We start from the raw sequence: 49,045 nt of genomic DNA on the forward strand, positions 1-49,045 counted from the left end.
GCTACCTTAGCTTTAAAATCATTTGAATGATTTCTTCTTGGTCTACGTGCCATAAAATACTCCATATATTGATGTTTATAACATCATTTGAGGAGCAGAATATCACTTATAGGAGTTGTTCAAATTTACGGATCCATCTCTTGGTATAAGAGTAGTTGTTGAAAATTTAAAACAAGTAAATGCTATTTTTAAAGTTTTAGCAAATGAACATTGTTTTTATAATGATGGAAAATTTATAAAAATGGACAACTACATACTTAACCCCAAAAATGATGGGTATAGATGCATACACATAGTTGGTAAGTTTAACAATAAGTTAAATGAAGAAAGAAAAATTGAATTTCAAATTCGTACTAAACTTCAGCATAGTTGGGCAACAACATTAGAAATTGTTGATATTTTTACAGGGCAAGATCTAAAAAGTAATGATGGTCTTTATGATTATAAAAAATTTTTTAAAGATGTAAGTGATCAATTTCAAATTATTGAAAATTTGAAAGGTTTTCTTGAGAATGATAAAGGTCAGTTAACAAAAGAATATTTAACTAAAGTTGTTCAGACCCAACACCTTATAAATCAATGTATTGATATAAAAAATTTTATGGATCGCTCTGTAGGTGGAATCACTATAGAAAACCATTTAAAAACCTATTGTGTTACTTTAAATGATTTGAATACTGTATTGACTGCAAAAAACAGCAGGGATGGATTTATACTAATTCGACTTAATGTGCAGACAAGAAAGATTGAACATGAATTTTTTGCAAACTCAGAGCAAACATTGGCTTCTCAAAGATATAGTCAATATGAGCAATTATTATCAAAAGATGAAAAATGGATAGTTGCACTTCTTTCAACGAATGCTATTGGGGGATTAAAAGAAGCTTATCCAAACTATTTTGCCGATTCAGAGATTTTTTTATCTTATATCGGTTTGATTAAAATTGCAGCAGTTCTTGGTGGTGCAAAGAAAGTCACTTCAATAGCTGTTTAGGAGTAGCTATAACCTCTACTGATGATTGTTGATGAATAGTAATTACTCTCCATTCATCACAAGGCAAAATAGGTGGAAAAGCGGCTACTAACTTAATAGTAGTCGCTTTGTTCTCTCTGTGGGGTTCGTTTAGCTGAATGCCTTACCCATTGTGTAAAGGTGAAAAACACCTCTAACAGACTAATCACTCAATAACCTCAGACTAAATAACGAACTGTCCCATTAAACAAAAAACCAGTGAATTTTACAATTCACTGGCTTTTGAAATGACATTATATAGCGCATGGGCAGATGAACCACCCATGCAGCGCAATGCACTTAATTAATCGAATCATCCAAGTTTGGAGCTAACCAACGCTTCGCTTCATCTAAACTCCAGCCTTTACGCTGTGCATAATCTTCAAGCTGATCTAACGAGATTTTACCCGCGTTAAAGTACTCAGAAGCAGGGTTGGCATAGTAGAAGCCGCTCACAGATGAAGGCGGCCACATTGCAAAGCTGCTCGTAAGCTGTGTGCCAATCTTTTCAGTCGAACCTAACCAGTTAAACAGTGTGGCTTTTTCAGAGTGCTCAGGGCACGCAGGATAGCCTGGTGCAGGACGAATCCCTACATATTTCTCTTTAATCAGCTCTTCATTGCTTAGCTGCTCATTCGGCTGATAGCCCCAGAATTCTTTACGAATACGCTCATGCAAATGCTCTGCAAATGCTTCTGCAAAACGGTCACCCAAAGACTGCACCAAAATGGCAGAATAGTCATCGCCTTTGGCTTTAAACTCATTGGCCATTTCTTCCGCACCAAAAATCGACACGGTAAAGCCGCCCAAGTAATCTTGCCCTTGCTCTGTAGTTGCGACAAAGTCTGCCAAAGACAAGTTTGGTTTACCTGTGACTTTGTCTGACTGTTGACGAATATGATGGAAGGTATGCGTTACTTGATTACGTGCTGCATCATATACTTGTACTGAATCTGCCGCAGAACGGTTGGCAGGGTAAATCCCAAAGACTGCACGTGCATCAAAGCGATTATTTGCAATAATATCTTTGAGCATGGCTTGCGCTTGGTTATATAAGTCGGTTGCAGCTTCGCCCACCACTTCATCTTCCAGAATTTTCGGGAATTTGCCCGCCAAACTCCAAGAAATAAAGAATGGTGTCCAGTCAAAGTATGGCAACAAGGTTTCAAGCGGGTAATTGGTCAGCACTTGTGTACCAATTAATTTTGGTACTGCAGGCGTGTAGTTGTCCCAATCAATTTTTAAACCATTGTCGATGGCTTCTGCATACGACAATTTCGCAGCTTTTGGTTGCTTATTGGCAATACGTTCACGAATTTTAGCGTATTCCGCACGATGCTCTGCAACAAAAGCAGGTTTCATTTCAGGGGAGAGTAAGGTTGTCGCAACACCAACGGCACGCGAAGCATCGGCAACATAAATCACTGCATCATTTGAGAACTGTGGATCAATTTTAACTGCAGTATGTGCTTTAGATGTGGTTGCGCCACCAATCAACAATGGAATGTTAAAGCCTTTACGCTGCATTTCTTTGGCAACAAAAACCATTTCATCTAAAGATGGGGTAATCAGACCAGACAAGCCAATGATATCGACTTTTTCGTCAATGGCAGTTTGCAGGATTTTTTCTGCAGGTACCATCACACCGAGATCGACAATATCGTATCCATTACAGCCCAAGACTACGCCCACAATATTTTTACCAATGTCGTGAACGTCGCCTTTTACCGTTGCCATCAAGACTTTACCTTTAGACTGACCTTCGGTTTTTTCAGCTTCGATGTACGGGTTGAGCCATGCAACGGCTTGTTTCATCACACGGGCAGATTTCACCACTTGTGGCAGGAACATTTTACCTGCACCAAACAAGTCACCGACCACGTTCATGCCATCCATTAACGGGCCTTCAATCACATCTAATGGACGTTTGGCTTTCAGGCGCGCTTCTTCGGTGTCTTCATTAATAAAGGTGGTGATGCCTTTAACTAAAGCGTACTCAAGACGTTTTTCGACAGATTCACTACGCCATTCTAAGTTTTCTTCGGCTTTTTGTGCGCCTGATTGACCACGATATTTTTCTGCCACTTCTAGCAGTTTTTCTGTGGCATCCTGACCGCTTTCACCTTGGTTCTGGTTCAGAATAACGGCTTCAACTGCTTCTTTCAGTTCTTTCGGGATGTCATCGTAAATTGCCAACTGACCTGCGTTGACAATCCCCATGGTCATGCCTTGCTGAATAGCGTGATATAGGAATACCGCGTGAATGGCTTCACGTACAGGTTCGTTACCACGGAATGAGAAAGATACGTTCGATACACCGCCTGAAATCATGGCATGCGGCAGGTTTTGTTTAATCCAGCCTGTGGCTTCAATAAAATCGACTGCGTAGTTGTTGTGTTCTTCAATACCTGTCGCAACTGCAAACACGTTCGGGTCAAAAATAATGTCTTCGGCAGGGAAGCCAACATCATTGACCAAAACGTCATAAGAGCGTTTACAAATTTCGCGCTTACGTGCCACAGTATCGGCTTGTCCGACTTCGTCAAAGGCCATAACAATGACAGCTGCGCCGTATTGGCGGCAGAGGCGGGCTTTTTCGACAAACTCGTCATAACCTTCTTTTAAGGAAATAGAGTTGACAATGGCTTTACCTTGTACGCATTTCAAGCCTGCTTCAATGATTTCCCATTTAGAGGAGTCAATCATGATAGGTACGCGAGAAATATCAGGCTCAGATGCCACCAAGTTCAGGAAGTGCACCATCGCACCTTCTGAATCGAGCATGCCTTCATCCATGTTGATGTCGATGATTTGCGCACCGCTTTCTACCTGTTGACGAGCAACATCTAAGGCTTCGGCAAAGTTTTCTTCACGAATTAAACGCAGGAATTTTTTAGAACCTGTGACGTTGGTACGTTCGCCCACGTTTACAAATAAAGAGTCATCATAAATGTTAAATGGTTCTAAACCACTTAAACGGCATGCAGGTTTAATCTCTGGAATTTTACGCGGTGGAATGTCTTTTACCGCATTGTAAATCGCGCGGATATGATCAGGCGTTGTACCACAGCAACCGCCTGTAATATTGATCAAGCCGCTTTCAGCAAATTCTTTGAGGAAAGCTGCGGTTTCTTCAGGCGTTTCATCATAACCACCAAATGCGTTGGGTAAGCCCGCGTTCGGGTGTGCAGAAACAAACACATCGGCAACGTCTGAAACGGTTTTAACGTGTGGACGCATGGCATCTGCGCCCAAAGCACAGTTAAAACCAATTGAAAGTAAATCGCCATGACGTACCGAGTTCCAGAAAGCTTCTGCAGTTTGACCCGTTAAGGTACGTCCTGAAGCATCGGTAATGGTACCTGAAATCATCAACGGCAATTCACGCCCGAGCTGTTTAAACACTTCTTTGACCGCAAAAATCGCAGCTTTACAGTTTAAGGTGTCAAATACAGTTTCAATGAGCAGGATATCTGCACCACCTTCAATTAAGGCATGCGCAGCTTCAATATAGTTTTCTTTGAGTGCATCAAAGCTAATGTTACGAAATGCAGGGTCGTTTACATTTGGTGAAATTGAACAGGTACGCGATGTTGGCCCAAGTACACCTGCCACAAAACGTGGTTTGTCTGGTGTTGAATATTTTTCACAGGCAGCTTTGGCTAAACGCGCTGCTTCGCGGTTAATTTCTGGAACCAAATCTTCCATGTGATAGTCAGACATAGAAACGCGTGTGCCGTTAAAGCTGTTGGTTTCAATAATGTCTGCACCCGCATCTAAGTAGGCTTCGTGAATACCCTGAATAATGTGCGGTTGGGTCAGTACCAATAAATCATTGTTGCCTTTGAGGTCATGTGCCCAATCTGCAAAACGCTCACCACGATAATCGGCTTCTTCCAATTGATGGCGTTGAATCATAGTACCCATAGCACCATCGATAATTAAAATTCTTTGGGCAAGAAGCGCTTTCAGGGTGGTAAGCGTGGACATAAAAAACCCTTTATGACTGAATCCGAAATGAGCGCTATTTTAGCAGAGTTCGCACGGCTTTCGTGCACTTGAAGCGACCAGAGAGAGTGGAAGTCGTAAAAATAGTGCATAAAGCAGTATTTTTAGGATTTTGCTGTAGCTTTTGAACCTAAATAAAAGTTGTGATGAGGAACATTCTAATTTTGATTTTACTTTGATGCGTCATCGCTTTGTCATATTGCTCAGGCAAAATTGGCTCACGGTGAATTTTGTCTGACACTTTAGGCAAATATGACAAAGGTGTAACAATCTAAATTTGAGAGAATGGCATAAGAAAAGTAGGTTTATTTATTCTAAGTGTTTAAATTTAAAAGTTAATTTTAATTTTATGCACAAAAAATACAGCTTAAAGTGTGAAAATAAAGTATGAAAGTTGCTTTATATAACAGCTCTTTGTCATATAATTGTCACAATTTAATTGAACAATAAGGGGATTTTAAATCCTCTTTTCTGCTTGCATGAATTCTAATCCAACTCCTGTAGATTCAGCACACAAGTCGACCACTAAATCGACCAATGTTCATGTGCCTACACCGAAATTTTTTATGCCGGTGTTTTTAACGATCATCGTTTCTACCCTTATTTATATTGGTTTCCAATTGTCTGCGGACTTATCCCACGTGCCTGCGCTGAGTATGTACTCGGTGATTTTATTGGCGACCGCTTTATTCATTGCCTTAGGCTTTGAATTTGTGAATGGTTTCCACGACACAGCCAACGCAGTGGCAACGGTCATTTATACTAATGCCTTGTCTGCACCTGTGGCAGTAATGTGGGCGGGTTTCTGTAACTTCCTTGGGGTGATGGTCGCCAGTGGTGCAGTTGCCTACGGTATTATTGCCTTACTTCCAGTCGAACTAATTATGAATGTCGGTTCAGGCGCAGGCTTTGCCATGGTTTTTGCCATGTTGATTGCCGCGATTGTCTGGAACTTGGGAACGTGGTACTTCGGTATTCCTGCTTCAAGTTCGCACACTTTAATCGGTTCGATTTTAGGTGTGGGGATTATGAACTACTTGATTAACTCAGGTGCGGGTGCAAGTGGTGTAGATATGGAACAAGTCATGAAAGTGGGCAAGGCTTTATTGTTCTCGCCACTGATTGGTTTTGCTTTTGCTGCGATTTTGTTCTTCTTGGTGAAAAAAATCTTCAAGAAACAAATGGAGTTGTTCCAGCCACCTGAAGGCAATAAGCCACCACCACCACTGATTCGTGCCATTCTAATTTTTACTTGTACTGGGGTAAGTTTTGCGCATGGTTCAAACGATGGTCAAAAAGGCATGGGTTTAATCATGTTGATTTTGATCGGGATTGTACCGTTGGCGTACTCGTTAAATAAAGAGTTAGACCAAAACCACATTCAATCGTTCCAACAGCTTTCAACGCAAACAGCTGATGTGATTTATGCACAACATGTCGATATGCCAGATGAAAAAGCACGTCAGGTCATCACTAGCTATATTCAGACCAAAGAAATTACCCCTGAAGTCGTGCCTGCTTTGGCAAGCTTAACTGACCATTTGGGTGAGCGTGTGGGTCAATATGGCAACTTGAAAGATGTGCCTGAAGCTGAAGTAGCAGAAATGCGTAATGATATGTATTTAAGCACGACTTCATTCAAGCGTTTAGACAAAGCCAATGCCTTGCCTGAAATGTCGGAAGAACAGAAAAAAGTGGTTAAAAGCTACCGCAGCCATTTAGATTCATTCTTACAATACATTCCAACTTGGGTCAAAGTTGCCGTTGCCTTAGCACTAGGCTTGGGTACGATGGTCGGCTGGAAACGTATTGTGGTGACTGTTGGTGAACGTATCGGTAAGCAGCACATGACTTATGGTCAAGGTATGTCTGCCGAGCTTGTGGCAATGTCAACTATTGCTGCTGCAGATGGTTTGGGGATGCCAGTTTCAACTACACACGTACTGAACAGTGCGGTGGCAGGTACCATGGTGGCAAATAAATCGGGTCTGAATTTCCAAATGGTGCGTACAATTCTTTCGGCTTGGATTTTCACTTTACCTGCGACAATTTGTTTATCGGGTAGCTTGTTCTGGTTGTTCTTAAAAGTGTTTTAATCCATTCTCAACTTTTTTGAGTGGTTGAAAAAAGCGCTGTGATGATACAGCGCTTTTTTTATACCTGCAGATCAGTCTAGAGAAATATTTGCAGGCAAGTTTTTGAATAGATAGATTAGCGGTTTACATTACTTTTTAAATTTTTGGATGACTTTGTCCAGTGGTAATTTATCTGCAGCAAAGCCATAGAGCGCAGCGAAAGGTAGGGCCGTTCGTGCCAAATACGCCACGCGCCACAATCCACCATGGTTCGCACCTTCCATCATCAATTCGAGCGGATGCTCAAGTTTCACTTCAGGATTGGCTGCCGAGTTTGGATTGCGTAAGTCATGAATCCACAATGCCGCCATAATCGCATTGGTGGTTTCAGGGCTAAATGCTTCAACATCAAACAAACTTGCGCCACTAAATGCTGCTTTGAGTAATGGATTTTTGGTCACAGAGTGTGTGGTGGTCGAAGGTGCAATATTGATGCTGACATGCTGTCCTTGATGACGCGCTAAAATTGCACGCCATTGCTGGATGCGTTTTGCTAAAGCATAGTTTGGCCCTTGTTCAACCACCAAACAGTCGGCAATACCATAATGTTGACCATTGTCTGAAGCAATTAAATTATGCAGATTCTTTTGGAAGAAATGACTGCGTGAAATGGTTTCAATACTTTTGGTGAGTAGCTTTTGCCCTTGTGAACGCTGCTGAAACTTCTCTGCCGATGCGCTAATCACTTCTTCAGGAACGGCATAAACATCGGTTGGGGTACACATAAACATAAGGCTGCTATCAGCTTTGTGTTCGCTGACATATTGCATAATGGCATCCATCGCCATCGCAACACGCACGTGTTTTTCACCATCTAAATAGGCAATGGCTGCTAAATCTAGCGTTTCAGGTTTTTGAGCTAACCATTGTGCAATTTCTGGGGTTTGTGTCAGTAGATTTGCACCCAACTGTTCTGTTAAAATATCAAGTGGGGTATCTGCCGCGAGTTGTGTTGTACTGGGTGCATATAAGGTGGCATTGCCTTGTTGCACAGTGCTTAAAATTTTATTCCACACACGGCTATTTGGTAAATCGACTGCAATAATATTGGCTTTCCATTTGGCTAACCATGTGAGTGGCCCTGCTTCTGAAGCTGCACCAAATAGCACCATGTTACGGTCAGACAAATCAAACCATTCAGGATGCGCCATTGCAGCATTTAACGCTTCGGCATGACTTGGTTCAATAATGCCTGCTGCTAGCCAAATTGCAATTTGATCTAGTAGAGCTTGACCTTGTAACTTTTGCCCACGATACGGCACATACCATTCGGGTGCTGCTTGGCTGCTGCCTTGTAATTTAAAGGTATGTAAAGTTTCAGTAGGCAAGAGCATGACATCTTTCAGCACATATTTTTGCTCATGACGATAAAACTCAAAACTTTGATGCGCTTTTCTTAAACCATCTTCTGCAATTTGAATTGCGTTAGCTTGTTCACGAATACCATTGGTCACGAGGGCTTTAAAGTATTTTGGATAGTGTTTACGCCAGTTTTTTTCTGCCAAAGCATCGACTGAGCTTTGATGATCGACTGTGGCTAAGGCTTCGGCAATAATTTGTTTGCCCGTGCTTGAGGTGCTGGGTTTATGATTTTCTGGATGAATTGGAAACTGTAAGCCATCGTAAGAAGTGGACATGCAAAAACTCGCAAACTAAATTGAAATTAATATACAGATGTATACATTATCTATGCCAAGTTGCGATATGGGGTAGCAAAAACTACCAAAATTGAGTGAAATTTGAATAAAAAAACCTTCACGAAGTGTAAAGGTTTTTAATGTGAATGAAATGTTGTTGAGATTTAAAGGTTAGTGTTTAAATGTCTAGGTTCGAATCATAAATGAGTCTGATGCTGTATCAACAATGTTTTATTCACTCAGACCAACAGCTTAACAACGTCCTTTTTTCGCCTGACCTGGAGGACAAAAATCACCATCACCATGCGGATGTTGGTGTGGATAATAGCCTTTCGGGTAGATCGTGCGGTCAGGATCAATCACCACACTGCCTTCAGGGGTATGTACGGCACAGGCGCTTAATCCTAGACTGAGTAACAGGGCGCTTAGAAGTGCAAACTTTTTCATGGCTGACTCCTGATTGCTTGATAGTTTTAGTCTTTATATTCTTAGTATAAGTGCTTGTCGAGTAACTGCATGTTATTTGTTGTGTGCTTTATGCTGTATTGGATCATTCAGATGCTTTCATCAATCAAAAATACTTATCAGCAGTTCATAAAATGACGATTGAAAGTCGTTTTTCCCAATGAGAGAGGCTGAAGATGAGAGGCAATAAATGATGGTGTTAAGCGGATTTATGAAAGCAGTCTATTGACGGATTTGAAAATTCTTTAAAGTAGCAACGACTCAGTGGTAGATGTACCGAGTCGTTATAGTTTCAAAAGTTAAAACGGCAGTTGCGCCAGTTTATTCAGGAAGTGAGGCAAGATGCGTGGTTCAATTAAAATAGTCACAATCACACCATAGGCCGCACCCCATAAATGCGCACTGTGATTAATATTGGAATTGCCGCGTTTACCCGACCAAATGCTATACGCTACATACAGTATTGCAAAAATAATGGCAGGCACTGGAATAAAGAACACGAAAATCAACTTCCACGGCTCAAACAAAATATAGGCAAACAACACCGCAGATACAGCACCAGATGCGCCTAAGCTGGCCCAACGATGGTCATTTTTATGCTTTAAATAACTTGGAATAATCGCGGCGATTAAACCACCCAAATAGAATAAAACAAAGCCTAAATCATAGACGTATTGGCGATAAAAACTTTCAATAATGCTGCCAAAGAAAAACAGGGTAATCATATTGAACAGCAAATGCGCACCATCGGCATGCACAAAACCATGGGTAATGAAGCGGTCATATTGACCACGTTGCATAGCAGGCGGCCAAAAAATCAGACGATTCATTAATTCTTGTTTGGAAAACGCCAACATAGACACAATGACCGTAATAATGATAATGGTCACGGTATGATTAAAAGGTAAATCGAGCATAAACGCCTATTCTTTTACTTGAATTCTGCTGTAATAATGCATCAAAACTGAGTTTGAGTCGAACTTTAGGAATAAATCCGACAATTTTGGTTGATTTTTTTTTATTCCCCCGCATCTTCAGTTAAAATAGCCACTTCAGCTTGAGGAAATTATTGTTATGTCGACTGAGAACAGCAGCACAGCAGTTGTAGATGAAATTCCAAACTTATTGATTACGCCAACTGCTCAAGAGTATTTGAAGGATTTATTGGCAAAGCAAAATACACCGGGTATTGGTGTGCGTGTTTTTGTGGAAAATCCTGGTACACCGCGTGCTGAATGTTGCATGGCTTATAGTGCGCCCGATGAAGTTGTACCTACAGACTACAAACAGGAATATCCAGACTTTCCTGCATTTATTGATACGCCGTCTATTCCGTATTTATTGGATGCCGTAATTGACTACAACAAAGACCGTTTTGGTGGTCAATTGACTTTCCGTGCACCGAACTCAAAAGTGCCACGCGTAGGCCCAGATGCTTCAGTAGAAGAACGCATTACTTATGTTTTACAGTCTGAAATTAACCCAGGTTTAGCAGGGCATGGTGGTAACTGTGCTTTGGTTGAAGTGGTTGAAGATGAAGAACACGGCTTAACTGCAGTATTGAAATTTGGTGGCGGTTGCCAAGGATGTTCAGCGATTGATGTGACTTTAAAGCAAGGTGTTGAAACAACCTTGAAACAACACGTACCTGAATTGATGCGTGTGGTGGATCAGACTGACCACAGTCAATCTGAAGGTGCTTATTTTAAATAAGCTCTAAGCCTCGCTTAAAAATAACCTCCTAAATTTTAGGAGGTTATTTTTTATCTGAAATTGTCAACAGACCCTATTCATTCGTTTGTAGATTTAAAATTTGTTGTGTTTTTTCAGAATAATAAAATTCCTCTAAATAATGGCGCGCACGTTGCTTTAAATAGCCTTCAGCGATCATTTTTTGAATGACTGGATTTAACAGTTGTTGTAATTGATGTTGGACTAGCGCTTCATCAATATTTAAGTCGTGCAATAACAAATCAAAAGGTCGTGCTTGATTGCGTACATACCACGCATACACACCATCATGCACTTGCTGTTTCAAATAGTCACTTTGGCGTAAATGATCCCAAATTTCATGTCCTAAATTGACAGTTTGAGATAGGTCTTGCACTTCAATATAGTTTTTTAAAACGGAAAGTGGCAAATCTTTAATTTTGTGCCATAAATTGGCTTGGAAGTGATACAGTTTTTCCTCATCAAAATGTTGATTAAGCACCGACTCGCTCATTTGAGTCAGCTTCTGCACATTTTTTTGCAAATAATGCTGAATGGTCTGGTCTAAATTGGTATCGGTAACGCTTTCCAAAACCGATTTACCCATTTTCATAAAACGCGATACGCCAGGCACGCTTTTGGCGATCACCGAATTATCCATATAATCCTGAATGGAATGTTGAATGAGTTGGGTAATCATGGCGGCAAAGGCAGGATTATTCACCACGGCTTTAATCAAACGCTGACGATGTCCACTTTTACTTGCAACATATTGTGCAATTTTGTCGATGGTCAGCACAGGTATCACATCGGCAATTTTACTGCTGTCATTAACAGGGTGTACCAGTGCAAAACGAATATGCTCAGCAATTTGTTCCACTAAAAATGAACTGGCAGGTGTATTTAAAATTTGATGTTGAATCAGTTGATGAATGGCTTCAGATGTCCATAAATCTTGTAAGCTTTGTTTGCGAAACCATTGGTAAAACTGCATAAATTCAGTTTGTACCATTTCACTTTGGTTAAATTCTTGATCTAAAAAATCAAGCTGAGCTTCAATTAGTTGCTCAATGATGGGATGTTTCTGCATGAAGGTTTTATATAATAATTAATTTAGAGGAATCAGTTTATCAGCAAGTGGGTTTTTTAGGTTCTGAGTTTTAGCCAGAAACGGCAAATAATATTGTGCGACTTGTTTTTCAGCTTCCAATAACGGCATGTGTCCAACATTATTAAGAATCACAGGTGTTTCGGCGCGTTTGAGTAAAGATTGTAATTCCTTCGCCACTTCAACATTAATAATGCGATCTTGCTTACCCCATAAAATCAGGGTCGGTGCTTCAATTGATCCTGCTAAACGTGCAAATGAGTCTGGAGTATAAATACGGTTGAGTTTGACAATTTGCTCAATTGCTTTACGGGTTTGTTCTGAGCGAGAAATCAGGACTTCTTCTTGCGCATGTTGAATTTGTGAGGTCATGGCAGGCGGGCTTTGCATGATTTGTTTGGCGACGTCGGCTAAATCGCCATGTTTGCTCACAATTAAGTCATTTAAAGATAATGGATTTTTGGTGTAAGGCGTATTAGCAAGTTTATAAATGCCTGCACTATTGAGTAAAAATAAACTTTGCGTATCAAAAGGATATTGCGAGGCATACACGGTTGCAATTGAGCCGCCTAAAGAATGTCCTGCCACGTGTAAGTTTTCTTCACAGTCAATTGCTTCAATAAATTGACGCAGTTGTGAAGTTACATTCGGAACTGAATTATCAAAATTGCTTGGAGTTTTGGTGTCACCGCTATTGGGTAAATCTGGAATAATCACATGATAATGTGGGGTTAAAAATTGCGCGACACGGTTCCAATTATCACGTGTGCCTGCCAAACCATGAATCAATAAAATTGTGGGTTTGCTGTGCGAGCCACCTTCGTTATAGCTCCAGACGACATCTCCAACACGAATGCTTTTAGAGCTTAGTCCTGCTTGTTTGCGCTGTTGCTGAAAATGATTTTGTAATAGTTTAAGTTCAGTTGCGTTGCTGTTACTGGCGTTATTGTTTTTTGTGAAGGTATATGGATTGGGCGCAGCGCTTTGCACAAGGCAAGATGTACTTAGTCCCAAAGCCAATAAAGTCGTATGTAGATAACGTGATCGAATAAATTTCATCATGAAAACGTCTTCCCCTGACGAACCCAAAACAGGCTCCAATAATGATAGGCACTAGCTCTTAGGTCTAATTGCACAAGTGTATTCTGTCTATTGTAGGCGTTTAAAAATGAAAGTCATCCCTTGCTTTTTTGATCAAAGCTTTGAAATTGGTAGAAAATGTGACCTATCTCAATAAAAAGTGAAAAAATTTATAACAAAAATGAATAAAGAAAAGCGCAGCTGCATATTTTTTTGCAAGTGACATTCATAAAAACTGGCTTTAGAATATCGCAACTTCAAAGATCGGTGGTAAATCAAGAATGCTAACAGCTCAAGAAGCTTTAGAACGTCTTAAACAAGGAAACCAACGTTTTGTTTCTGGTGATACCAGACATCCGAAGCAATTGTCGCACCAACAGCGTGCAGAAATGGCAGAAGACCAAAATCCATTTGCCATTATTTTAGGATGTTCAGATTCACGTGTTCCTGCAGAAATGGTATTTGACCAAGGATTGGGTGATCTTTTTGTAATTCGTGTTGCGGGCAACGTGGTTGCGCCATCACAGGTAGGTAGTGTTGAATTTGCGGCAGAGCGTTATGACTGTGCTGTGGTTGTTGTCTTAGGACACAGTCACTGTGGTGCAATTCAAGCGACAATTGATACTTTAATGTGCCCAGACTGTCCACCATCGGCAAATTTAATGTCGATTGTGAACCGTGTTCGCCCTTCAGTTGAAACCTTAATGCAGACTGAACTGAAAAATGATTTGGCGAAATTGTCTAAGCATGCAGTACGTTCCAATGTATTTGCATCGGTAAATCAATTGCGTCATGGTTCAGCAGTTTTAGAAAACCTGATTGAACAAGGTCAGTTGAAAGTAGTCGGTGCAGAATATTCACTGGAAACAGGTGAAGTGGTTTTTTTTGATTTTTAATCCGAACCGCACAGCAATTAGATTTTCCTCAAAGGCGCTTTATAAAGCGCCTTTGATATATGGATAAGCATTATTTAGCAAAATAGGCTGAGCTTTGGCATTTGGATGAATTAAATCTTTTTGCATCAATTGCTTATTGCCCGCAATACCTTCCATAAAAAATGGCAGTAATTTGACTTTATATTGCTGACTCACCACTTTATAGTTATTTTCAAATGCTTTGCTATACGCCGAGCCGTAATTTGGCGGCATTTTCATCCCAAAAATCACCACTTTCGCTTTGGCTTTTTGGCTATGCTGAATTAAGTTCGCTAAATTTTTTTGAATCATTTGTGGTGGTTGTCCACGTAAGCCATCATTCCCGCCTAACTCAATGACTACAACGTCTGGACGATGGGTCTGCAGCAATTTAGGCAGACGCGCCAAAGCACCACTGGTGGTTTCGCCACTGACACTTGCATTGACCACTTTATGCTGTTTCGGATACTGTTGTTCTAAACGTTTTTGCAATAAGTGAACCCAACCTTGTTGTGGTTGTATGCCGTAACCTGCACTTAAGCTGTCACCTACAATCATAATGGTTTTTGCAGATACCACGAATGGGCTGAAACATAGTCCGAGCAGCAACACACGCGGGAAGACACGACTAGTTAGATTGCGATTTTGCATAATGGGAAACGTATGACTCAAAACACTAAAGAATCTAATATCATGCCACAAACGATTATTTCTGCCCAAAATTTGACACAAAAGATACAACTTGCACAAAAACAATTGACCATTTTTGAGAATTTAAACTTCGATATTCAGGAAGGTGAACAAGTGGCCATTACAGGTCGTTCGGGTTCAGGAAAATCGACCTTATTGGGTATTTTGGCAACATTAGATCAGGCCAGCAGTGGAAAATTGGTGGTATGTGGTGAGTCAATTGCAGAATTAAACGAAGAACAACGTGCAGAAGTTCGTTTAAAGCATATTGGTTTTGTGTTCCAGTCATTTCAGTTATTGCCGCATTTGACGGCACTGGAAAATGTGATGTTGCCACTACGTTTGCAGGAAAAATTTAAATATGCAGAGGCAGAACAAAAAGCCCTCAACTTGCTGAAACGTGTGGGTTTAGAACGACAAGCACAGCAAACGCCGAAAGTGCTTTCGGGAGGTGAGCAACAACGTGTCGCCATTGCACGCGCTTTAATTCGTGAACCTAAAATTATTTTTGCCGATGAACCGACAGGAAACTTGGATGGGGAAACTGCAACTGAAATTGAGCAATTGTTATTTGAGTTGAACCGCGAGTTGGGCACAACTTTGGTGTTAGTCACGCATGACCCGAAACTGGCGGCACAATGTCAGCGTCACTATGCCTTAATTGATGGGCAATTGGTTGAGCAATTTGCAGCTAAGCCAACTGCTGCCATAACAGGAGGATGAAATGAACGCATTATTTCATCCGCTGTTAAAGCAGAGTTTTAAAAGCAGTGGTGTATATTTACTGATTATTGCGCTGACTTTAGCGATTAGTGCGACCACGGCCTTAAAGTTTAGCAATGAACAAATTCAAAATGCGGTAGCGTTGCAAGCGGCAGAAATGTTGGCGGGTGATTTAGTCCTGAGCGACAATGAACCCATTGCACAAGACTGGCAGGATCAGGCGACTGCACATCAGTTACAACAGTCGCATGTGACTGTATTTAGTTCGATGGCACATACTCAAGCGCAATTTGTGATGGTGAATGTCAAAGCGATTGAGCACAATTTTCCGTTACGTGGTGAATTGAGGGTGAGTCCTGCAGCGGACAAGATTCAATCTGGTGAAATTTGGCTCAGCCAACGTGCCATGGATTTGCTTCACGTTAAACTTGGTGAAACGGTGAATATTGCCGATGCAGCATTTACCGTGACTGCCAAAATTGAACATGATTCTAATCAGGAACTCGGTTTTTCAGGTTTTTCGCCGACAGTAATTATTTCACAGGCCGATGTGGCACGTACCCACGCGATTCAAGTGGGTAGCCGCATAGATTACCGTTTGTTGTTGGCAGGCAGCGCCAAAGATACACAAAATTTTGAGCAGTATTTTAAAACACATACACAACAGCCTGCACAGGCACAGCAAACGGCCAGCCCTGAACAAAACTTTGAAGAACAAAGTAGTTTAAGACTACGCAATGCCAGTGAAGGCAATACTCGCTTAATGCGCCCCATTGCCAATTTAGATACCTTTTTACAGTTAGCGAATATCCTGACCATTTTATTGTGTGGGATTGCGATTGGTTTGACCAGTCAGCGCTATGTGCAACAAAATCAGGATCATATCGCCTTATTACGTTGTATTGGTGCAAGTAAACGACAAATTTTAGCCGCTTATTTGGCTTTGCTTGCTTTGGTCTTAATTATCGCTATGGGCATTGGCAGTATTTTGGGCGTGACGTTGGGCTATGCTTTGTTGCAAATCATGCTGCAACTGATTCCGCACCTGGAAATTCAATTTTCAGCCATGGCAATGTTGCTTGGGCCATTGCCAATCGCCATGCTGACCAGTGCTGTGGTGTTGTTGGGTTTTGTGCTGCCTAATTTATTGCAATTGCTGAATACCGCACCGATTCGCGTGATTCGCCAACAAGACAAAAGCATGCGCGCTTGGTGGTGGATGTTGCTTACAGGGACGCTAAGTCTAATCGTATTTTGTGTGGTCTTGACCGAAAGTTTAGTGCTTAGTACATGGGTGATTGGTGCGATTATTGCGCTGTGCGTATTGCTGTATGGAGTGGTGTGGAGTTTATTAAAATTATTGCGTCATTCTAAAGGCAGACTCGCAGCGTATATTCGTGCGCCTGCTGTCACGGCATTTCAAATTACTGCATTGGCTTTAGGATTAAGTTTAATTACGGTACTTGCAGTGTTGCGTACCGACCTGCTAGATCGTTGGCAGCAGCAATTGCCCGAAGGAACACCCAATCAGTTTGTTTACGGCTTGCCACCGTTTGATATGCCTGAGTTTCAACAACAATTAACGCAGCAGCAGTGGCACAGCACGCCACTTTATCCAAATATACGCGGGCGTTTGGTCGCCAAAAATGATCAACCTTTTGCCGACGCCTTAATTCAGCAAAGCAATACGTTAAGACGCGAACTCAACCTGACACAGTCTGACCGTTATCCTGCCGATAATATCATTGTAAATGGGCAAGCCAATTTCAGTGCAGTGGGACAAGTGTCAGTAGAAGCAGATACGGCTGCCGAGTTGGGCATTCAAATTGGTGATCGACTCAGTTTTAGTTTGCCTGAAGGCATACTTGAAGCCGAAGTGATTAATCTGCGTACGGTGGAGTGGGAAAGCTTTAGTCCAAATTTTTTCTTTATTTTTTCACCGCACACTATGGATGAAAATGCAGGCAGTTATTTGGGCAGTTTCTATGTGCCTGAAGCAGATAAACCGAAACTAATTCAATTGATTCAGCAATTTGCCAACACAGTGTTTATTGATGTCAGCCTAATTTTGGATGAAATTAAACGCATTGTGAATGTGTTGGTGCAGATCATCACCATTTTAGCCATTTTGGTGAGTGTGTCTGGGCTGTTGGTATTAATCGCGTGTTTAAACTTGCTGATGGATGAGCGCAAACGCGAAGTCGCATTACTGCGTTCTTTTGGTAGTTCTAAACAAAAACTCAAACGTATGTTGAGTCTGGAAATCGGTTTTATGGGCTTTATAGCGGGAATAGTGGCGTGTTTATTTGCCGAAGTCATTAGTGCTGTTGCCAGTTACCGCATGGATTTAATGCTGCAACCACATTGGGAAATCTGGCTGATTTTGCCTGTATTTATGACCGTGCTGTGTGCCTTGATTGGACGTTATCGTTTAAGTTATTTATGCGATATTCCGCCACTGCAAAGTTTAAGGGAGATGAATCAGTCCTGATTCATCTCTAGTTGATGTTGTTTTACTTGCTGTAAAGGTTGATTGTTCAACCCAGACTGCGTTGCATCATGCTAAGCAGTTCTTGCCAAAGGGGTTGAATTGGAGCAAGCAGTTTATGGCAATACCAGTAAAATGCAGCACAACCCAATGGTGCAAGGAGCATCGCAAAACTGTTCACTAAGTTACTGTGTTTGCTGCGTTGTCCAAGGTACCAAATGATTGTCATGGCTGCGCCCATGAGCATGCCGCCAATATGTGCAGCATTATTAATGCCACTGATCATAAAGCCCATACCTAAGTTCAGTGCCATCACCATCACCAAAGTCTTGCCATCCAACAGAAATTTTTGGCGAGGTAATTGGGGCAATAACGCCAATACCGTCAGTGCAGCTCCAAGTCCCATCACTGCACCCGATGCACCTGCACCCACGCTAGGTAACAGCTTTGGATTAGCGACACCTTGTTCGAGCAGGGTATAGCTGTCTTGAATGCTGACATAGCCACTAAGCAGGCTACCCATCAAACCTGCGCAAACATATAACACTATAAAATAGACACGCCCAAACAACTGTTCACTGACGCTGCCAAAAATATACAAGGCCCACATATTTAACATTAAATGTACTAAACCGAAATGAAAAAACATGCTGCTGAACAGGCGAATGGGTTCCGCCAAAAAGGTTAAAGGTGCATAATCAGCACCCCAGCGTATTGCATCTTGCGGGCTAGGATTGCTAATGTTCATGCCGTTGAGCACTTGCCATGCAAACAAAGCCACGTTTATTGCAATCAGGGCTGCGGTAATCCACCACAGGTGAATTTCAACTTTATTGTTGCGCAGGTTTGGGGGATGTTGGGACATATATTTGAATATTGTGTCGTAGTGATCAATCTAAGCTTAACACGAAAAAATAACGCTTCAGGAGCCATGCACCAAGATGAAAGCTTTTTTTATACGAACTTTGTTAATTCTTGTCAGTGTGGTGCTTTTGGTTCAATTATGGATTTTTAGCAGCTTGGTGTGGTGGCGTACGCAGCCTGTGCAATCGACCATGATGATGCGTTTGGATTATTGGGCTGAACCGAGTAAGCCTATACAACATCAATGGCGCGACTATGACCAACTCAGTGATAATTTAAAGCGAGCTGTGGTGACTGCCGAAGATGGCAAATTTATGCAACATCATGGCTTTGACTGGGAAGGTATTCAAACTGCGCTGGAACGGAACAAAGATGAAGGCAAGGTTGTTGCAGGTGGTTCCACAATTTCTCAGCAGCTCGCCAAGAATTTGTTTTTATACAATAAGCGATCTTTTTTGCGTAAAGGGCAAGAAGTTGTGGCGACATGGATGATGGAACGCATGTGGTCAAAGCAGCGTATTTTAGAGGTCTATCTCAACTCAGTAGAATTTGGCGATAATATTTATGGTGCCGAAGCTGCGGCACAGCATTATTTTGGCAAAAGTGCAAAAAGTTTAAGCCGTGATCAAGCAATTTTCTTGGCTGCGATTTTAACCAATCCAAAATATTTTCAGGAACATCGTAATGCGGGGGCATTAAAAGCCCGTAAACAGATGGTGCAGCGCTATATGCGTTATGCGGAAATTCCCTAAATTGAGCGAAAACAAACTATAAAATGTGAAAATATCCACAAAGCCTAATTTTTTAGGCTTTTTTTATGAAAATGTCACAAAATTGAAGCATACTTGTAGCAGTGCCAAACATTTTAAAAAAGCATAGGTGGGTATGAATACGGCAACAGGCGCGACTCCTGCGCAAACAGAATATACATATAATGATCGCTACATTAACCGCGAACTGTCTATTTTAGATTTCCATTTGCGCGTGCTTGAGCAAGCTGTCGATCCGTTGCATCCTTTGTTGGAACGCATGAACTTCCTGCTGATTTTTTCACGTAACTTGGATGAGTTTTTTGAAATTCGTGTTGCGGGCATGATGGAACAATTGGACTTGGGCAATGAAAGCCGTAGTCCAGATGGTTTAACCCCTAAGCAGGTGTTAGATCAAATTTCTAAAACAGCACATGCTGCTATTGAACGCCAGTACCGTATTTTAAATCAGGAAATTTTGCCAAAATTACGTGAAGAAGACATTTGTTTCTTACGTCGTGGTGAATTAACCCCTGCACAATCGGCATGGGTGAAAAAATATTTCCAAGAGCAAGTTGCCCCTGTATTAACCCCAATTAGCCTAGACCCTGCACATCCATTTCCACGTTTGGTCAATAAAAGTCTGAATTTTATTGTGACTTTAGAAGGGAAAGATGCTTTTGGTCGTCAAATTGATTTGGCGGTTGTTCCTGCACCACGTTCATTACCACGTGTAGTTCGTTTACCCGATGAACTTACAGGCGGTAAAGAGCACCACGTCATGCTTTCAGCAATTATTCATGAGCATGTGTCTGACTTATTCCCGGGCATGACTGCGACTGGATGCTATCAATTCCGTGTGACCCGTAATGCAGATTTGGCGTTAAATGAAGATGTAGAAGACTTGGCCAAAGCCCTAAAAGGCGAATTAAACTCACGCCGTTTTGGTCGTGCGGTACGTTTAGAAGTAACGCACAACTGCCCGAAAGCCATTTATGATTATTTGCTAGATGAGTTCGATCTTGAAGAAGAACAACTTTATAAAGTAGATGGCCCAGTGAACTTGGCGCGTTTATTGTCTAATTTTAAACGTCCACATTTACGTTATGATTCACATACACCCGCCATTCCAAAGGTGTTAAAAAAGTCTGAAAATATTTTTTCAGCGATGCAAAAGCAAGACATTTTATTACACCATCCGTTTGAATCTTTTGCACCCGTGATTAACTTGCTGCGTGAAGCTGCACGTGATCCACAAGTCTTGGCAATCAAACAAACTTTATATCGTAGTGGCGCAGATTCTGAAATTGTACAAGTGCTTGCAGAGGCTGCACGAAACGGTAAAGAAGTGACTGCGGTGATTGAACTGCGTGCACGTTTTGATGAAGAATCTAACATTGCTGTGGCTAACGTGTTGCAAGAAGCGGGCGCTGTGGTTGTGTACGGTATTGTGGGGTATAAAACCCACGCCAAAATGATTTTGGTGGTGCGCCGTGAAAATAATAAATTGGTGCGTTATGTACATTTAGGCACAGGTAACTACCACGCAGGCAATGCGCGTATTTATACCGACTATGGTTTACTGACCACAGACAAAGAGCTGTGTGAAGATGTGCATCGTATTTTCCAAGAGCTAACAGGCATGGGTAAAATGGCAAAACTGAAAAAGTTGTTGCATGCACCATTTACCCTGCACGCACAGTTGGTGAATTATATTGATGAAGAAATTGCCAATGCTAAAGCAGGTAAGCCCGCACAAATTATTGTGAAAGTGAATGCACTGACTGAAATGCAATTGATCAATAAATTGTACGAGGCGTCTCAGGCGGGTGTGCAAATTGATCTCATCATCCGTTCAATTTGCTGCTTGCGCCCAGGTTTGCCAGGCTTATCGGAAAATATCCGTGTGCGTTCGATTGTCGGACGTTTCCTTGAACATACCCGTGTCTATTATTTCTCTAATAATGGCAATCCACGTATTTATTGTTCAAGTGCTGACTGGATGGATCGTAACTTATTTAACCGTGTTGAAGCGTGTTTCCCAATTGAAGATCCTGCCTTGAAAAAGCGTATTTATGAGCAAGGTTTATTGACCTACATGCAAGACAATCAACAGGCGTGGTTGTTGCAGGGTGATGGAACTTGGGTGCGTGTAAAAGCAGCTGAGGGTGAAGAGCCACACAATGCGCAGCGTATACTGACCGATAGTATTGTTTAGTTTAAAGCATTTATAACAGGTAAAAAGAGCGATGCCAGACATCGCTCTTTTTTGTTTCTAATATTTATTTAAGACTTATATTTTTGATTGATATTTATTGATCAATAATTTAAGAAAAACAGCACATCGCATCATCCGCATTCATAATTTTGCGATAAATACTTTTCACATAACCATGCACCAGTTGTTCTGAAGCATTCAGGTTGGCAGCAACTTGTTGTGAAGGTAAACCTTGTCCTGAAAGCGCCAATATTTCATGTTCAGTTTTAGAGAGTGCCAAAGAATGACCATGTGCGACAATGGATTGTTCGCAGGCTAAGATTTCATTGGCTAAGTTGCCGTCTAGCGGTGAGCCGCCACGTAAAATGGTGCGAATCTGGTTTTGCATGCCTGTTGCAGATTGGTCGCTAAAGACATAGGCTGAAATGCCTAAATGAATAGCTTGTAGCAATTGTTTTGGCATACTTGAAGGCAGCACCGCCACAATTAAGGTATCTTTACGGAAAAGTTTGAGATTTTGGATAAAATCAATTTGAGCTTTTGACCAAGACTGTAAATTGATAAATACCAAATTAGGCAAATGTTGCTGCACCATCAGCACTGCATTTGCGAGCGATGGGCTGCAAAGTAGAACCTCTTTAGGGTAGCCAAAATTTTGTAAAATGTGGCTTAAATTTTGTGATGCTTCTACCTGATCATCAATCAGCAGAACAGGCACAGGTAAAATGAGATCTCTGTGAATCATGACAAATACTCCTGTGCTGTTCTATAAATAATTTTGATAAATAGATTGTGCGTGATATTGCTGTAACTGAATATCCTTAAATATAGTGATTTTTATATAAAAAGGGTAAATATAAGTAATTGTTGCTGAATATGTTTTTTTGAAATGTGTTGAAAACGTGAGTAATGTAACTCGATACCGTTCTTTCGTTCAGTGGTAAGAGTGAATTGTTGAATTTGTGATGAATCTCACATTTTAAAACTTATTCATATTTATAAGTCACTTAAATCATAGTGAACTGCAAAAACAATACGCATTTTTGAACGAAAAATAAAAAAGGAGCCATGTTGGCTCCTTAATGAAATGTTGGATCGTGTGTCTAAATTTAGACTGCGTTTTGAGTGATTTTCTGTAAAATCTGCAGCAAAACGTCAAATTCACTTTGTAATGGCGTGCTTTTACGCGTCACTAAAGCCAAAGTACGGCTTGGTGCAGCCTCAATACTTTTGATCTGTAAATCTGGATTCGATTTGATCATGGCATTATGAATTGCAATTTCAGGCAATAGGGTAAAGCCTAAATTTGCAGACACCATTTCAACCAAGGTCGGCAAAGAGCTGGCTTTTAAACGATGATCGTTTTTGCGTTCACCAATCGGGCAAGCACTTAAAGTGTGATCACGTAAGCAATGACCTTCTTCAAGCAGCATTAAACGCGATAAATCCAAATCATCTAAAGAATTGGCCTGCGCCGATTTTTGATCGCCCTTGTGATAAACCAAGAACAAATCTTCTTTAGAAATTTCAGACACTTTCAAACCACGCGTATCGAATGGCAGGGCTAACACCACCATATCTAAATTGCCGTGTTCCAGTTTTTCGACAATTTTTTCACTTTGCGCTTCGTGTAAATGCAATTGAATTTTAGGTAGCTGCTTATGCACTTCATCTAACAGTTGCGCCAAAATAAATGGGGCAATGGTTGGAATCACGCCTAAGTGTAAATCACCTGTGAGAGGCTCACTCATTTCACGGCTTAAACGCATTAAGTCCTGTGCATCTGCTAACAGAACACGGGCGCGTGCTACGACTTGTTCACCCAATGGGGTTAAACGTACATTCTGTCGATCACGTTCTACCAGTACGCCGCCAAGCAGGCGCTCCAGTTCCATGATCCCGCCAGACAAAGTCGACTGAGTTACAAAAGAACGGCGAGCCGCTTCTGTAAAATGTAACGTTTCAGACAGTGTAACGAGGTATGACAGCTGTCTTAAAGATGGTAATGCAGCCATAGTGTCCTAATGATTATGATTTAAAGTGGTGAGCAAACAGTTCGCTAAGATGAGGAATAAAGTGTGGAGGAATATCATGCCCCATTCCTTTGATTAATTCAAACTTAGCGCCCGGAATCGCTTTCGCAACAGCCTTACCATGCCCTGGTGGGAGCAAACGATCTTGCGAACCATGTACCACAAGGGTAGGTTGCTGAATTTGTTTGTCCAGTTGTAGCAACGAGCCTGTACATAATATTGCTAAAAACTGTTGAAGTACACCCGCAGGGTAATAACTTCGCTGATATAATTTGCGTGCAGTTTGCATCGCTTCGAGTTGATTCACATAGCCTGGTGAGCCTATCACCTTAAAGAGTTTTAAACTATGATCAACAATGCCATTTTCATCTTGCGATTTTGGTCTTTCTAGCAAACTGAACAGTTGTTTCGGAAATGGTGGTGGTAAAAAAGGCTGGTTATTACTGGTAAATAATAAGCCTAAATTATTCACGCGATCTGCATATTTGGCAGCCAAAATTTGGGCAATCATGCCGCCCATAGAAGCACCAATCACCTCGGTCTTTTCAATGCCTAAGCGCTCTAATAGCAATGCAGCATCATCCGCCATATCAAATAAGTTATAAGGCGCACCGTGGTTTTGCAGACCTAAGCTAAAACGCCCCATCATTTTATAGGTGTTCAGACGTGGACCTTTGTGGCGAATTTTGGATGACAAACCAATATCGCGGTTGTCATAGCGAATGACACGATAGCCGTGATCAATCAGTGATTTACAAAAGAAATCGGGCCAGTACAACATTTGTGCGCCTAAACCCATAATCAGCAAAATAGGTGGATCTTCAGTTTTGCCGCCCACTTCGACATGCAGCTGAATTCCGTTGCCTAAATCGACTTTGGTTTCGTGCATAAATGCCGTATAGGGCGATGTGGTGAACTGAAGTGCACTATTCATGTTGTGATCCTCATGTCAGGCAAGGGCGAAATCAATCGCCCTTTATTGTTTTTATTTTATTCCGATACAGGCAATAAGTCTGGCACTAATTTGGTCAAACTCAAGCGTTGTTTGGCCGCTGTTGCGCCTAATAGGACAAAGCCACGTAAGGTATCGGTTTGGTCATAGGCTCTGGCAATCATGCCATCGTCAAATTCTTCGGTATGCCAGTTGACATCTACCCCTAGTGGCGCAGGTAAAACGGTCAGTGGTGCAGCAGGTGTTTTCACTGCAACAGGCATGGCAGGGTAGTGTACCTGAGTAGTTTCACCATTTAAGGTTTTGGCTAAGGCACGTGCTTGCTGCATGATTGGCATCACATACGGCAATAAAATACCATTCACTTCCGCACAGTCACCTACTGCATAGATATCAGCTTGGCTGGTTTCAAGTTGCGCATTGGTTAAGACCCCACGACTGGTTTCGATGCCTGCTGTTTTAGCCAAAGCAATGTTTGGTTGTAAACCAATGGCAGACAGTACCACATCGGCAATTAAAGACTGACCACTGGTAATGGTCACTAAATAGTCGTCATTTTTAATTTTCGAAACTTTTTCAACGGTTGTACCCAATACAAAATGGATACCCGTTTCTTCTAGGTTTTGTTTAAAAGCACTGGCTACATAATCCGGCAATAAACGACCTAGTGGTTGTGGTGCAAGGTCAATCACCGTGACTTGGTGTCCTGTTTGCTGCAAGTCATTGGCAAATTCACAACCAATTAAACCTGCACCTAAAATCACCACACGTTTGTCTTGACGTTGTTCAAGCTGTTGGCGAAATGCGGTGTAATCACTTAAATTATTTACCACATGAATGTCATCACTGCCATCGCCCGCAATGGCTAAACGTACAGGATTCGCACCCACTGCCAAAACCAATTTAGAATAAGGTTGTTGGCTGCTTACACCCTCTTTTTCTAATTCAAGTACATGCGCTTCTGCATCAATTGCTTTAACCCAAGTGTGGGTTTCAATACGCATATTGAGTTGGCTTGCCATTTTAGCTGCATCGCCCAATGCAATTTGAGCAGGGGCTTTATTGCCCGCCAATGCGTTAGATAAAGTTGGTTTGGCATAATTGGCAGCATCATCTGCACAAATCATGACTAACTCTTGTTCTGCATTTAGCTTACGAAACTCGCGTGCAACAGTATAACCTGCCATGCCTGAACCAATAATAACGATAGGATGCATAAGGTGAACTCCAAATGAGGGCATAGAAATTGGCGTTAAAAAAAGACCATCGGACATGGTCTTTTCGTGGTCTTAAACTTCAATCATTTCAAAATCAGCTTTTGAAACGCCGCAGTCTGGGCAAGTCCAGTCATCAGGAATATCTTCCCATAATGTACCTGCCACAATACCATCTTGAGGCCAGCCTTCTGCTTCGTCATAAATCCATCCACAAACGATGCATTGATACTTTTTCATTCAATTCTCCATAAACCGATCTTTAAATTTCCAGATCAGCAAAAAACTTATCTACGACTAGTTGTATGATATATCTATTTGATTAAATTTTTACGCAGTTATACGGCTAAAGTAAAGTAAATAAGCGATTTTAATCTGTGCTTTTATAGAATGAATAGCTGCATGGGACATAACCGCGCAGAAAAGACCTCTTTTGATATAGATACGGCATTGTAATGAGAGAATGGCTGCAGGAAAAATCACGTTTTTATGCGTTTAAATGCCATTTAAGACCTTGGTCGTACAGTAAAAGTCTTATATTTTTGCTATTTTATTATGGAATAAATATATATTAATATTTTTAAGTATATTAAAGTTTATAAAAATCAAAACCTTGTAGTGTTTTGATGCGTGATTGATGGCAGTCTTGCCGATTCGATCACTAGCCTTATGTGAAAATAAACGGTAAAATTCAACCATTCTTTAGTCACATTTCTGATCTTCCATGAGCAATTTGTCTACTTTTTTGTGGTCGCATATTCGTACAGTTCCTCATTTTCCAAAACCAGGCGTAGATTTTTATGATTTAACGCCTTTGTTTATGAATAATTTGGATTCATTAACAGATGCTTTAATTGCCAGCATTCCTGCAGAAAAATTAGCTGAAGTTGAAAGCTTTATTGCAGTAGAAGCACGTGGTTTTGTATTGGCGAGCCTTTTGGCACAGCGTACAGGCAAAGGTTTGGTACTTGTGCGTAAAGCAGGTAAATTGCCACCACCAGTTGTGGGTGTGGGTTATAGCTTAGAATACGGTTTAGACCGTTTAGAAATGGCTGCCGATGTGCAAGCGCAAAAAGTCATTATTGTAGATGATGTATTGGCGACAGGTGGCACTTTAAAAGCAGTGAAACAATTGGCTGAAAAATGTAATCATCAAGTTTTAGGTGCAAGCATTTTCCTAGACTTACCAGATTTACACAAAAATTTAGGTTTAGATATTTGGTCCGTATTGGACAATAAATCTAAACCAGAACAAGCAGTGGCTTAATCCTTTTAAGTTATTGTAACTGCTGTAAAAAAGCCTGATCTCCATAGTTGTGATCAGGCTTTTTTAATGGGTGATGTTTAATTGATTAGTTTTAATGGATAGCTTTGACTTTATTTGGCAAGATAAGCTTGTTCGATTTGCTGAATACAAGAATTAATATTTTCTGGATGCAATAAGCGATGATGCCCAGACTCAAAAGTAGAGGTCTGCATATAGTTTTCTAAAAATGCTTGCGCGGCATGCATATCCAAAATTTCATCGCCCAATTCTAAATAAGCCAATTGTGGAATATCGTGCTGCAAGTCATCATCTGAAATTGCAGGATAGTCATTGCGAAACGTGGGAGCTAAACTTGGATTTGCCACCACACACGGAATATGGTGCGACAAAGACATTTTGAGTGCCCAATAGCCGCCTAGACTATGTCCCACCAAAATTTCAGGCTTAATTTTTTGAATGATATTGTGATAAAAATCGGCAACAGTTTGATAATTTAAGTTGCGATAATCGACATTGATACAAAATTTTTGTTTTGCATCTATGGCATGGAATTTAGTCGACTCCCGCGAGGAATCTAATCCATGTAAAAACAAGACTTTTAAAGCACATGTATTCATTGCCAGATTCACAAAGTTAAACATCTTGAGTCAAACTGAGCCTAAAGATAAAGTGGATAGAAAATAAAATATTTAGACTGATACATCAGCAGGTTTAAAAACAGCAAAATACGGTCTTTTTCATCTATTTTCTGAACAATATTGTAGTGCGCTTAGCCTGAGAAAGAAGTTAGCTTTTGGTCTAAGTCTACAAAAAATCACAAAAGCAAGTGGCAATTTAAAAAATAAATTGCTCGAGTCAGAGAAGGCATACGAAATCGTGTCTAAATCTGCTATTCTATTGAACTTCTTTTTTTAGTAATTATTCGAGGCAGAGATGACGCAACATAACGCTCAATCGACTTCTGAACCCACTATTTCCGAAAACGATTTAATTGCGCAGCGTCATGCCAAGTTAAAGCAAATTCAAGAACAAGCGCAGGCGAAGGGAACTAGCCCTTGGCCAAATACGTTTAAGCGTGAAAACTACGCAGAAGATTTGCAGGCACAATTCGCAGAAGTTTCTAAAGAAGAAATTGAAGCAGGCGAAAAAGTGTATGTGTCTGTAGCAGGTCGTGTGATGTTGAACCGCGGTTCATTCATCGTAATTCAAGACATGACAGGTCGTATTCAGTTGTATGTGGCGCGTAAAGAACTTAGTGCTGAAACATTAGAGACGATCAAGAGCCTAGATTTGGGCGATATTATCGCAGTGAAAGGCTATATTGGTCGTTCAGGCAAAGGCGATTTATATGTTCATATTCAACATTTTGAATTGTTGACCAAATCTTTACGTCCATTACCAGACAAATATCATGGTTTAAGCGATACCGAAGCGAAATATCGTAAGCGTTATTTAGACTTAATCGTAAATGAAGACACCCGTAAAACCTTTGAAATTCGTGCCAAAGTGGTTTCGGGTATTCGTGCATTTTTAACTGAACAGCGTTTTATGGAAGTTGAAACGCCAATGATGCATGTGATTCCTGGCGGTGCATCGGCACGTCCATTTGAAACGCATCATAATGCTTTAGATATGCCGTTATTCTTGCGTATTGCGCCTGAATTATATTTAAAGCGTTTAGTGGTTGGCGGTTTTGAACGTGTGTTTGAAATTAACCGTAACTTCCGTAATGAAGGGGTGTCTACACGTCATAACCCTGAATTTACCATGATCGAATTCTACCAAGCTTATGCCGACTATAAAGATTTGATGGCATTGACTGAGCAAATGCTAGAAAAACTGGCTTTGGATATTTTGGGTACTACCGATGTGCCGTATGGCGATGAAGTGTATAGCTTCAAAGGCCCATTCAAGAAAATTTCTATGTTTGATGCCATTCTTGAGCATAATCCACAATTCACGCCAGAAAATGTTAATGACCGTGATTTCTTGGCTAAATTTGTGCAGGAAGAATTGAAAGAACAGGTGAAGCCTGGTTTTGGTTTGGGCAAACTACAAACCATCGTGTTTGAAGAAACCGTAGAAACTCAATTACGTCAGCCGACTTTCATTACAGAATATCCTGCAGAAACGTCGCCTTTGGCACGTCGTAATGACGATAACCCACACATTACTGACCGTTTTGAGTTCTTTATTGGTGGTCGTGAATTGGCGAATGGTTTCTCAGAATTAAATGACCCGATTGACCAAGCTGAGCGTTTCCAAGCACAGGTTGCAGAAAAAGACGCAGGCGATGATGAAGCGATGCATTACGATGCAGACTTTGTTGAAGCTTTGGAATACGGCTTACCACCAACTGCAGGTGAGGGCATCGGGATTGACCGTTTGGTAATGTTGTTTGCCAACGCTGCGAGTATCCGTGATGTGATTTTATTCCCACACATGCGTCATAAAAACTAAGTTTTAGCGCATCGTTGACGACATAAAAAACAACCTGCAGAAATGCAGGTTGTTTTTTTGTTGTAACTTAAAGTTAAACACTTGCCACCAATTTTTTGATCATAGGTCGCTGGCGTTGACTGGCAAGCCATAAATCATGCTGCATTTGTAAATTCAACCAAAACTCTGGTGAGGTTTCTAAGGCTTCACTCAAACGAATCGCCATATCTGCAGAAATTCCAGTATGACCATTCAAAATGCGAGATAGGTTTGCACGTGTCACTCCAAGTGCTTGAGCCACTTCAGTCACAGAAGTTTCACCAATATATTCGCGCAACATTTCGCCCGGATGAGGTGCATTAAACATCATATTCATCTTTGTACTCCTGCGCTAGAAGCTATGTGATAATCCAAATAATCTACAATGTAGACATCACCATCTTCAAATTTAAAAATTACACGCCAATTACCATTTACTGTTAGTGACCATTGATCTTGTAGATTTCCACTCAATTTATGTAAACGCCAATTGGGTGGAGTTCGCAAATCATTCACCGTAGATGCAGCATGTAGTGCTGCAAGTATTAAACGTAATTTTGTAGAATGCGCTGCTTGAATACCTGCTGTTGAACCAGTTTGGAAAAAAGCCTGAAGACCTTTATGTTTAAAACTCTTAATCAAGCCTTAGTATCCAAGTGTATTGTGTATATGTACAGTATACGATAATTTCGAGTTTAATCAATCAACCAGTTTTGGCGGGGTTTAAGTGCATCTTGCGTAATCCGCAGAAACTTAAAGTGATGATGCTTATAACAACGCCGTTTGAATCCGTACTTTCATCTCTAAAGCTTGCTGTAAAATATGCGCTTTCATCCAAGTTACTTGTGTACCCATGGGGTTGGTTTTAATAGCAGTGTTTAAGAAATCCAGTTTTTCTTGCGAAAATAATTGCGTTTCAATCGCTTGATGCAGTTCTGCCGTGGTTGCATTTAAAGGCACATCTACCAAATAAAAACCTTTAGGATAATTATAAAATGCATACATTAAGTTAAAGGCTTTTTGTTCGGCCTTTAAATTGCCCGCACCAATTTCATAGCTGCGGTCTTGATTGCTATGCGTCACGCCTATTAAAAAGGAGAGTTGTTGATCACGGCAACGCAAACCAAATTGCAGCCCAATCTGATCTGCACTGAGTTCATGTTGCACAAAAACATTCAGCATTGAAGCATCATCGTTTAAAGGCTCTTGTAGGACGAGTAGCTCAGGGCTGTGCTGATACAAAAAACCAGCCAGCTGCGCCTGTTCAAGTTTGGATTTGATCTGTTCAATCTGTGGCATGGGAGCATCTTAAAAATAAAAAAATATGTTTTTACTTTAAGCATTTTTTGTTCATGCTTGAAGCACTGAATTAGATGAATAATCTATGAAGTTATTCAAAAATGAGCAGCTTGTAAGCGCGATTTGTATGTATCAAACGTAGCGAGAATGACGTTAAATTTCAATATATGATGGAATAAACTATTGATTAAATAAAACTTATACTGCTTATTGGTTTTCTTTTATATGAGCTTTTTGCATATAAATATAATAAAACAAGCAATAGTCTGCATAACTAAGTCACTATAATGAAAATCAAATTCTATCTGTGTTATTCGTACACAAGTTTAAGTACATCTGGTGTGATCAATGTCAATAAATCAGGAAAGACTTACTCATCTTAAACAGCTTGAAGCTGAGAGTATTCATATTATCCGTGAAGTTGCAGCCGAGTTTGAAAATCCAGTCATGTTGTATTCGATTGGTAAAGATTCAGCGGTAATGTTGCATTTGGCTTTAAAAGCATTCTATCCAGCGAAACTGCCATTTCCACTGTTACATGTGGATACAGGCTGGAAATTCAAAGACATGATCACTTTCCGTGACAACATGGCAAAACAGCACGGTTTTGACTTGATTGTTCATCAAAATAAAGAAGGGGTAGATGCCAACATTAACCCATTCGATCATGGCAGTTCTAAATATACCGACATCATGAAAACCCAAGGCTTAAAACAAGCTTTAGATAAATACGGTTTTGATGCGGCATTTGGTGGCGCGCGTCGTGATGAGGAAAAATCACGTGCCAAAGAACGTGTTTATTCTTTCCGTGATGCAAAACATCGTTGGGACCCGAAAAATCAGCGTCCTGAATTGTGGAATTTGTATAATGGCAAGGTCAATAAAGGCGAAAGTATTCGTGTGTTCCCATTGTCTAACTGGACTGAATTGGATATTTGGCAATACATTTACCTCGAAAGTATTCCATTAGTACCGTTGTATTTGGCTGCAGAACGTCCTGTCGTTGAGCGTAGCGGCACTTTAATTATGGTCGATGACGAACGCATGCCGTTGCTAGAAGGTGAAGTTCCACAAATGAAATCGGTACGCTTCCGTACTTTAGGTTGTTATCCACTTACGGGTGCAGTCGAATCAGAAGCGAATACCTTGCCTGAAATTATTCAGGAAATGCTATTGGCAACCAGTTCAGAGCGTCAGGGTCGTATGATTGACCACGATGAAGCTGGCTCGATGGAAAAGAAAAAGCAAGAAGGTTACTTCTAATCTCTCCTGAAAAATCTCCCCAAACCCCTCTTTATAAAAGAGGGACTTATAAAAAGCGGAGCAAAGCCTCCCTTTATAAAAGGGAGATTTAGAGGGATTAAAGATTAAAAAACCGATTTCTAAAAAATATGTGGAGCTTTGAGCAATGTCTCATCAATCGAATTTAATTAGCCAAGATATTTTGGCGTATTTAAAACAGCACGAAAACAAAGATCTACTGCGCTTTTTAACTTGCGGTAACGTAGACGATGGTAAATCGACATTAATTGGTCGTTTGTTGTATGACTCAAAATTGATTTATGAAGATCAATTACAAGCCGTGACTCGTGACTCGAAAAAAGTCGGCACTACGGGCGATGCACCTGATTTAGCTTTATTGGTCGATGGTTTGCAAGCCGAGCGTGAGCAGGGCATTACCATTGATGTGGCTTATCGTTATTTTTCTACTGAAAAGCGTAAGTTCATCATTGCCGATACACCTGGGCATGAGCAATATACACGTAACATGGCAACAGGTGCATCGACTTGTGACTTGGCGATTATTTTGATTGATGCGCGTTATGGCGTACAAACTCAGACCCGTCGTCATACTTTTATTTCTAGTTTATTGGGCATTAACAATATTGTGGTTGCCATCAATAAAATGGATTTGGTGGATTATTCAGAAGCACGATTCAACGAAATTCAGACGGAATATGCGAACTTTGTGAATCAACTGGGTGATCGTAAACCATCGAATATTATTTTCACGCCAATTTCTGCCTTAAATGGTGATAACGTGGTGAATAAGTCTGAGCATACCCCTTGGTACACAGGCGATACTTTAATGGGAACATTGGAGTCGGTAGAAATTAACCGTAACTCGGCTCAAAATGATTTCCGTTTCCCTGTGCAGTATGTCAACCGTCCAAACCTTGACTTCCGTGGTTTCTGCGGCACGATTGCTTTGGGCGATATTCATGTGGGTGACCGCATTGTGGCATTGCCATCGGGTAAAAGCTCGACAGTAAAAGAGATTGTGACTTTTGATGGCAATCTTGAACATGCAATTGCAGGTCAAGCAGTTACCCTAACACTGAACGATGAAATTGATATTTCACGTGGTAATGTGTTGGTGCGTGAAGATCAAGTGCGTCCTGAAATTTCACGTGCTGTAAATGCCACTGTGGTGTGGATGGCTGATCAGCCACTATCTATTGGCAAGCTGTATAACTTAAAAGTGGGTACACAAACTGTGCCTGCAAAAGTCACAGCCATTCATTACCGTACCAATGTGAATACTTTGGAACAGGTGCAGGTTGAACAGCTTGAACTGAATGCAATTGCCAATGTCACCATCGAATTTGATGCGCCTGTGGTATTTGACCGTTATCAAGACAGTCGTTATACGGGTTCGTTTATTTTCATTGATCGTTTAAATAACGTGACCATTGGCGCAGGTATGGTTGAAGCTTGCGTAGAATGGACTGCACACAGTACACCTGTAACAGCCGAAGACCGTGCTGCACGTTTGGGTCAAAAACCTGCAGCGGTATGTGTACCAAGCCAAGCACTTGAACAGTCACAAGCACTTGAAAGCTTGCTGATTCAGCAGGGTATTGTTGCCATTGCCAAAGCAGGTTTAGATGCTGCGCAGGTTGCATTACTCCGCGAAACGGGCATTGTGGTCATTAGTGATGTAAACAGTGGTGCAGATGCAGAGTTGACTGCGACAGCTACAGAAGAACTGGCAGAAAAAATTATTGCCCTAGTTCGCTTATAAAATTAGATTCGTTTATAAAATCGAATCCACATCCCCAAAAAACCGCTTTCACCTGAAAGCGGTTTTTTTATGTGCGTTCACTATATTGGAAAGTTTGTTTTTTAAGTGTGCTCTAAGGGTTCGCCATTGAGATGTTTGAGCATGGGTGTGAAGTGCCCATAGCTAATTTTTTGAGGTTGTATTTCAAAGCCATTTTTTTCATAAAAACTTAAAGCAGTCTGTGTGCTAAATACACTCATGTGCGATACATTTTTGCGCTTTAAATCGCTTATTGCTTCAAATAACAAGGCTTGACCAATACCGCGTTGTTGTACTTCGGGGGCAATGGCATGTTGTAAAATTTGCCCGCGATCACTCATCATAATAAAGCCAACCACCACATGCTGTAAGACATAGACCCAACAATTGTTGTAATGCAGCAGCATTAAAATATTTTCATAGCTTTTATTTTCTAGCCATGCCTGAATTTTGGCTTCATTGCGTTGATGATCTTGAATACAAGAGCGAATACTGGCGTGTAATACCGCAACCAAATTGGCGACATCTTGAATTTGTGCAGCTCTAATCATCTAGGCTTAGGGTGATAGATAAAAACAAGGCTCTATTGGAAGCGAAAAGTGTTTAAAGAAATAGCAGAAAATTGTTGTGTTTTACTGCGTTATACTGCAGCACAAGTCCTATTTTTAAGGCAATCGGTATCATTGTGTAATTGAGCATTGCACTTTTTAGCGATGCATGGATGGAATCATCTGTTAAAGCATAAGCGTTGAAGCGTGCAGCAGCGAATAGACGCTAAGCCCTGAAATGGTTATACTTTATTGAAACGCCTGAAATAAGAGCGAAGACCAAGATGGCAAAACTATTGTTATGGATTTTGTTGTTGATTGCCGTATATGCAGTCTGGAAAGTCTGGTTCAAAATAAAAATTAATCGTACTTTTCAGCAAAGCTGTCAAGATATTGCCAATATTGTCCAAGACCCGATTACCCACAAAGCACCGCGCCCTGTAGAAGAGGTGGTGGAAGAAGTTGCCGAATACGAACAGCAATTATTTGATGATATCGCAGAAATATTTTTAAGCTTAAAAGTATCTAGTCGTGACCCTGAAGATGCCGAAACTATTCAACAAGAAGTGCTGAATAAAATGCCTGCCAAAGCACATACGCAAATTCGTCAGTTAGACTTGGGGGAGTGGTCAATTTACTGGAGTTTTTACGAGCAATCCCTTGAATATTTTGTCGGCAAATACGGAGTTTTTATTACCCATGTAGACCGCTTTGGGCAAGAGCATAAATACAATAATTCAGAGCAGTTTCAAACAGATTGATTTTCATGCCTGATTTTATATTTATGATTTTACAGAGGTTTCTTGAAAATTAATTGCAGCATCTTCTTGTCAGTTAAGTGTTTGGTTAAATGTTGAGTTTTGCGCTATTTTCCCGAAAAGAGGTATCATGCCTTTTTCTTTTACATAGGCAGCATCAATGTCAGTTTTAGAAATCATTGCTGTGTTGATTAGTGTTTTAGGCGTGACCTTAACCATTAAGCGACATATAGCTTGCTGGGTGGTGAATTTTATTGCCTGTTTGCTGTATGCCTATTTATTCTTTGAATATCAATTGTATGGCGAAACGGTATTACAAACCCTATTTATGGGCATGGCTGTTTATGGTTTTTTCCAGTGGAAAACTGCACAGCAGCAAAAACAACATATCATCATTCAAAGCTTGCCACTCTCTAAAATGTGGCTGCAAATTGCACTGAGTAGCATACTGGGTTTACTGTTTGGGCTAAGTTTAAAGTGGTGGACGCAGGCTTCACTGCCTTTATTGGATGCACAACTGGCAGCTATGAGTCTATTGGCAACCTATTGGACCAGTCGTAAATACTTGGCTACATGGGTGTTATGGATTGTGGTCGATCTGGTGTATATCGGCATGTTTATTTACAAAGAGTTGCTGTTAACGGCTGTGTTATATGCAGGTTTTGTGGTTCTTGCTTATTTGGGCTGGCGTGAATGGCATAAAATCCGACAACAACATGCGGCACATTCTGCGGTGTGATGGCGTGTAGCGATGAGCAATTTAATTGATTTTAAACAGGCGCAGCTTAAACAATTTGATTTATTGGCATTGGATATTTTAGCGTATCCTGAGCGTTATTTACAGTTTGATTCGATTGCAGATTTTTACCAAGCCCAGTGGTTAGATGATTTCCCCAAAGGGACGACATGGTGTTCCACAGGACTAGATGATGGCGCAGAACATTTTTATGCCAAAATTGAATTTTATGGGCATTATTTAACTATTTATAGCCATGAAACCTATGCCGCTGAATTTGGCATCATTCACACAGAATAGACAAAATAGAGTCAATGACAGCAGGCGGAAAAAACACTTTAATAGCCTGAAAATAAAGTTGTATGTAGGATATAAAACAACTTATACCCGTTGAGCATCAGCCAAATTATATTGCACGATGATGCTAGACCTACTCCATCAATAAACAAAATAAAAGGAACTCAAATGGCTCATCAATTTACTGTAAACGCCACCATTCATGGCGTTTCAATTGACGAATTTAAGCGTTTAGTGGCAGATGTTGCTTTGCATGAAGCAGTCTGCAAGCGTATTCCTGGTGAAAATTTGGAAATTTTAGAATCTAAAAAGAACGGTGATATTTACACTTTACGCCGTGCTTATAATTTAGATGTGAATATTCCAGATATGGCTAAAAAATTATTAAAAGATGCATTTCGTTTAAAACGCAATGATGTGACCCATTTAACGGCGCTTACTTCTACCGTGGAGCTTGGTGCAAACTTGCCTTTAGAAGCTAAAGGCGAGCGTAGTGTGACAGGCAACCATGAAAAAATTGATATTCAATTAAACTGGACAATTAAGGTTAAAGTGCCATTGATTGGCGGCATGTTGGAAAAACATGCAGAAGGGGAAATCCGTCGTTTCAGTGAGTTGGAAATTGGTATTGTAGAAGATGAACTCAAGAAAAATTTAGCGGCTTAACCCTTCATTTCTACTAGAAAAGATTGCTCTTAAATACATGCTTGGCGCTGCCGTTTTCGGTGGCGCTTTGTTTTTTGGACGTATTGAATTGTGATTGTTGATGCTGGGGTCATTTTACAGTGATCAATTTTTGATTTTTGAAAAAGTTTAGTGCTTGGCTTTATTGCATACAGACTATCGTCTTAATTTATTATTTAAATATAGTATATTTATTATGCTAATATTTTGACCAGATTTAAATTGAGTGTGAGTTCTGCCATGAAATTGATTCAGTTGTTATGTTTATCGGTTTTGCTGACCTTTGCCAGTCTATCTCCAGCAATGGCAGAGAGCAAAAAAGATCCACTTTTTGTCTTGCTTACCAGCAGTGATGCGCACCGCACCAAAATGGCAATTGGCATGAGCAATAACCAATTTGGCAAAGGTCATCCACTGACGATTTATTTGGTCGATCAAGGCGTAATGTTGGCATCTAACCGCTTTGAACATAAATATGCAGAGCATCAGAACATGCTGAAAAGTATTATCGCCAAAGGTGGTGATGTGTATATCTGCAAAATGTGTATGGAGCAGTACGGTGTTGTTGAAGGTGACTTAATGAAAGGTCTGAAATATGCCAATCCAGATGCTATGGGTGAAGCAATTTTCCGTCCAGGCACTCAGACACTGAGCTGGTAATTCGGCTGCTTGAAATGCAAAAGCCTTGTTGAAAAACAGGGCTTTTTTATTGCGGAATTTCTAGCGCATGGCGTATTTTTTTAAACGATAATCCAGTGCAGCGCGGGAAATTCCCAATAAGCGTGCCGCTTCAGATACATTGTGTTTGGCTTTTTGCATCGCGGTGATAATCAGTTGTTGCTCATGCTGTTCTAAATCAAAACCTTCGGTTAAAAGCGTGTCTAAATCTGTGCTGTCTTGTACATCTTCAGCATCGTGTTCATGCTTTTGTGGGAACAACGCATTCAGTTTAATCATTTGTTGATCTTCGGTGAGTAGTACTGCACGCTCCAACAAATTTTCCAGTTCACGAATGTTGCCCGGCCAAGCATAACTTTGCATAAAGGCGGTGGCTTTTTCGCTTACTCCCTGAATTTGTTTGTCGTACATTTTTTCAAAGCGTTTTAAAAAGTGCTCAACTAAAAGGGGGATATCTTCACGGCGTTCTCTAAGCGGTGGAATCTGCACGGGAAAAATATTCAGGCGATAATACAAATCGGCACGGAAGCGTCCTGCTTTAACTGCCTGTTCTAAATCTTCGTTGGTGGCGGTAATCACACGGACATCTAAATGCCGTGTTTGCGAATCACCGACACGTTCAAACTCACCTTCTTGCAAAATACGTAGCAAAGCGGCTTGTGCACGAGGCGAAAGCTCAATCACTTCATCTAAAAAAATAGTGCCATTATGTGCACGTTCAAACTTACCCAAACGTGATTGATGTGCACCTGTAAACGCGCCTTTTTCCACCCCAAACAGTTCAGATTCAATCAGTTCAGGTGGAATTGCAGCACAGTTCACCGCCACAAAAGCATGTTCTTTACGTTGGCTTAAGTCATGCACACCACGGGCAAAGGCTTCTTTACCTACGCCTGTTTCACCTTGCAGTAAAATCGAGACTTTGGCACCAGCGGCTTTTTTTAGTAGATCACACACACGTTGATAGGCGGCTGATTGCCCCACCGAGCTGAACATGCTGTAGTCATTTTTACTGGTGCTATAAATAGATTTTTTGAGTTCAAATAATTCGGATTGTAAGGCAATCAGTTCTTTTTCAATTGGTTCAGGTGACATGAACTGAATCAACTCATCGGCATTTTCCCATTCACTGAGTGGTTTACCTATAATGCGGCAGTTTGCATGTCCGCAGGTTTTACATTCCACTTCTTGATAAATAATGGTCATACCTGTGGCAAAGCTACTATAACCGCAGGCATAGCCAAGTAGCATCCAGCATGAGGGTTCGTGGCTCAGCCCAAACTGTTCAATATGTACATCGGCCTCAAAAGAGTTGTACCAGTTTAAATCGGCATAAAATTGTTTCTTCTGGTGATTCAGAATGAGTTGATTGGCTTCGACCTTGACCATACCCCGAATACCATGCATTTGTGGCCCTGCCATAAAAGCCTGTTCTTCATTTAAACCTGGGCGCATTTTAGTAGTGACTTCTGCATCTTTCAGACCTGCCTGATAGCCCAAACGAATAAAAAAGCGTTTGGTGCGTTCCATTCCAATCATATTGGCAAGGTCTTTACGCAAATAGCCCATGATGCTGGTATGCATCAGCAACATGCGATATTCATCAAACCAGATTTGTCCACGCTCAGTGTCAAAATGTAGTTTGGAAAGCAGGTCGTGAATTTCCTGAGGATGACCTGCATATTTGCCGCTGCTGTCGTATTTTACTCGTACCATGCGCCGTGTTTAATCCATTAAATTCGAGGCTGTTTAGCCATCTTATGCAAATTCGTGAAAATTCAATAATACCTAAACAGCATCATGCCAAACCTTAAAGGTATTTAGTTGTATCTATATGTTTTTGTTGTTTTTATTCCGTCTTTATCATAAGCGAATTGCATAAAGCCCAAGGGTAAATTTTTGTATCTGTACGGGCTGTATTTCATCAAATCATGAAATCTTAAATTTTTTAAACATCAAAATTCATCAAATCATGAAATCCAAATTCTTATAAAAACACTCAGATTTTTTAAGTTGCTGTTTTTCAATGTTTTTATAAAGTTGGCACGCTTGTTGTAATAGTAAAAGTAAGCAACAGATGCATGAAGCAACTGAAGCAAGTTCTGAATGAATCAGATCTTGTAGGAGAACAATATGAAGGATGCAACAGGCGCATTGCCCTTAACCAAATATATTCGGGTAACGGGCGATATTAATGCCGCATTTGTCGAGTTCGACTTTGCCATTCACGATCCCACTTTATATGTGGAGTTGGTGTTACCGCAGCAAGCATTCCGCGAGTTCTGCGCAACCAATCAAGTGGTGGAAATGAGCGAACAACAGCAAGCCGTGAATGATGCTGAAGAAGACAAATGGCGTTACGGCATTGAACACGACACTTTAGTCGGTGCACAGCGATACAACATTGATCATGAAGATCAACACTGAATGCTTAAGGAGATAAGCGATGACTTTAGAAATTAAAACAGCGGGTATTGAGCCAATTCGTCAAAACTATGCCTATATTGAGCGCCGTTTTGGCAACAAGCCAGCCACCCGTTATCAGGAAGTCAGTTTTGATATTCAGGCGGAAACCAACTTTCACTATCGTCCGCTGTGGAAACCTGAAAAAACCTTAAATGATAAAACCCATACTGCAATTGAAATGCAGGATTGGTACGCATTTAAAGACCCGCGTCAGTTTTATTACGGAACTTATGTGCAGCATCGTGCGCGTTTGCAGGACATTGCCGAAAGTAACTTTAGCTTTTTTGAAAAGCGTCAGTTGGCAGAGCATATTTCTGAAGATGTCAAAGCCAAAGTGATTGCCTTGTTTTTGCCGTTTCGTCATATCGAACAGACTGCCAATTTACACATGATGTCGGGCAGTGCTTATGGTTATGGCACGGTGCTGACCCAAGCCTGTATTTATGCTGCGATGGATCGTTTAGGGATGGCGCAGTACATCTCACGGGTTGGTTTGGCACTCGATGGCAACACGGGCGAATCTTTAATTCCAGCCAAACAAGCATGGATGCAGGATGAAGCATGGCAAGGACTGCGCAAGCTGTGTGAAACCAGTTTGATCGAGCAGGACTATTTCAAACTGTTTTTATTACAAAACTTGGTGATTGACAGCTTTATGAGCGAATTGGTTTACACCCAATTTGATCAATGGTTGGCACAGCATCAAGCACGTGACTTGGCGATGCTGATGGAATTTATGCAGGAAGCCATGGCAGATTTACGCAAATGGTCAGACAGCGTATTTAAAACCGCAGCTGCAGAATCTGCACATAACAAACAATTGTTGAGCCAGTGGTTAGCAGAATATTTACCTGAAGTGAAAGCGGCATTTGCAGCGTGGGCAGCTGAGGCGTTGTCTGCAGATGCAGTCGACATTGCAGAACAAAAACTGCTGGAACGCAGTAAAAAAATTGGCATCGAACTCGAACAAATTTTGCAGGCTTAAGGAGAAGCAGCATGTCTAAGGTTTATCTCGCATTACAGGACAATGACACGTCGCGCTACATCATTGAAGCGATTGAAGAAGACAACCCAGATGCCACGATTCAATATCTGCCAGCCATGATTCGGGTAGAAAGCGAAACAGGTCTGATTGTTAAAGCAGAAACGGTATCTGAAAAACTTGGACAAGATTGGGATATTCAGTCTTTACAACTCAACATGATTACGTTGGGCGGCAACGTCGAAGAAGATGATGACAGTTTCCGTTTGCACTGGAACTAGGAATAAGGATGTGCACTGAGCCAATTTGAGTACAGTGCCGCCAGAACATATTGCTGCATAGATTGCCGCTAAAAAATTTAAGGATGATGAGCATGAATTCACAAGTTAAAACCCCAGCAAAAAAACTGAATGCCAAAGACCGTTATCGCGCACTTACTCGTGACTTGGATTGGGACTTTTCTTATGCAGACCGCAAAGAAGCCTTTCCATACGAAGAATTAGAAGGCATTAAAATTACAGACTGGTCTAAATGGGAAGATCCATTCCGTTTAACCATGGATGCTTACTGGAAGTATCAGGCAGAAAAAGAGAAAAAACTTTACGCCATTTTTGATGCTTTTGCACAAAACAACGGTCAAATGAACGTGACCAATGAGCGTTATTTGAATGCCATCAAACTGTTTTTAACTGCGGTAACTCCGCTTGAATATCAGGCATTCCAAGGTTATGCACATGTAGGGCGTCAGTTCAGTGGTGTAGGTGCACGTATCGCATCACAAATGCAGTCGATTGATGAATTACGTCACGTGCAGACGCAAATTCATGCCATGAGCCATTACAACAAATTCTTTGATGGTTTTCAGGATTGGTCGCACATGCATGACCGCGTTTGGTACTTGTCTGTACCAAAATCTTTCTTTGAAGATGCGCGTTCAGCAGGGCCGTTTGAGTTCTTGTTAGCCATTAGCTTTGCCTTTGAATATGTATTGACCAACTTGTTGTTCGTACCGTTCATGTCAGGTGCAGCACACAATGGCGATATGGCAACGGTCACCTTTGGTTTTAGTGCACAGTCCGATGAAGCACGTCACATGACTTTAGGTCTAGAAATCGTGAAATTCTTGTTAGAACAACACGAAGATAACGTGCCAATCGTACAGGAATGGATTGATAAGTGGTTCTGGCGTGGGACTCGTCTGTTATCTATAGTTGGCATGATGATGGACTACATGCTGCCAAACAAAGTGATGTCGTGGAAAGAAGCGTGGGAAACCTACTTTGAAGAAGCGGGCGGTGCGTTATTTAAAGACTTGAGCCGTTACGGTATTCGTATGCCGAAATATTCAGAAGTAATTACCAAAGAAAAAGAACACGTGTCGCATCAAGCGTGGTGGATTTTCTATAACTTCGGTCATGCAGCAGGTTTCCATACTTGGATTCCAACCGATCAGGAAATGGATTGGTTATCTGAAAAATATCCAGACACCTTTGACAAATACTACCGTCCAAAGTGGGAGTTAGCACGCAAGATGGAAGCAGAAGGCAAGCGTTTCTACAGCGCAGGCTTACCGCAATTGTGCCAAATTTGCCAAGTGCCAATGACTTTCACCGAAATGGATGGCGATCCGACCATGTTTACGTATCGTGAGTCTGTTTATAAAGGCGAGCGTTACCACACCTGTTCAGATGGTTGTCACGATATTTTTGAACGTGAACCTGAAAAATATGTGCAGGCATGGTTGCCAGTGAACCAAATTCTACAAGGCAACTGTGGTGGCTTAGATTTGGAAAACATGCTGCGCGAATATTATCGCTTCAATGTCGGTGCAGATAACTTGGATATTGAAGGTTCACCAGACCAGCAACGCTGGAAAAAATGGAAAGGTGATGCGGCTTAACGCTCATTCACTATCTAAAGTAAATATCTAAAATTTAAGTTATTTCAAGATTCAAATTTAAAAGGATTTCGGTTTGAGTCATTTGCGGCTCAAACCACCCCAATACGGAGAATGACCATGTCAGTACGCGCTATTCGCCCAGATTACGACTTTGAACCACGCGACCTACAAAAACACTATGGCGACAACATTTTGGTGTATGTGGGTTGGGATCATCACACTTTATATTGTTCTGCACACGCCATGTTGGTTTCGCCGCAGCAAACCTTTCAGGAATTTTTGGATCAGCAAATGCAGGCGGGTTTCCATCAACATCCTGACTTTGAAAACATTAAATGGGATGAAGTGCAATTTACTTTAAACAAACAGGTAATTCAGCCACGCCCTGAACAGACCTTGGCAGAAATTGGCTTCGATCAAAAATCACTACTGCGTTTTGTGACCCCAGGACTGAATGGGTACAAGGGCGCACACGTTTAAAACAGTAAGATCACAACAAAATAAAGACAGCAAAGCACAGTCAGTAAGTACAAGACAGGAGGTCGCAGATGAGCTATCAAGTCACAATTGAGCCAATTGGCACAACCATTGAGGTTGAAGAAGATCAAACCATTTTAGATGCCGCGTTACGTCAAGGCGTGTGGTTGCCATTTGCTTGTGGGCATGGCACTTGCGGCACTTGTAAAGTCCAAGTCACCGATGGTTATTATGATGTCGGCGAAGCGTCACCTTTCGCGCTGATGGATTTGGAACGTGAAGAACACAAAGTGTTGGCGTGCTGCTGTAAGCCTGAATCAGACATGACCATTGAAGCCGATGTTGATGAAGACCCAGATTTCTTGGGATATTTGGTTCAGGATTATCAGGCCAAAGTCCTTGAGGTAAAGGACTTATCTCCAACCATTAAAGGTGTGCGCTTGCAGTTAGACCGCCCGATGGAGTTTCAGGCAGGGCAATACATTAACGTGCAATTCCCGGGTATTGAAGGCACTCGTGCCTTCTCAATTGCCAATGCACCAAGCGAGCTCGGCATTATTGAATTGCATATTCGTCATGTTGTGGGCGGCAGTGCTACGACCTATGTGCATGAGCAGCTTGCGGCAGGCGACGCACTGGAAATTTCAGGGCCATACGGACAATTCTTTGTACGTAAATCGGATGATCAGGATGCGATTTTTATTGCAGGTGGTTCAGGTTTATCTAGCCCGCAATCTATGATTTTAGACTTACTAGAGTCGGGTGATACCCGCACCATTTACCTATTCCAAGGTGCGCGTGATGTTGCGGAATTATATAACCGAGAACTGTTTGAGCAGTTAGTCAAAGACTATCCAAACTTCCGCTACATTCCTGCATTAAATGCACCTAAAGCAGAAGACCATTGGACAGGATTTACAGGCTATGTGCATGAAGCGGTTGCCGATTATTTTGAGCAGCGTTGCGGTGGACACAAAGCCTATTTATGCGGCCCACCAGTCATGATTGATGCAGCAATTTCGACCTTAATGCAAAGCCGTTTGTTTGAGCGTGATATTCACACTGAACGCTTCTTGAGTGCTGCCGATGGTGCAAGTGGTCAGTCACGTTCAGCATTGTTTAAACATATTTAACACATATTTAAAAGTGGATAGGTGCTGCAATATTGTACTGAGCCTATCGAATTGCAATAGATAAAAAGTTTCCAAGGAAGTCGGTCAGTGTTGAGGCATTTAGCTCAGCACTGACACCATCATCAACACAGTAAGGCAGTGTCAAAAGCCAAAATAGCAATGCGACAACCAGCAAAGCCAAAATAGCCAAGGAGAGTTACATGGACCGTCAACAAATTGATACTTTAGTGAAGGAAATGAACGTAGACACCGCTACACGCCCTGTCGATCAGCGTGTGCAGCAAATAGTGGTGCGTTTAGTGGCAGATTTATTTCAAGCCATTGAAGATTTAGACATTCAGCCTTCAGAAGTGTGGAAAGGTCTGGAATATATTACCGATGCAGGCAAAGCCAATGAACTTGGTTTACTTGCAGCAGGTTTGGGTTTAGAACATTATCTAGATTTACGTGCCGATGAAGCCGATGCCAAAGCAGGCGTAACAGGCGGTACACCACGTACCATTGAAGGGCCACTTTATGTTGCAGGTGCGCCTGAATCAGTCGGTTTTGCGCGTATGGATGATGGTTCAGAATCAGACCATTTAGATACGTTAATTATTGAAGGTACAGTCACTGACACCAATGGCAATATCATTGAAAATGCCAAAGTCGAAGTTTGGCATGCCAACGGTTTAGGTAACTATTCATTCTTTGATAAATCTCAGTCTGACTTTAACTTACGCCGTACTATTTTCAGTGATGCCAATGGTAAATATGTGGCGCAAACGACCATGCCAGTCGGTTATGGCTGCCCACCAGACGGCACGACTCAAGCTTTATTAAACAAACTAGGTCGTCATGGCAACCGTCCATCTCACGTGCATTACTTCATTTCTGCACCAGGTTACCGCAAACTCACTACGCAATTTAACATTGAAGGTGATCAATACCTGTGGGATGACTTCGCATTTGCGACCCGTGAAGGTCTGGTTGCAACAGCGGTAGATGTGACCGATGCTGCAGAAATTCAGCGCCGTGGTTTAGACAAACCATTTAAGCACATCACCTTTAACTTTGAATTAGTCAAAGACACTGCAAATGCACCATCGACTGAAGTTGAACGTCGTCGTGCAAGTGCTTAATCCCACACCTTAAAACACAAAGTTTTAACACGTTCGCCAATACAGCATCAGCAAGTTCTTTGTTGATGCTGCCCTTAAAAGTCGGCTGTTCGCGCATGAATGATTCAGGCGCAGCAGGCAGACTTCATCAAAATTTCTATTGAATAGGATGTTCTATGAATAACAAAATTTGGGCACTCATGCTTTTGGGTGTCATGGCGACACACGTCAATGCAACAGAAAACGGTTTAGATACATTTGGATTAGGCGCAGAAGGCATTGCAGCAGGGGCTTTACCACCAGCTGGGGTATACTTACTCAACTACTATCAGAACTATCATGCCAGTGAGTTTAAAGACGGCCCAGACAATTTCCATGCCGATGTGAATGTCTATATTCCACGTTTGGTATGGATGACCCCCCAACACATTGCAGGCGGTCAGTTGGGTTTATATGCTGCACAGCCTTTGGTCGATTTGCGTTTAAATGTGATGGGCATGTCAGACTCTAACAGTGGTTTGGGCGATTTGATTATTGGCAGCATGTTGGGTTGGCATAAAGGCAATCATCACAGTGTAGCTGCTTTAGAAGGTGTGCTCGCAACAGGCGATTATGAAGATGCCAATCCACAACGTCCTGTAGTTGCCAACTTAGGTAAGAACTACAACACCATTCGTCCTATCTTTGCGTATTCTTATTTGCAGCCGCAAGGTTGGGAGTTTTCCACCAAAATGTCTTATAGCTTCAACAGTGAAAATGACGACACAAATTATCAGTCGGGGGATTATTTCGCTGGAGATTATGCAATCGGTTATCAATTGAATGATCAAGTCAAATTGGCACTCGAAGGTTATGTATTTAAACAAACCACAGATGATGAAGTGAATGGTGTCAGTATTGGCAATAAAGGACAGGCTCTATCTTTTGGTCCCGCGATTCAATACAAACGTGATAATTGGTCTTTGGAAGCAAAGTTTTTGAAAGAAACCGAAGTGGAACATCGTCCTGAAGGACACTCTTCGACTTTGAAATTGGTTTGGGCTTTTTAAAGCCCGAACCTGATTCTGCAGTGTTGCACATCAAGCTATCTTACAAAACAAAGTCAAGTTGAAAGACTTGGCTTTTTTGCAGCATCATTTTTCAAGATGGCTTGCTTCTAATTACGTGCTTCCATAAGTTGAGTTTGGTGGACTGAATTTTTAATCTCTCACGTGTTGCACTTATGCGCTAAGATTAGGCATAGCAACAGGGTGCGTATTGCGAGCAGGAGAGCCATTTTGAATCAAATAATGGATGCCGATGTAATTATTATTGGTGGCGGACAAGCAGCATTGGCCACGGCTTACTTTTTAAAACGGCAAAAAATCAATTTTCTGATCTTGGATAATCAAACGCAGTCGGGCGGTGCGTGGCAACATGCGTGGGATTCTTTACAGCTGTTCTCTCCAAATACATGGAGTTCTTTGTCCGGCTGGTTAATGCCAAAAACCGAACAGGAATATCCGAAACGATTAGAAGTGATTGACTATTTAACAGCGTATGAAACACGCTATCAATTTCCTGTGCTGCGTCCTGTGCAGGTCGAAAAAGTCCTGAAGGAAGGCAATGATTTAATTGTGTGTTCGGCACAGCAAAGCTGGCGAGCCAAAGCCGCTGTGAGTGCTACTGGAACGTGGAGTCAGCCTTTTATTCCTGCTTATACAGGACGCGAACGCTTTTTAGGCACACAAATTCATTCGGCTCATTACCGCAATGCCAATGCTTTTCAGGGCAAAAGAGTCATGATTGTCGGCGGGGGTAACTCAGGCGCACAAATTTTGGCAGAAGTGTCTAAAGTGGCCGAAACTTTTTGGGTTACACAGCAACCGCCAAGTTTTTTAGCCGATGATGTAGATGGACGGGTTTTATTTTCACGTGCCACGGAGCGCTTAAAAGCCCAGCAGGAAGGTCGCAGTATTGAACAACCGATTGGCAGTTTGGGCGATATTGTGATGATTCCAAGTGTCAAAGAAGCACGGCAACGTGATGTATTACATGGTCTGCCGCCATTTGACTATTTAACCGAACATAGTGCAGTTTGGGCAGATGGGCGCGAACAGGAAATTGATGCCATTATTTGGTGCACAGGTTTTAAGGCAGCATTGTCGCATTTACAAAGTTTGAATGTGGTTAATGCACAAGGCACAGTCGATGTGTTAGAAAATCGAGCGTTACAACAGCAAAATTTATGGTTGGTTGGTTATGGCGATTGGACAGGCGCAGCCTCGGCAACTTTAATTGGTGTTTCCCGAACCGCACGGAATGTGGCAGAGCAAATTGCTGCGTATTTGCAGACAACAGCGTAAAGTCATTAACGTGACAAAAACTGTGTTTAAAAAATGAATCATGCAATTTCAGCCATAAAAAAGCCCTCTGTAGAAGAGGGCAAGAGGGTAACTCAAAAAATTAAAGATGCTCAATCATAATAAGGTGACAGTCAGGACTTACTGTTTTGGTAAATCAAACCAAATGAACTGGCTGTCTTCTTTTGCTTCAATCACAGCATTATCAGCAAATAACAAAGCATCGCCCGCTTTAACTGTTTGCTCGCCAATGGTGATTTCACCACGAATTACATGCACATAGTTTACCGCTTGTGTTGCTGTAACTTCTAAACGATGTCCAGTTTCTAAAACAGCTGCTTTTACTTCTGCCTGTTGACGAATGTGCATTGGGGCATTGTCATTCGGGCCGACAATTAAATGCCACTGGTTGGGTGCTGTATTTGGGTCACGTTGAATTTGCTGATACGTCGGCTCTGCATCGCGTACATTCGGCTGAATCCAAATTTGCAGCATGTGTACTTCTTCATCACCATTGTTAATTTCGCTGTGCTGAACGCCTGTACCTGCGCTCATTAACTGCCATTCACCTGCAGTAATATGGCGTTCATTGCCCATGCTGTCGCGGTGGGAAATCGTACCACTTAATACACAAGTCAAAATTTCCATGTTGTCGTGTGGGTGAGTACCAAAACCATTATGTGCGGCAATACGGTCATCGTTAATGACACGTAAGGCACTAACACCCATATATAGCCAAATACTCAAAAATATAGAACAATAGAAACATGGGATATTCAAAAGATTTTAAAGACAAAGTCATAGAAATTATGGCTAGAGATAAAATGTCTGTGCGAAAAGCAGCACAGCATTTTAAC

The 49,045-nt window shown here is 41.3% G+C and carries 45 protein-coding genes and 1 pseudogene; 26 read left to right on the plus strand and 20 right to left on the minus strand.

The annotated features are described in order from the left end of the window. The first annotated feature begins 115 nt into the window (after nucleotides 1–115). Complete coding sequence (locus tag FTV52_RS10800; RefSeq protein ID WP_179990799.1) at nucleotides 116–994, plus strand: RelA/SpoT domain-containing protein; 879 nt, start codon at nucleotides 116–118, stop codon at nucleotides 992–994. Between the two features lie 318 nt (nucleotides 995–1,312). Here FTV52_RS10800 and metH read toward each other — a convergent pair whose 3' ends face one another. Then, nucleotides 1,313–5,002, minus strand: coding sequence for a methionine synthase (metH, locus tag FTV52_RS10805; RefSeq protein WP_131261618.1), 3,690 nt, complete (start codon nucleotides 5,000–5,002; stop codon nucleotides 1,313–1,315). Nucleotides 5,003–5,499: 497 nt separating this feature from the next. Here metH and FTV52_RS10810 point away from each other — a divergent pair, with 497 nt between their 5' ends. Next, complete coding sequence (locus FTV52_RS10810) at nucleotides 5,500–7,116, plus strand: inorganic phosphate transporter (RefSeq protein WP_154320948.1); 1,617 nt, start codon at nucleotides 5,500–5,502, stop codon at nucleotides 7,114–7,116. 128 nt (nucleotides 7,117–7,244) lie between these two features. Here the strand turns inward: FTV52_RS10810 and FTV52_RS10815 are convergent, their stop codons facing one another. The 3 genes from FTV52_RS10815 to FTV52_RS10825 all read right to left on the minus strand — a co-directional run bounded on the left by FTV52_RS10815 (nucleotide 7,245) and on the right by FTV52_RS10825 (nucleotide 10,174). Then, the gene (locus tag FTV52_RS10815) at nucleotides 7,245–8,792 is read right to left on the minus strand and encodes a hypothetical protein (protein WP_004972044.1); all 1,548 of its coding nucleotides are present in this window, start codon (nucleotides 8,790–8,792) and stop codon (nucleotides 7,245–7,247) included. Between the two features lie 252 nt (nucleotides 8,793–9,044). Continuing rightward, nucleotides 9,045–9,239 carry a hypothetical protein gene (locus FTV52_RS10820; RefSeq protein ID WP_004972042.1) on the minus strand — a complete coding sequence of 65 codons (195 nt, stop codon included), beginning with the start codon at nucleotides 9,237–9,239 and terminating at the stop codon, nucleotides 9,045–9,047. 317 nt (nucleotides 9,240–9,556) lie between these two features. Further along, a complete protein-coding gene (locus FTV52_RS10825; RefSeq protein WP_004972041.1) occupies nucleotides 9,557–10,174 on the minus strand; it encodes a rhomboid family intramembrane serine protease in 618 nt (205 codons plus the stop codon). Between the two features lie 157 nt (nucleotides 10,175–10,331). On the opposite strand from FTV52_RS10825, the gene nfuA reads away from it, so the two are divergent. Continuing rightward, a complete protein-coding gene (nfuA, locus tag FTV52_RS10830) occupies nucleotides 10,332–10,970 on the plus strand; it encodes a Fe-S biogenesis protein NfuA (protein WP_096900978.1) in 639 nt (212 codons plus the stop codon). 73 nt (nucleotides 10,971–11,043) lie between these two features. Here the strand turns inward: nfuA and FTV52_RS10835 are convergent, their stop codons facing one another. Next, complete coding sequence (locus tag FTV52_RS10835) at nucleotides 11,044–12,057, minus strand: hypothetical protein (RefSeq protein ID WP_179990800.1); 1,014 nt, start codon at nucleotides 12,055–12,057, stop codon at nucleotides 11,044–11,046. 18 nt (nucleotides 12,058–12,075) lie between these two features. Beyond that, nucleotides 12,076–13,137, minus strand: coding sequence for an alpha/beta fold hydrolase (locus FTV52_RS10840; protein WP_026438298.1), 1,062 nt, complete (start codon nucleotides 13,135–13,137; stop codon nucleotides 12,076–12,078). 299 nt (nucleotides 13,138–13,436) lie between these two features. Between FTV52_RS10840 and FTV52_RS10845 the strand changes: the two genes are divergently transcribed. Beyond that, on the plus strand, nucleotides 13,437–14,051 hold the full coding sequence (locus tag FTV52_RS10845) for a carbonic anhydrase (RefSeq protein ID WP_004972031.1): 615 nt from the start codon (nucleotides 13,437–13,439) through the stop codon (nucleotides 14,049–14,051). Nucleotides 14,052–14,090: 39 nt separating this feature from the next. Here FTV52_RS10845 and FTV52_RS10850 read toward each other — a convergent pair whose 3' ends face one another. After that, nucleotides 14,091–14,720 (minus strand): arylesterase, encoded by a 630-nt coding sequence (locus FTV52_RS10850; protein ID WP_004972029.1) that lies wholly within the window; start codon nucleotides 14,718–14,720, stop codon nucleotides 14,091–14,093. A gap of 12 nt (nucleotides 14,721–14,732) precedes the next feature. On the opposite strand from FTV52_RS10850, the gene FTV52_RS10855 reads away from it, so the two are divergent. Beyond that, nucleotides 14,733–15,482: an ABC transporter ATP-binding protein gene (locus tag FTV52_RS10855; RefSeq protein ID WP_004972026.1), complete on the plus strand. Its 750-nt coding sequence runs from the start codon at nucleotides 14,733–14,735 to the stop codon at nucleotides 15,480–15,482. 1 nt (nucleotide 15,483) lies between these two features. Next, nucleotides 15,484–17,973, plus strand: a complete 2,490-nt coding sequence (locus FTV52_RS10860; protein ID WP_004972024.1) for an ABC transporter permease — start codon at nucleotides 15,484–15,486, stop codon at nucleotides 17,971–17,973. Nucleotides 17,974–18,019: 46 nt separating this feature from the next. Here the strand turns inward: FTV52_RS10860 and FTV52_RS10865 are convergent, their stop codons facing one another. Next, entirely contained in the window at nucleotides 18,020–18,835 is an 816-nt protein-coding gene (locus tag FTV52_RS10865) for a rhomboid family intramembrane serine protease (protein ID WP_096900974.1), read from the minus strand. Between the two features lie 76 nt (nucleotides 18,836–18,911). Here FTV52_RS10865 and mtgA point away from each other — a divergent pair, with 76 nt between their 5' ends. Then, the gene (mtgA, locus tag FTV52_RS10870) at nucleotides 18,912–19,586 is read left to right on the plus strand and encodes a monofunctional biosynthetic peptidoglycan transglycosylase (RefSeq protein ID WP_004972019.1); all 675 of its coding nucleotides are present in this window, start codon (nucleotides 18,912–18,914) and stop codon (nucleotides 19,584–19,586) included. 133 nt (nucleotides 19,587–19,719) lie between these two features. Next, a complete protein-coding gene (gene ppk1, locus FTV52_RS10875; RefSeq protein WP_096900973.1) occupies nucleotides 19,720–21,801 on the plus strand; it encodes a polyphosphate kinase 1 in 2,082 nt (693 codons plus the stop codon). Nucleotides 21,802–21,910: 109 nt separating this feature from the next. On the opposite strand, the gene FTV52_RS10880 is transcribed toward ppk1, so the two are convergent. From FTV52_RS10880 to rubA, 5 genes are all read right to left on the minus strand, one after another. Next, nucleotides 21,911–22,546, minus strand: coding sequence for a LuxR C-terminal-related transcriptional regulator (locus FTV52_RS10880; RefSeq protein ID WP_004972014.1), 636 nt, complete (start codon nucleotides 22,544–22,546; stop codon nucleotides 21,911–21,913). 364 nt (nucleotides 22,547–22,910) lie between these two features. After that, a complete protein-coding gene (oxyR, locus tag FTV52_RS10885; RefSeq protein WP_179990801.1) occupies nucleotides 22,911–23,816 on the minus strand; it encodes a LysR family transcriptional regulator OxyR in 906 nt (301 codons plus the stop codon). 13 nt (nucleotides 23,817–23,829) lie between these two features. Continuing rightward, nucleotides 23,830–24,768: an alpha/beta fold hydrolase gene (locus FTV52_RS10890; protein ID WP_218950477.1), complete on the minus strand. Its 939-nt coding sequence runs from the start codon at nucleotides 24,766–24,768 to the stop codon at nucleotides 23,830–23,832. 56 nt (nucleotides 24,769–24,824) lie between these two features. Further along, the gene (locus FTV52_RS10895; RefSeq protein WP_096900969.1) at nucleotides 24,825–26,003 is read right to left on the minus strand and encodes an FAD-dependent oxidoreductase; all 1,179 of its coding nucleotides are present in this window, start codon (nucleotides 26,001–26,003) and stop codon (nucleotides 24,825–24,827) included. Nucleotides 26,004–26,075: 72 nt separating this feature from the next. After that, nucleotides 26,076–26,240, minus strand: coding sequence for a rubredoxin RubA (gene rubA / locus FTV52_RS10900; protein WP_004972007.1), 165 nt, complete (start codon nucleotides 26,238–26,240; stop codon nucleotides 26,076–26,078). A gap of 484 nt (nucleotides 26,241–26,724) precedes the next feature. On the opposite strand from rubA, the gene FTV52_RS10905 reads away from it, so the two are divergent. Continuing rightward, nucleotides 26,725–27,267 (plus strand): adenine phosphoribosyltransferase, encoded by a 543-nt coding sequence (locus FTV52_RS10905; protein ID WP_004972003.1) that lies wholly within the window; start codon nucleotides 26,725–26,727, stop codon nucleotides 27,265–27,267. Nucleotides 27,268–27,377: 110 nt separating this feature from the next. Here the strand turns inward: FTV52_RS10905 and FTV52_RS10910 are convergent, their stop codons facing one another. Continuing rightward, nucleotides 27,378–27,884: a YqiA/YcfP family alpha/beta fold hydrolase gene (locus tag FTV52_RS10910; RefSeq protein ID WP_026438299.1), complete on the minus strand. Its 507-nt coding sequence runs from the start codon at nucleotides 27,882–27,884 to the stop codon at nucleotides 27,378–27,380. 316 nt (nucleotides 27,885–28,200) lie between these two features. Here FTV52_RS10910 and lysS point away from each other — a divergent pair, with 316 nt between their 5' ends. After that, nucleotides 28,201–29,727, plus strand: a complete 1,527-nt coding sequence (gene lysS, locus FTV52_RS10915) for a lysine--tRNA ligase (protein ID WP_096900968.1) — start codon at nucleotides 28,201–28,203, stop codon at nucleotides 29,725–29,727. Between the two features lie 73 nt (nucleotides 29,728–29,800). Here lysS and FTV52_RS10920 read toward each other — a convergent pair whose 3' ends face one another. From FTV52_RS10920 to FTV52_RS10930, 3 genes are all read right to left on the minus strand, one after another. Further along, nucleotides 29,801–30,082 carry a HigA family addiction module antitoxin gene (locus tag FTV52_RS10920; protein ID WP_004971994.1) on the minus strand — a complete coding sequence of 94 codons (282 nt, stop codon included), beginning with the start codon at nucleotides 30,080–30,082 and terminating at the stop codon, nucleotides 29,801–29,803. Next, nucleotides 30,079–30,387: a type II toxin-antitoxin system RelE/ParE family toxin gene (locus FTV52_RS10925; RefSeq protein WP_096900967.1), complete on the minus strand. Its 309-nt coding sequence runs from the start codon at nucleotides 30,385–30,387 to the stop codon at nucleotides 30,079–30,081. The genes FTV52_RS10920 and FTV52_RS10925 overlap by 4 nt, the downstream gene beginning before the upstream one ends. Nucleotides 30,388–30,513: 126 nt before the next feature. Next, complete coding sequence (locus tag FTV52_RS10930) at nucleotides 30,514–31,044, minus strand: hypothetical protein (RefSeq protein WP_096900966.1); 531 nt, start codon at nucleotides 31,042–31,044, stop codon at nucleotides 30,514–30,516. 354 nt (nucleotides 31,045–31,398) lie between these two features. Between FTV52_RS10930 and cysD the strand changes: the two genes are divergently transcribed. Together cysD and cysN are read left to right on the plus strand one after the other, a co-directional pair. Next, complete coding sequence (gene cysD / locus FTV52_RS10935; RefSeq protein WP_026438300.1) at nucleotides 31,399–32,307, plus strand: sulfate adenylyltransferase subunit CysD; 909 nt, start codon at nucleotides 31,399–31,401, stop codon at nucleotides 32,305–32,307. Between the two features lie 145 nt (nucleotides 32,308–32,452). Next, the gene (cysN, locus tag FTV52_RS10940) at nucleotides 32,453–34,069 is read left to right on the plus strand and encodes a sulfate adenylyltransferase subunit CysN (protein ID WP_154320938.1); all 1,617 of its coding nucleotides are present in this window, start codon (nucleotides 32,453–32,455) and stop codon (nucleotides 34,067–34,069) included. Nucleotides 34,070–34,170: 101 nt separating this feature from the next. On the opposite strand, the gene FTV52_RS10945 is transcribed toward cysN, so the two are convergent. Then, nucleotides 34,171–34,638, minus strand: coding sequence for a GNAT family N-acetyltransferase (locus FTV52_RS10945; RefSeq protein WP_131261606.1), 468 nt, complete (start codon nucleotides 34,636–34,638; stop codon nucleotides 34,171–34,173). Nucleotides 34,639–34,919: 281 nt separating this feature from the next. Here FTV52_RS10945 and FTV52_RS10950 point away from each other — a divergent pair, with 281 nt between their 5' ends. The 5 genes from FTV52_RS10950 to FTV52_RS10970 all read left to right on the plus strand — a co-directional run bounded on the left by FTV52_RS10950 (nucleotide 34,920) and on the right by FTV52_RS10970 (nucleotide 37,770). Continuing rightward, a complete protein-coding gene (locus FTV52_RS10950) occupies nucleotides 34,920–35,396 on the plus strand; it encodes a hypothetical protein (protein ID WP_167845869.1) in 477 nt (158 codons plus the stop codon). A gap of 157 nt (nucleotides 35,397–35,553) precedes the next feature. Further along, nucleotides 35,554–36,132 carry a nicotinamide riboside transporter PnuC gene (pnuC, locus tag FTV52_RS10955; RefSeq protein WP_004971981.1) on the plus strand — a complete coding sequence of 193 codons (579 nt, stop codon included), beginning with the start codon at nucleotides 35,554–35,556 and terminating at the stop codon, nucleotides 36,130–36,132. Between the two features lie 12 nt (nucleotides 36,133–36,144). Further along, nucleotides 36,145–36,429 (plus strand): hypothetical protein, encoded by a 285-nt coding sequence (locus FTV52_RS10960; protein ID WP_096900962.1) that lies wholly within the window; start codon nucleotides 36,145–36,147, stop codon nucleotides 36,427–36,429. Nucleotides 36,430–36,594: 165 nt separating this feature from the next. Further along, entirely contained in the window at nucleotides 36,595–37,092 is a 498-nt protein-coding gene (locus FTV52_RS10965; RefSeq protein WP_004971978.1) for a DUF2505 family protein, read from the plus strand. A 258-nt stretch (nucleotides 37,093–37,350) separates the two neighbouring features. Then, entirely contained in the window at nucleotides 37,351–37,770 is a 420-nt protein-coding gene (locus tag FTV52_RS10970) for a DsrE family protein (RefSeq protein ID WP_004971976.1), read from the plus strand. A 60-nt stretch (nucleotides 37,771–37,830) separates the two neighbouring features. Here FTV52_RS10970 and mobR read toward each other — a convergent pair whose 3' ends face one another. Beyond that, nucleotides 37,831–39,504 (minus strand): phenol degradation transcriptional regulator MobR, encoded by a 1,674-nt coding sequence (mobR, locus tag FTV52_RS10975; protein ID WP_167845871.1) that lies wholly within the window; start codon nucleotides 39,502–39,504, stop codon nucleotides 37,831–37,833. A 417-nt stretch (nucleotides 39,505–39,921) separates the two neighbouring features. On the opposite strand from mobR, the gene FTV52_RS10980 reads away from it, so the two are divergent. From FTV52_RS10980 to FTV52_RS11020, 9 genes are all read left to right on the plus strand, one after another. Continuing rightward, nucleotides 39,922–40,215 (plus strand): phenol hydroxylase subunit, encoded by a 294-nt coding sequence (locus tag FTV52_RS10980; protein ID WP_004971972.1) that lies wholly within the window; start codon nucleotides 39,922–39,924, stop codon nucleotides 40,213–40,215. Between the two features lie 19 nt (nucleotides 40,216–40,234). Continuing rightward, the gene (locus tag FTV52_RS10985; protein ID WP_004971970.1) at nucleotides 40,235–41,239 is read left to right on the plus strand and encodes an aromatic/alkene monooxygenase hydroxylase subunit beta; all 1,005 of its coding nucleotides are present in this window, start codon (nucleotides 40,235–40,237) and stop codon (nucleotides 41,237–41,239) included. Nucleotides 41,240–41,250: 11 nt separating this feature from the next. After that, the gene (locus tag FTV52_RS10990) at nucleotides 41,251–41,517 is read left to right on the plus strand and encodes an MmoB/DmpM family protein (RefSeq protein WP_004971969.1); all 267 of its coding nucleotides are present in this window, start codon (nucleotides 41,251–41,253) and stop codon (nucleotides 41,515–41,517) included. Between the two features lie 92 nt (nucleotides 41,518–41,609). After that, complete coding sequence (locus FTV52_RS10995; protein WP_179990802.1) at nucleotides 41,610–43,136, plus strand: aromatic/alkene/methane monooxygenase hydroxylase/oxygenase subunit alpha; 1,527 nt, start codon at nucleotides 41,610–41,612, stop codon at nucleotides 43,134–43,136. Between the two features lie 117 nt (nucleotides 43,137–43,253). Next, nucleotides 43,254–43,616, plus strand: coding sequence for a phenol hydroxylase subunit P4 (locus FTV52_RS11000; protein WP_104853300.1), 363 nt, complete (start codon nucleotides 43,254–43,256; stop codon nucleotides 43,614–43,616). 68 nt (nucleotides 43,617–43,684) lie between these two features. Beyond that, entirely contained in the window at nucleotides 43,685–44,746 is a 1,062-nt protein-coding gene (locus FTV52_RS11005; protein ID WP_004971960.1) for an NADH:ubiquinone reductase (Na(+)-transporting) subunit F, read from the plus strand. A gap of 200 nt (nucleotides 44,747–44,946) precedes the next feature. Then, the gene (catA, locus tag FTV52_RS11010) at nucleotides 44,947–45,867 is read left to right on the plus strand and encodes a catechol 1,2-dioxygenase (protein ID WP_004971957.1); all 921 of its coding nucleotides are present in this window, start codon (nucleotides 44,947–44,949) and stop codon (nucleotides 45,865–45,867) included. A gap of 155 nt (nucleotides 45,868–46,022) precedes the next feature. After that, complete coding sequence (locus tag FTV52_RS11015) at nucleotides 46,023–46,895, plus strand: transporter (protein ID WP_004971953.1); 873 nt, start codon at nucleotides 46,023–46,025, stop codon at nucleotides 46,893–46,895. A gap of 240 nt (nucleotides 46,896–47,135) precedes the next feature. Continuing rightward, nucleotides 47,136–48,191 (plus strand): ArsO family NAD(P)H-dependent flavin-containing monooxygenase, encoded by a 1,056-nt coding sequence (locus tag FTV52_RS11020; protein WP_373683424.1) that lies wholly within the window; start codon nucleotides 47,136–47,138, stop codon nucleotides 48,189–48,191. Nucleotides 48,192–48,329: 138 nt separating this feature from the next. Here FTV52_RS11020 and FTV52_RS11025 read toward each other — a convergent pair. After that, nucleotides 48,330–48,920: pseudogene (locus tag FTV52_RS11025) on the minus strand (pirin family protein); the annotation flags it as partial. Nucleotides 48,921–49,045 lie beyond the last annotated feature (125 nt).

Origin of the sequence: Acinetobacter sp. YH1901141 (assembly GCF_013416935.1) — a bacterium.
Taxonomy (GTDB): Bacteria; Pseudomonadota; Gammaproteobacteria; order Pseudomonadales; family Moraxellaceae; genus Acinetobacter; species Acinetobacter towneri.

Excerpts from the sequence above, each read along its gene's own strand:
- metH (WP_131261618.1), bottom strand. The coding sequence starts at position 5,002 with ATGTCCACGCTTACCACCCTGAAAGCGCTTCTTGCCCAAAGAATTTTA.
- FTV52_RS10810 (WP_154320948.1), top strand. The coding sequence starts at position 5,500 with ATGAATTCTAATCCAACTCCTGTAGATTCAGCACACAAGTCGACCACT.
- FTV52_RS10815 (WP_004972044.1), bottom strand. The coding sequence starts at position 8,792 with ATGTCCACTTCTTACGATGGCTTACAGTTTCCAATTCATCCAGAAAAT.
- FTV52_RS10820 (WP_004972042.1), bottom strand. The coding sequence starts at position 9,239 with ATGAAAAAGTTTGCACTTCTAAGCGCCCTGTTACTCAGTCTAGGATTA.
- FTV52_RS10825 (WP_004972041.1), bottom strand. The coding sequence starts at position 10,174 with ATGCTCGATTTACCTTTTAATCATACCGTGACCATTATCATTATTACG.
- nfuA (WP_096900978.1), top strand. The coding sequence starts at position 10,332 with ATGTCGACTGAGAACAGCAGCACAGCAGTTGTAGATGAAATTCCAAAC.
- FTV52_RS10835 (WP_179990800.1), bottom strand. The coding sequence starts at position 12,057 with ATGCAGAAACATCCCATCATTGAGCAACTAATTGAAGCTCAGCTTGAT.
- FTV52_RS10840 (WP_026438298.1), bottom strand. The coding sequence starts at position 13,137 with ATGATGAAATTTATTCGATCACGTTATCTACATACGACTTTATTGGCT.
- FTV52_RS10845 (WP_004972031.1), top strand. The coding sequence starts at position 13,437 with ATGCTAACAGCTCAAGAAGCTTTAGAACGTCTTAAACAAGGAAACCAA.
- FTV52_RS10850 (WP_004972029.1), bottom strand. The coding sequence starts at position 14,720 with ATGCAAAATCGCAATCTAACTAGTCGTGTCTTCCCGCGTGTGTTGCTG.
- FTV52_RS10855 (WP_004972026.1), top strand. The coding sequence starts at position 14,733 with ATGACTCAAAACACTAAAGAATCTAATATCATGCCACAAACGATTATT.
- FTV52_RS10860 (WP_004972024.1), top strand. The coding sequence starts at position 15,484 with ATGAACGCATTATTTCATCCGCTGTTAAAGCAGAGTTTTAAAAGCAGT.
- FTV52_RS10865 (WP_096900974.1), bottom strand. The coding sequence starts at position 18,835 with ATGTCCCAACATCCCCCAAACCTGCGCAACAATAAAGTTGAAATTCAC.
- mtgA (WP_004972019.1), top strand. The coding sequence starts at position 18,912 with ATGAAAGCTTTTTTTATACGAACTTTGTTAATTCTTGTCAGTGTGGTG.
- ppk1 (WP_096900973.1), top strand. The coding sequence starts at position 19,720 with ATGAATACGGCAACAGGCGCGACTCCTGCGCAAACAGAATATACATAT.
- FTV52_RS10880 (WP_004972014.1), bottom strand. The coding sequence starts at position 22,546 with ATGATTCACAGAGATCTCATTTTACCTGTGCCTGTTCTGCTGATTGAT.
- oxyR (WP_179990801.1), bottom strand. The coding sequence starts at position 23,816 with ATGGCTGCATTACCATCTTTAAGACAGCTGTCATACCTCGTTACACTG.
- FTV52_RS10890 (WP_218950477.1), bottom strand. The coding sequence starts at position 24,768 with ATGAATAGTGCACTTCAGTTCACCACATCGCCCTATACGGCATTTATG.
- FTV52_RS10895 (WP_096900969.1), bottom strand. The coding sequence starts at position 26,003 with ATGCATCCTATCGTTATTATTGGTTCAGGCATGGCAGGTTATACTGTT.
- rubA (WP_004972007.1), bottom strand. The coding sequence starts at position 26,240 with ATGAAAAAGTATCAATGCATCGTTTGTGGATGGATTTATGACGAAGCA.
- FTV52_RS10905 (WP_004972003.1), top strand. The coding sequence starts at position 26,725 with ATGAGCAATTTGTCTACTTTTTTGTGGTCGCATATTCGTACAGTTCCT.
- FTV52_RS10910 (WP_026438299.1), bottom strand. The coding sequence starts at position 27,884 with ATGAATACATGTGCTTTAAAAGTCTTGTTTTTACATGGATTAGATTCC.
- lysS (WP_096900968.1), top strand. The coding sequence starts at position 28,201 with ATGACGCAACATAACGCTCAATCGACTTCTGAACCCACTATTTCCGAA.
- FTV52_RS10920 (WP_004971994.1), bottom strand. The coding sequence starts at position 30,082 with ATGAATATGATGTTTAATGCACCTCATCCGGGCGAAATGTTGCGCGAA.
- FTV52_RS10930 (WP_096900966.1), bottom strand. The coding sequence starts at position 31,044 with ATGCCACAGATTGAACAGATCAAATCCAAACTTGAACAGGCGCAGCTG.
- cysN (WP_154320938.1), top strand. The coding sequence starts at position 32,453 with ATGTCTCATCAATCGAATTTAATTAGCCAAGATATTTTGGCGTATTTA.
- FTV52_RS10945 (WP_131261606.1), bottom strand. The coding sequence starts at position 34,638 with ATGATTAGAGCTGCACAAATTCAAGATGTCGCCAATTTGGTTGCGGTA.
- FTV52_RS10950 (WP_167845869.1), top strand. The coding sequence starts at position 34,920 with ATGGCAAAACTATTGTTATGGATTTTGTTGTTGATTGCCGTATATGCA.
- pnuC (WP_004971981.1), top strand. The coding sequence starts at position 35,554 with ATGTCAGTTTTAGAAATCATTGCTGTGTTGATTAGTGTTTTAGGCGTG.
- FTV52_RS10960 (WP_096900962.1), top strand. The coding sequence starts at position 36,145 with ATGAGCAATTTAATTGATTTTAAACAGGCGCAGCTTAAACAATTTGAT.
- FTV52_RS10965 (WP_004971978.1), top strand. The coding sequence starts at position 36,595 with ATGGCTCATCAATTTACTGTAAACGCCACCATTCATGGCGTTTCAATT.
- FTV52_RS10970 (WP_004971976.1), top strand. The coding sequence starts at position 37,351 with ATGAAATTGATTCAGTTGTTATGTTTATCGGTTTTGCTGACCTTTGCC.
- mobR (WP_167845871.1), bottom strand. The coding sequence starts at position 39,504 with ATGGTACGAGTAAAATACGACAGCAGCGGCAAATATGCAGGTCATCCT.
- FTV52_RS10980 (WP_004971972.1), top strand. The coding sequence starts at position 39,922 with ATGAAGGATGCAACAGGCGCATTGCCCTTAACCAAATATATTCGGGTA.
- FTV52_RS10985 (WP_004971970.1), top strand. The coding sequence starts at position 40,235 with ATGACTTTAGAAATTAAAACAGCGGGTATTGAGCCAATTCGTCAAAAC.
- FTV52_RS10990 (WP_004971969.1), top strand. The coding sequence starts at position 41,251 with ATGTCTAAGGTTTATCTCGCATTACAGGACAATGACACGTCGCGCTAC.
- FTV52_RS10995 (WP_179990802.1), top strand. The coding sequence starts at position 41,610 with ATGAATTCACAAGTTAAAACCCCAGCAAAAAAACTGAATGCCAAAGAC.
- FTV52_RS11000 (WP_104853300.1), top strand. The coding sequence starts at position 43,254 with ATGTCAGTACGCGCTATTCGCCCAGATTACGACTTTGAACCACGCGAC.
- FTV52_RS11005 (WP_004971960.1), top strand. The coding sequence starts at position 43,685 with ATGAGCTATCAAGTCACAATTGAGCCAATTGGCACAACCATTGAGGTT.
- catA (WP_004971957.1), top strand. The coding sequence starts at position 44,947 with ATGGACCGTCAACAAATTGATACTTTAGTGAAGGAAATGAACGTAGAC.
- FTV52_RS11015 (WP_004971953.1), top strand. The coding sequence starts at position 46,023 with ATGAATAACAAAATTTGGGCACTCATGCTTTTGGGTGTCATGGCGACA.
- FTV52_RS11020 (WP_373683424.1), top strand. The coding sequence starts at position 47,136 with ATGGATGCCGATGTAATTATTATTGGTGGCGGACAAGCAGCATTGGCC.